This window comes from Pseudomonas sp. NFR16 (assembly GCF_900108875.1).
Taxonomy (GTDB): domain Bacteria; phylum Pseudomonadota; class Gammaproteobacteria; order Pseudomonadales; family Pseudomonadaceae; genus Aquipseudomonas.
This window is the reverse complement of the sequence record NZ_FNYJ01000002.1, coordinates 104,341-159,157: the sequence shown is the minus strand read 5'-3', so window position 1 is coordinate 159,157 and position 54,817 is coordinate 104,341. Positions and strand designations below refer to the sequence as shown.

The window sequence follows — 54,817 nt, the reverse complement described above, 5'->3', positions numbered from 1 at the left end:
GTAGGACCGGCTTCAGCCGGGAAGAGGCCGGTACATCCGGTATAGATGCAGCGGCTGGAAAACAGTCTTCGCGAGCAAGCTCATTCCTACTGGGCTTGGGTGCGGCTGGGGAACTCGGGAATGCCTCGGCGAGTTTGACTTTTGCTTTTGCCCACACGCATGATTCTGCTCGTTTCTGATCGTTCAAGCGTGATGTGAGGCCCTTGTTATGTCTGCCATTCCTGAAGCGTTTCCCGGCGAGCGTCAGCGTTTGATCACCGAGCGGCTGGCGATGCACGGTCGGGTGCTCGCGGCTGATCTGGCGACCGAGTTCAACGTCTCCGAGCATTCGATTCGCCGGGATCTGGGTGCGCTGGCGGCTGCCGGCTTGTGCAAACGGGTGTACGGCGGCGCGATTTCGCTGGCGTCGGATGGGCCCCTGACTGCGCGCATCGAACACCAACCCAGTCGCAAACGCGACCTGGGCATCGCCGCCGCTGGCCTCATTGCGGCAGGCCAACATGTTTTCATCGACGGCGGTTCCACCAACCTCGCCATTGCCAAGGCGATCGACCCTCACATGGCGCTGACCGTCACCACCAACGCGCCGCTGATCGCCGTGGAATTGATGAAGCTGCCTTCTGTCGAGGTCATCCTGCTGGGCGGGCGCCTGAGTCCGGTGGCAGGCAGCACCTACGGTTTCACGACCATTCAGCAGCTGGCTCATTTCAATTTCGACCTGTGTTTTCTGGGCGCCTGCGCGCTGGATGCGCTCAAAGGCGTCACTGCGTTCGACATGGACGTTGCCGAATTCAAGCGGGCGGTGGTCGAGCGCAGCGGTCAGGTGGCGGTGGCGGTGATCAACGAGAAGCTCGCCAGCATTGCCCATTACCAGGTCGCGCAATGCGAAGAAGTAGGGGCGCTGGTGGTCGAGCACGACGCGCCCGCCGACCGGCTCGACCTGTTCCGCGGCAAGGTCGCGCAGATTGTGCGGGCGCAGGGCACTCAGTAACCGTCCGACGCCTCCAGCCAGGCGACCGTCCGATTCCGGCCCTGGTGCTTGGCCATGTAAAGCGCGGCGTCCGCCCGCTCGACGAACACTTCCATGCTCGGGCACTCCTGCGAAAGGCAGCCGTAAACCCCAAGGCTGATGCTGACGATGCCCAAGGGATTGCCATGGTGCTCCAACGCGCGGGCGAGCACCGATTGACGAATCTTTTCCGCCAGCGCGAATGCGCCCTTCAGGTCGCTGTAGGGCAGGAACACCGCCATTTCTTCGCCGCCGTAACGCACGGCCAGATCACCGGTGCGATTGAGATTGCTGCGAATGCACTCCGCCACGCCGACGATGCACTTATCGCCCGCCACGTGCCCATAGTTGTCGTTGTAGCTTTTGAAAAAATCGATGTCGATCATGATCAGGCTGAGCGGGTGAATATTCGGCTGTCCCTTGGCGAACTCCAGGCCGAGAATCTCCTGAAAATGCCGCCGGTTCGCCAGCCCTGTCAGGCTGTCCTGCAACGCCAGTTTTTCCAGTGAGTGGCTGGCGATGCGCAGTTGCGATTCGGCGTTCAGGCCGAAGCGGATCTGTTGAAACAGCAGCACCCCGAACAACAGATTCGCCACCACCACACACACGATGATCGCCAGCGAGCGCCAGGCATACTGGCGCCATTCATCGAGCACCTCCTTTTCCGATAACCCGGCGAGCACCACCAGCGGGTAGCGGTCCAGGCGCTTGTAGCCGTAGATGCGCACTTCATGGTCCAGCATCGACTCGACCGTGGCAGTGCCTTCGTAATGCTCCTTCAGGTGTTTGCGGAACAGCTCACCATCGCCGATGGACACGCCTCTCAGGTTCTGCAGGTCCGGACGGCGGGCCAGCACCTTGCCGTCGGCCATGGCCAGGGTAATGACCCCGTGCTCGCCGATGTCGAAGCGGTCGAAGAACCGTTCGAAATAGCCCAGCTCGATGGTCGCCAGCACCACGCCGGCGAACTGTCCGGTCGAATCGTTGACCCGGCGGGAAACCGGAATGATCCAGTCGCCGGTCGTGCGACTGCGGATCGCCTCGCCGATGTGAGGCAGGGTGCTGTCGATGGCCTGGTGAAACTTGAAATACTCGCGATCGGCGTTGTTGGCATTGGCAGGCATGTGGCTCAGCGAGGTGGCGGCCCAGTTGCCGTTCTTGTCGTAGATGAACAGACCTTGAATCTGCTCGACGCTGGCGGCGGTGGCGCGCAGGTACTCGTGCATGCGTGAACTGGTGGCCGCGCCGAAGCCATCGTAGGCCAGGCGTTCGACGATACCGACGACGGGAATATCGGCTTGATCAAAGGCATCCTCGGCCTGCTGCGCCATCGACCTGGCAAGGTTGGCAGCATTGGTGTTGGCGATGTCCACCTCATGGGCGCGGCCCTGACGCAGCTGCCAGACCGTGATGCTGGTGATCGAGATGCACACCAGCACGGTGAACAGCCCGGCCAGCCAGAGCACGGGCATGCGCTTGAGCCGCCGGTGCCTGGCGCCGAAGTCTGAACCTTCTACCTGTCTCAATCCCCATCCTCGCTGACATCTACGATTTCAGACCCGCCGTCTCTGCGAAGGACTCGCGTCGTTCAGGCGCTTGGCATCGCAACAGCGACCGTCTGACACACAGAGTAGGACAAGTGCGGGATTTTGAAGGGGAAAATAGTCAGTGACACGTCAGATAGGGAGATTGACCGGCAATGCCAATTTGCGTGCAGGGATCGGGCAGCGGTGGCGCGTTGCTTTGTTTCTGCCATCGGCAGCGTTCACGAATCGCTGCCGATGGCAAACTCTGGGCCGGCGGATCAGACGTGCCGACCCTGAACCTCATCCACCTGCGGCTGCCAGGCGCCTTTGTCAACGCCGGTGTGCACGGGAATCGGCGCCTTGAGCAGGACAAAGTAAGCCACCGCCGAGAGCAAGGCGACGATGGCACTGACCGCGAACGCGGTGGCGAAGGTGCCGGAATACTGCACACTGAAGCCAGTGACGATCGGCGCGATGGAGCCTGCAATGTAACCGCCGAAGTTCTGGATCGAGCCCAGCGACGCCACGCGTTTGGTGTCGACCACGGTATTGACCACCATCCAGGCGGTTGCGCTGGAGAGGTTGATTCCGAAGAGGGCCAGGCACAGCAGTGCCACGCAACCGCTCAGGCTGGTGACGAAGGTCAGCGGCAAGGTGAATACGGCAGCGAACACCAGGCCGCCGATCACGGTGTATTTGCGGCTGTTGAGGACGCCGACGCCACGCTTGACCAGCCGGTCGCAGATTCTTCCTGCGGCGATCGTGCCGATGGCGCCGAACACATAGGCAAACGACACGACCCACGCGGTCTGATAGGGGTCAAGGCCATGCTCGCGCTGGAAGTAGCCCGGCAGCCAGGTCAGGTGCAGCCAGAGCATGTAGATCACGCCCATGAAACCAAGGAACGTGCCCCATGTGCTGCGGTGTCTGAACAGATCCACCCACCCTGCGAAAAACGAAGGTTTCGGCCCGGCCTCGGCAACAGGCGCCGGACTCACCGGTTGCTCGCCCAGTGCATCGCGCTGCTTGAGGTACTGCGCGCGGCTCTTGTAGAACATCATCCAGCACAGGGAAAGCACGATGCCGAGCACGCCGGTGATGATGAACATTCCGCGCCAGCTGAAGTTGACCATGAACAGCGTCAGCAGCGGCGGAGCCAGGCAGGGGCCGATGCATGTGGCCGACCAGACGATGCCGGTCGGCGTGCCGCGCTCATGTTCTTCGAACCACTCATTGAGGGTCTTCGCTGCCGACGGAAACATCGGCGCTTCGCCGATCCCGAGCAGGACCCGCAGCGCGAAGAAGCCGCTGAAGCTGTTGATGAAGCCCGACGCTGTCTGCGCAATGGACCACACCATCAGTGCGCCGCCGAGGGCAATCTTGCTGCCCAGCTTGTCGATCACCATGCCCATCGGCAATTGCGCGAAGGCGTAGGCCAGCGAGAAGGCGGACAGCAGAATGCCCATCTCCGAGGGGCTGATCAGCATGTCTTTCTGGATGGATGTGTTGGCGATGGACAGCGCGCTGCGGTCCAGATAGTTGACGATGCCGAACAGCATCAGAAAGACGATGGTGATCGTCTGATAGGTCTTGAGGGTTTTCATAGGCACCTTTTTTATTGTTGTTAAGGTTGCTGGCCGCCGGAAGGGATCACCATCCGGCAGTGGATTTCTGACCCCGCATGCCGCTTCGTTGTGCGATCAGGTGATCGCGCCGATGTGCCACGGCACGAACTCGTTCTGCCCGTAGCCGTGTTGCTCGCTCTTGCTGCGCGCGCCGGACGCGATGTCCAGCATCATCTGGAAAATGTGCGCGCCGCGCTCCTCGATGGTCGTGCTGCCGTCGGCGATCCCGCCACAGTTGACGTCCATGTCCTCTTCCTGAAATTCGAACACGCGATGGTTGGTCGCCAGCTTGATCGAGGGCGTGGGCGCGCAGCCATAGGCCGAGCCGCGCCCGGTGGTGAAGGCGATGAGGTTGGCGCCGCCGGCGACCTGACCGGTTGCCGACACCGGGTCGTAACCGGGCGTGTCCATGAACACCAGGCCGTTAGCGCGTACCGCTTCGGCATATTCGTACACGCCCACCAGATTGGTCGAGCCGGCCTTGGCGACGGCGCCGAGGGACTTTTCCAGAATCGTCGTCAGGCCGCCGGCCTTGTTGCCCGCCGAAGGGTTGTTGTTCAGCTCGGCGTTCATGCGCTGGCAGTAGTCCTCCCACCAGCGAATGCGCTGAACCAGTTTTTCACCGACGGCGCGGCTGGTGGCGCGACGGGTCAGCAGGTGTTCGGCGCCATAGATTTCCGGGGTCTCCGAGAGAATCGCCGTGCCGCCCGCGGCGACCAGCCGGTCCACCGCGTTGCCCAGCGCCGGGTTGGCGGTGATCCCGGAATACCCGTCTGAACCGCCACATTGCAGCCCGACGATCAGATGCCGGGCGCTGACCGTTTCCCGCGTGATCCGGTTGGCCTGGGGCAGCAGCGACTTCACCTGCTCAATGCCGCTGGCGATGGTCTTGGACGTGCCGCCAGTGCCTTGAATCGTGAAGGCACGCAGCTGGTCGGAGGCCTTGAGTCCCTGACTGTCGAGCAGGTCCTGAATCTGATTGGTCTCGCAGCCCAGCCCCACCACCAGCACCGCGGCAAAGTTCGGGTGCACGGCGTAACCGGCGAGGGTGCGGCGCAGCAGGCCGATGGCTTCGCCCTTCGAGTCGATGGCGCAACCGGAACTGTGGGTCAGCGCGACGACCCCGTCGACGTTGGGGTAATCGGCCAATGCATCGGGATGGATGTCGCGGCGAAAATGATCGGCAATGGCCCGCGCAACGGTCGCCGAACAGTTGACCGAGGTGAGGATGCCGATGTAATTGCGAGTCGCGACCCGGCCATCGGCGCGCACGATGCCCTGGAAAAACGCCTCGGTCTGAGGGGGTTCATGGGCGTCGACACCGAATGCGTAATCCCGTGAAAAGTCGCCCATTTCGACGTTCTGAACGTGCACATGCTCGCCTGGCTCGATGGTCCGTGAGGCGAAGCCGATGATCTGTCCGTAGCGGCGCAGCGGCTGGCCTTGCTCGACGCGCACCGTCGCCACTTTGTGCCCGGAAGGAATGGCCTGAAGCACCGTGATGCCTTCATCGGGCAGCACCGTGCCTTCGCTCAGAGCCTGACGAGCGATGAGTACGTTATCCAGAGGGTTGAGGCGGATGACCAGCGCGTTGCTGTCGAACGCGGGCGTCTTGACGATGAGTTCCATGCGGCCTCTCAAAACGGTTGCCACCTGCGTCTGCATTCGACACAACGGCTCCCGGGCAAGGGAACAACACCGTCACAGGCGGCCAGATCTTTCTTGTTTGAGGATCGGAGCGTGCCGACCCGGTTTGTGACTCACTCTATGAAGCGGGCTGATAATTTCCCAATGAAAGGTTTCGATTGATTGATAACGATTGGTTATCAAGTCACGCGGCCATTTCTTCCTGCAAAAACCCCAGCAGTCCGCGAACCGCGGCCGACATCGGCCTCACCCTGGAAGTCAGCAGGCCAAGATTCGCCATCGCCAGCGGCAGGTCTACCGGCAATACGGCGATCATGCCGTAGCGGGCATAGTGGTGCGCAACGTCGTTGGGCACCACCGCAATCATGTCGGAGGACTCGATCATGGCGGTCGTCGCCAGAATCGAACTGGTCTCGATGATGTCCAGCGGCTCGATCAGTTGCGCGGCCTGCAGGGCATTTTCCACCTGACGCCGCATCGGGCTGCCCGGCGGGTGCAAGATCCAGGTCAGGGGCGCAAGATCCGCCAGCACCGGATTTGAACGGGTCAGCGGGTGATCGGTGCGGGCGATGATGCGCATGCGCTCGCCTTGCTCGAACAGACGGATGTCCAGTTCGTGGGCGTGCAACTGGCCGGGCAAACGCCCCAGCACCACGTCGAAATCGCCCCGGATCAACGCCGGCAGCAGGGCGTCGCTGGTGCCGACCTCCAGAACGATGCGCACTTTTGGATGCGCCGCCTTGAACGCAAGCAGCCCACGCGTCAACAGGGTCGGCACCGGACCCATGACCGTGCCGATGCGCACCATGCCTGTCGCACCTCGGGCCAGCTCGGCCATCTGCGTTTCGGCGTATTCGAACTCGTGCAGCGCGCCCTGGGCATAGCGAATCATGACCTCGCCGAACAGTGTCGGCTGCATGCCCCGCGGCAGGCGTTCGAACAGCTGAACGCCGAGACGATCTTCGAGCTGTTGCAGCATAAGGCTGGCGGCCGGCTGGGTGGTGTGAATCGCCGCAGCCGCTTTGCGCAGATTGCCCAGCTCGCCGAGCGCATTGAGCAGGGCGATCTGGCGGCTGGAGATTTTCAGCGTGCTGAATTTGCCGGGCAGTTGAGGGGAGGCTTGGTCAGGCATACCGAATTCGATATCGATGATTAGGATTTCGTGATTATGCCTGTATCGGTAATGGGCCTACAGTCGAATCATCACCGAGCGCAGGTCCCCTGGCAGCCTGCTTGCTTGCTCGACATCGAAAACAACAAGAGTTTCCCATGCAGATCACCTCCGTCTCCATTCGCGATATCCGCTTTCCCACTTCACTGTCCCTCGATGGCTCCGATGCAATGAACAGCGCGCCGGACTATTCGGCCGCCTACGTCGTGCTGCATACCGATTCCTCCGAGGGGCTGGAAGGCCACGGGCTGACGTTCACCATCGGCCGGGGCAACGAAATCTGTGTCGCCGCCATTCAATCTCTGGCGCCGCGAGTGGTGGGCCTGAGTCTGGAGCAGATCACCGCCGACATGGGCGCGTTCTGGCATGACATCACCGCAGGCGACAGCCAGTTGCGCTGGCTGGGGCCGGAAAAGGGTGTGATTCACCTGGCCACCGCCGCGCTGGTCAATGCGGTGTGGGACCTGTGGGCCAAGGTCGAGGGCAAGCCGGTCTGGAAGCTGTTGGCCGACATGACGCCGGAGCAACTGGTCAAGTGCCTGGACTTCAGCTATGTCACCGATGCGATCACACCGCAGGAAGCCATCGCGCTGCTGCGTCGACAGGCGCCAGGCAAGGCCGAGCGCGAGGCGCACATGCTCGAAGAAGGCTATCCGGGCTACACCACGGCGCCGGGCTGGCTGGGTTATTCGGAAGAGAAGATGCGCCGTCTGGCCCGCGAAGCGGTGGCGCAGGGCTGGACCCACATCAAACAGAAGATCGGCTCGGACATTGAAGAGGACATGCGCCGCGCGGCGATTCTGCGCGACGAACTGGGCTGGGAGCGCACCCTGATGATGGACGCCAATCAGGTCTGGAGCGTTGAGGAGTCGATCAGCAACATGCGTCGGCTCGCGGCGTATGAGCCTTGGTGGATCGAAGAACCGACCAGCCCGGATGACATTCTCGGCCACGCGACCATTCGCCAGCGCATTGCGCCGATCGGCGTGGCGACGGGGGAGCATTGCCACAACCGGGTGATGTTCAAGCAGATGTTCCAGGCTGGCGCGCTGGACTTCTGTCAGGTCGATGCTGCGCGCCTGGGCGGGCTGAACGAGGTGCTGATCGTGCTGCTGATGGCCGCCAAATTCAACGTGCCCGTCTGCCCTCACGGCGGCGGCGTGGGGCTGTGCGAGTACGTGCAGAACATTTCGCTGTTCGACTACATCGCGGTGTCCGGCTCCCTGGAGAATCGCGTGCTCGAATACGTCGATCACCTGCACGAACATTTCCTCGATCCGGTGGTGATCCGGCGCGGACGCTACATGCCGCCGCAACGCCCCGGTTACAGCATCGAAATGACCGCCGAGACCCTGGAGCGCTACCAATACCCGAACGGACCGGTGTGGCTGGACCTGGCGGATAAAGGCTGACACACAGGCCTGGTGCTTTCCGGCGTCGGCAATGGCGTGGGTCGGGTCGTTGCGAGGACGGGCCTTTGGCGGCGATGACCGGTATGATCGCGGTCATCTACCCGACCTCGGTGCGACATGAATTCTCCGGATCCCGGCAACGTCACTCCTCCCGCCACGCCTCCCGATCGCGATCGTCTTTCCACGTCTCTGCTGGGCGGCGGTTGCGAACCTGACCCGCGCTTCACCCTGGCCAACGAACGCACGTTTCTGGCGTGGATCCGCACGGCCCTGGCGTTTCTCGCGGGCGGCATTGCCGTGGAAGCCTTCACGGGCGACGTGTTCAGCCCCGGACTGCGTCGCGCGGTGGCGTTGTCGTTGCTGCTGCTGGCGATGCTGGTCAGTGCCAGCGCCTGTGTTCGCTGGCTGAAAGTGGAGCGCGCGATGCGTCATCGCAAGCCGCTGCCCTTGCCGGTGTTGGTGCCGATCCTCTCGCTCGGCGGCGCACTGGTCGCGGCGGGGCTGATCGTCTTCCTTATATATGGCGCGTCGTGAGTCGCCGGGACGCGGTTTCGCTCGGGCACGACGACCCAGGCCTGCAACCTGAACGCACGCTGCTGGCGTGGCGCCGGACGCTGCTGACGTTGATCGTGGTGTGCACGATCTTCCTGCGCTGGATCCCTCACTACGGCCTGATCGCATTGTTACCGATCATCGTTTCGCTGATCGCCAGCCTGCTGATCCAGATCGCCCTGAACGCCCGCTACCGAAAGAGCGCCCGCGGCCTGAAAAATGAGCGCGTGCCCGCGCCGCTGCGTGAGGTAGTCGTCCTCGGCGGGACGGTGATGGTGCTGAGCGTAGTGGGCATCTATGCGGTGCTGCTCGGGTGAGTTGACCAGGTTACTGCGGACAGGCCAGTCCTCGAACGAGCAGATCCCGGCCGGATACGATGCTTTCGGCCGTCTGCGCATGCGAATGCGGCATGACAGCGACGTATCCTTGTCGCGTGACAGCACCGTTCGCGAATAGATGCGCTGCTGCGGGTGTTGTGGCGGATGCGGATTCGATGGTGTTCTCAGGAAGCGCCATCTCCGGTACCGGCAGATGGCGTTTCGCGATGCGCCACGGTCAGTCAGCGTGGCGCGAGGTGGGTCAGTACGCGGCGACGAGGCCGTCTTTTCTGGGGTCCGTTCCGCCGACGTATCCGTGCGCGGTGCGCTGGATGATCTGCGCGCCGCCGAAGGCGAACACGCCGCTCGGGTCTTCGATCTCAACCTCGTGGCCCTTGGCGCGCAGTTCCTCGACCACCAGCCGGTCGAACGAGCGCTCGACCGCCACTTTCAGCCCGGCCTCGATGCGCCAGCGCGGCGCATCGGCAGCCGCCTGCGGGTTCTGTTTGTAGCGCAGGATGCGCATCATCATCTGCAGATGACCCTGCGCCTGCATCGGGCCGCCCATCAAGCCGAACGACATCAGCGGCGTGCCGTCGGCATTCATCACGAAGCCCGGAATGATGGTATGGAAGGGGCGTTTGCCCGGCGCAACGATGTTGACGTGTTCAGGGTCGAGGCTGAAACCGGCGCCGCGGTTCTGCAGGCTGATCCCGGTGCCTGGCACGACGACACCCGAGCCGAAACCCATGTAGTTGGACTGGATGAACGAAACCATCATGCCGTTTTCGTCCGCAGCGGACAGGTACACCGTGCCGCCGGCCTTGGGCGCGCCATGCTGCGGGTCGGCGGCCTGCTCGGTGATCAGTGACGCGCGCTCCATCAGGTACGCAGGGTCCAGCAGGTGTTCGGAAGCGACGCGCATGTGATCGTTGTCGGCGACATGGTGATTGAGGTCGGCGAGCGCCAGCTTCATCGCCTCGAGCACCGGGTGAACGGTTTCGACGCTGTCCACCGCGTGCTCGCCGACGCCCAGCGCTTCGAGCATGGTCAGCCCGGCCAGCGTGGCGATGCCCTGGCCGTTGGGCGGCAGCTCATGGACCACCGCGCCGGCATAAGGCACTGACAGGGTGTCGATCCAGTCGACGTCGTGACGGGCCAGATCGTCCAGGCTCATGACGCTGCCATTGGCGTTGGCATGGGCAATGATCTTCTGCGCCAGTTCGCCGCGATAGAACGATTCGCCTTTGGTTTCGGCGATCAGCTCCAGCGTTGTCGCATGGTCTTTGAGCGTGACTTTCTCGCCTGGCTGCGGAGCCTTGCCGCCTTGCAGAAAGCACTCCGCGAAGCCCGGCTGATCCTTGAGCAGGGTCGAACCGCGTCGCCACAGTTCGGCGATGATGGGCGTCACTTGATAACCGTTCCGGGCGTAGCCGATGGCGGGGCCTGCGAGGGTGGCGAAAGGCAGCTTGCCGTAGCGCTCCGACAGCGCGACCCAGGCGGAGACGGCGCCCGGCACCGTCACGGCACCCCAGCCGCGCTGCGGCATTTCGGTCTGACCGGCAAAGTGTTCCGGCGACCAGGCCTGCGGCGAGCGTCCCGACGCGTTCAGGCCCTGGAGTTTTTTGCCGTCCCAGACGATGGCGAACGCATCGCTGCCGATGCCGCAGCCGGTCGGTTCGACCACCGTCAGCACCATGGCGGCGGCGATGGCGGCGTCCACCGCATTGCCGCCGCGACGCAGCATGTCGAGCCCGGCCTGCGCGGCCAGTGGCTGCGAGCAGGCGACCATGTTGTTGCCCATCACCGGCGAGCGGGCGGACGCGTAAGGTTGGCTGTAATCCAGATCATCGAACATTGAAATCATCTCTTCGGCAGTTGATCAGCGTTTAAGTCGCAAGGGAATGGAATCAGTGGCGTCAGCTTTTCGGATCGAGCGCATCGCGCAGCCCGTCGCCCAGCAGGTTGAAGCACAGCACCGTGATGTAGATCGCCACGCCGGGCGCGATCGACATCCACGGCGCCTGCTCCATGAAGTTCTTCGCGGTATTGAGCATCGAGCCCCAGGACGGCGAGGGCGGTTGCTGGCCCAGGCCGAGGAACGACAGACTGGCTTCGGCCAGAATGGCCGAGGCAATGGTCAGCGTGGCCTGCACCACCAGCGGCGAGAGCACGTTGGGCAGCACGTAACGCAGGATGATCCAGCGGTCGGGCAGGCCGATCGCGCGGGCGCCTTCAAGGTAATCTTCGTGCCGGATCGCCAGCACCTGACCCCGTGTCAGGCGCGAGAAAATCGGCATGGCCGACAGGCCGATCGCGATCATCGCATTGGTCAGGCTCGGGCCGAGGAAGGCGCCCAGCGCAATCGCCAGGACCAGAAACGGGCAGGACAACAACGCTTCCATGATCCGCGATATCACCGCGTCCAGCTTTCCGCCGAAGTAACCGGCCAGCAGGCCCAGCGGCACGCCGATCACCATCGCGATGGCCACGGAAACGCCGCCCGCCAGCAAGGAACTGCGCGCGCCCCACAACAGCCGGGAAAACAGGTCGCGCCCGAGCTCATCGGTGCCCAGCCAGTACATCATCGACGGCGCTTTGCGCACCGCGAGAAAGTTGGCTTTCAGCGGATCGTAAGGCGCAATCCACGGCGCGAGCAGTGCCGCGAGAATGAACACGATCAACACCACCGCGCCCACGACCGCGCCTTTGTTGGCGAGGAATTTTCGGGCAAACGGCGAGCGCGTGCGCGGTTTCAGCGGCTCTTTGACGGGCAGTGCAGGATTGAGGGCAATCGAGGTCATCAGGCAGTCCTCAGACGCGGGTTAATCAGGCGATACAGCACATCGGCGAGCAGGTTCAGCAGCAGAAAACCGATCGCCACGCACAGCACCACGCCTTGCACCACGGCGTAGTCACGGTTGAAAACGGCATCGACGATCATCTTGCCGAAGCCCGGAATACTGAACACCTGCTCGGTCAGGACCGCGCCACCGAGCAGCTCGCCAAACAGCAGCGTGGTCAGGGTGACGATGGGCATCAGCGCATTGCGCAGCGCATGCTTGAGGATCACCGTGCGCGGGAACAGTCCCTTGGCCCGCGCGGTGCGCACATAATCGGCGCGCAGCACTTCAAGCATCGCGCTGCGGGTGTGCCGCATGAGGACGCCCGACAGCCCGGCGCCGAGCACGAACGCCGGCAGGATCAAGGTCTTGAGGTTTTGGCCCAGGTTTTCGCCCAGCGGCACGAAGCCCGACGCCGGCAGCCATTGCAGCTTCACGGCGAAGATCATGATCAACAGAATGCCCAGCCAGAAGTGCGGAATGGAGATCCCCGACAAGGCGAACACATTGGCGCCGTAATCCACCGCCGTGCCTTTGCGCACGGCGGAAATCACCCCGGTCGGGATGCCGATCAGCAGGGCGATGACCAGTGCCAGCACGGCCAGCTCGATGGTCACCGGCAGCTTGGACGCCAGCAGTGTCGTCACCGGTTGCTCGGTGCGCAGCGAGGTGCCGAAGTCGCCTTGCAGCACGTTGCCGACCCAGTGTACGTATTGCAACGGCACCGGATCGTTGAGGCGGTATTTCTCACGCAGGTATTCCATGACCGCCGGATCGCGCTCTTCGCCCGCCATGGCTTGCACCGGATCACCCGGCAGCAGTTTCTGCAGGGTGAAGACGAACAGCGAAACCAGAATCAGCGTAGGTATGGCGCTGAGCAGGCGGCGCAGGATGAAGATCAGCATGGCGATTCCTCGCGGCCGAAGCGGTTATCCACAGACATCCCGTTCATTTGAAGGCAACGTCGTTGAGGCGGATCAGCCCGTCCGGGTTTGGCACGAAGCCGGTCAGGTTGCTGCGCATCGCGATGATCCGCGGATCGAAGTAGAGGTAGCTGGTCGGCACGTCGTCGGCCAGCAGACGCAGCGCTTCGAAGTACAGCGCCTGACGCTGCGCCTGGTCGTTCACGGTGCGCGCCTTGTTCAGCAGGTCGTCGAGTTTCGGGTCACAGAAACGGCCGTCGTTCTGGCCGCCTTTGCAGGTCACGAACTGATGGATATCGCCATCCGGATCGGGGCGACCGGACCAGGCGCTCATGCCGATCTGGAAGTTGCCGGCCTGTTGCTCGCTGAGCAGGGTGGCGTATTCGGTCGCAACCAGATTGACCTTGAAGCCGGCTTCTTCGGCCATCGCCTGAATGATCTGCCCGACCTGCTGGGCAATCGGGTTGTTGGCGACCTTGAGCTCGACGCTGACCGGGGTTTTCACGCCCGCTTCGGCCAGCAGTTTTTTGCTGGCCTCGACATCACGGGCCGGGATCGGCAGGTCTTTGTCGTAGTACGGGCTGCTTTTCGGGAACGGTTGCGCGCTGGGTGCGTAGAGGCCTTCGAAGACCACCTGATTGATCGCATCGCGGTCGATCGCCAGCTCGAAGGCTTTGCGCACGCGCTTGTCCTTGCCCAGCGGGTTGTTGGCCTTGTCACCGTTATTGGTGTTGTACATCAGCTGCATGTACCCGAGGCCCGGGGTGCTGAACACTTGCACGTGGCTGTCGGCTTTCGCGGTTTTCACGTCGGTGGGCGCGACGCGCTCGATGATGTCCAGGTCGCCCGAACGCAGGTTCGCCAGGCGCACGGAGGTGTCCGGAATCGGCAGGAAAATCACTTTGTCGAAGTGGTACGCCTGCTTGTTCCAGTAGTGGTCGAAACGCTCCAGCACGATGCGATCCTGCTGCACCCGCTGAACGAATTTATACGGGCCGGAGCACACCGGTTTCGAGCCGACGTCGGTCGCCGACGCCTTGGGCGCGAGCATCATTCCGGCGCGGTCGGACAGTTGCGAAATCAGTGTGGCGTCCGGTTGCCTGACCTTGATGGCGACGGTCTTGGCATCGATCACGTCAACGCTTTCCACCGACGACAGTTCGCTCTTGCGCAGCGAGTCGGGCAGGGTGCGCGCACGGTCCAGGTTGAATTTCACGGCTGCGGCATCGAAGGCTTCGCCGTCATGAAAGGTGACGCCCTCGCGCAGGGTCATGGTCAGGGTCTTGCCGTCTTCGCTCCAGTTCCAGGCCGTCGCCAGTTGCGGCACGTAGGTCAGGTCAGGGCTGATATCGACCAGTTTGTCGCACAGCGCGGTGTACACCAGGCGGCCCGAATACGTGCGCGAACGGTGCGGGTCGAGCACGTCCGGATCATCCTGGATACCGATGCGCAACGTGGTTTCGGCGACAGCCGCATTCGCGGCGAGCAGCAACAGCGCGGTGGTCATCAGAGGGGCGAACTTCATGGCTGACTCTCCAGAGAAAGGGCTTGATGGCTTTTGAACAGATTCAGGCGCTGGCTGTAGGCCGCGCTGGGTGTCGGTACGATCAATGAGCCGGCGCCCGCGTTAGCGATTTCGCGCCAGTAGTGGCACGCCACCTGGCGACCCGGCTCGACGGTTTCGAACGCGGGTTTGAGCTCGCGGCACAGCGGCCTGGCGTGCGGGCAGCGCGTGTGAAAGCGGCAGCCGGAGGGCGGTTTGCTCGGGCTCGGCATGTCGCCTCCGAGCAGCGGACGAGGCCGGCGCAAGTCAGGGTGGCTGACCGGCACAGCGGCCATCAGCGCCTGGGTGTAGGGATGGAAGGGCGTCTCGAACAGCGCGTTGACCGGGGCCAGTTCGACGATCTCGCCCAGGTACATCACCGCGACTCGATCACTCATGTGACGAATCACTGCCAGGCCATGGGCGACAATGAGCAGCGTCAGGCCAAACTGATGCTTGAGGTCCTCCAGCAGATTGACCACCTGCGCCTGCACCGACACGTCCAGCGCCGACACCGGCTCGTCGCCGAGGATCAGCCGAGGCTCGGAGGCCAGTGCCCTGGCGATGCCGATGCGCTGGCGCTGCCCGCCGGAAAACTCGTGAGGGAAGCGGCTGCCGTGCTCAGGCGCAAGGCCGACGGTGCGCAGCAGTTCAGCGACCTTGTCCTGCCGTGCGCTGCGGCTGTCATCGCGATGCAGCCAGATCGGTTCGCCGATGATCGACTCGACGCTCATGCGAGGGTTCAGCGACGCGAACGGGTCCTGGAAGATGATTTGCAGATCGCGGCGCACCTGACGCAGCTTGTCAGAGGGCAGATTGCCCAGATTGCGTCCTTCATAAATCACATCGCCCGCCGTGGGTTTGAGCAGATTCAGCAGCACGCGGCCGAGGGTGGATTTGCCCGAGCCGGATTCACCGACCAGCGCCAGTGTTTCGCCCCGGCGAACGGCCAGCGACACTTCATTGACTGCCTGCACGGGCGGTTTTTTGCGTTGGAACAGGCCTGCTTCACTGTGGAAATGCTTGCTGACCGCAATGCTTTCCAGAATCGGTTTTTCCAGGGCGTCGGCGGTGACGTCGATGTGCTGCGGCGTGCTCATGCACTGACTCCCAAATGCTGTTCCAGCGGCGCGCGGATGCAGGCCGCGAAATGACCACTGGAGACTTCCAGCAGTGGCGGGCGCGCGTCGCGGCACGCATCGATGACGAACGGGCAGCGACTGGCAAAGCGGCAGCCGCCGGGCATTTCGGCCGGGGTCGGCACGCGTCCGTTGATGGTCGCGAGGCGTCCTTCGCGCGGGCCCACGGAGGGCATCGAGCCCATCAGGCCGATGGTGTAAGGATGTTGCGGGTCGTCGAACAGCGTCTTCACTGAACCGCTTTCGACGACGCGACCGGCGTACATCACCATGACGTCGTCGGCGACTTCCGCGACCACGCCCAGGTCATGGGTGATCAGGATCATCGATGTGCCGGTCTCGGCCTGCAGGCTGGCGACCAGCGACAGGATCTGCGCCTGAATCGTCACGTCCAGCGCCGTGGTCGGCTCGTCGGCGATGATCAGTGCCGGATCGTTGGCCAGCGCCATGGCAATCATCGCGCGCTGACGCATGCCGCCGGACAGCTCGTGGGGATAGGCGTCCAGACGCTGCTGCGCATCAGGCACGCGAACTTTTTCGAGCATTTCCAGCGCGCGCTGACGGGCCGCGCCCGCGGACAGGCCCTGATGACGGATCACGCTTTCAGCGATCTGCTCGCCGATGGTGAACACCGGATTGAGCGACGTCATTGGCTCCTGGAAAATCATCGCCATGCGGTTGCCGCGAACGTCCAGCAGGCGCGCGTCGGACATCCCCAGCAGCGGCTCACCCAGCAGTCTCGAGGCGCTGGCGTCAACGGTTGCGGTGTCCGGAAGCAGGCCCATCAACGCCATGGAGGTCACGCTTTTGCCGCAGCCGGATTCACCGACGATGGCCAGGGTTCTGCCGGGCCTGATCGCAAAGGAAACGCCATCGACGACGTTGGCCGGGGCACCCTTGAAGCGCACGGTCAGGTCGCTGACGCTCAGAACCGCAGGCTGATCGTCGCTGGGTTGGTCGTTCATACGCTGGCCTCAAGGTCTTGTTGGATGACGTGGTCCAGGGCCTGCTGCAAAGCGCGCAGATGACCGCGCATGGCAGTGGCGGCCTTGACCGGATCACGGGTTTCGATGGCACTGACGATGTCGTCGTGATCGTGGCTGTAGGTGTCCAGCCGGTCGGTGTTGCGCGCACGCTGGCGCAGGTCGCGCCAGGTGGGGTCGAGGCGAATCGCGTCGAGCATTTCGAAGATGTCCAGCATCAGGCGGTTGCCGGCGGCTTCGGCGATGCCGCGGTGCAGGGCGCTGTCCCATAGCTCAATGCCCTCGGCGTCGATTTCGGTGGCGTGTTGCTGCCGTGTCGTGCGCTCGGCCAGACGGCGCAGGATCGCCATCTGTTCACCGTTGGCACGTAACGCAGCCAGCGAGGCGAGTGCCGGTTCCAGATAAAGGCGCGCTTCCATGACCTCGCTGAAATTGGTCCGGCTCGACAACTTGGCGAAACTCATCGCCGCGCTCGGCGGGGTAGGGCCGACAAAGGTTCCCTTTCCCTGACGACGCCAGATCTGGCCTTCCGCTTCGAGCACCGCCAGGGCACGGCGAATGGCGCGACGGCTGACGCCGAAATCCACCGCCAGATCGCGCTCGGTGGGCAAAGCTCGCTGCGGGAACGCGGCATGTTGCGCCACCATCTGGCGTAGCGCGTCCAGGGCCAGTTTCGACGAGTTGTCGTGCGGGGCGTCGGTGTCGAACCTTTCCATCGTGGTCTCTCGTCACAGCATGAAAACCGGATGCCGTTTGCAGCGTGAAGCAGCGCAGGGCGATAAGGGAGCGATACGCAGAAGGTGCAATCGTGATGCCAATCAGAATTGGTTCATGCAGCGGGCAGGCAATCATGCCGCACGGGAACCCACGATTCAGACCGCATGGGCCAATCGCCAAAGGTTCGCAAGCTTGGTTCGCCGGATGAGGCAGGATTGGTTCGGGGGATAAGTGAACCAATTTTTCGCGGGTCTCAGGCAGGTGCCTGATAATGGTTCGGGTGCATTGTTACAGGGCATGTTGAGGACAGCGCCCACGCGGAATTCCGTAGGACCGGCTTCAGCCGGGAATGCATTTGTCGCCATACCGCAGACTGAGGTCGCGGCCTATTCCCGGCTGAAGCCGGTCCTACCTGCCGCATAACTTGCAGGACCGGCTTAGCTGGCCGCGAGCCAGGTCAGCATTCGGCGGCGATCAGTCCCACTCGGGCGCCAGGCTGGCCGGGCTGGTCAGGCGGTGGCCCCGGTCCAGTTTGGCGATGTGGGCCATGTCGTCATCGCTCAGCTTCAGGTCCACTGCCTTGAGGTTGCTTTCCAGGTTGGCGCGTTTGGTCGACGACGGAATCACCGCGTAACCCAGCTGCATCGCCCAGGCCAGGGTGACCTGCGCCGGCGTCGCGTCATTGCGCCGTGCGATTTCCTCGATCACCGGGTCTTTCAAGACCTCGCCATAGGCCAGGGTCATGTACGAGGTGATTTTGATCCCGTGTTGTTTGGCGAAATCAGCCACGGTGCGATTCTGCAGGTACGGGTGCAGCTCGATCTGGTTGGTCGCGATGTGCTCGGCGCCGACCGCAGCGATGGCTTCTTTCATCAGCGCGACTGTGAAGTTCGACACGCCGATCTCGCGTCAGGCCCTGCTTTTTCGCCTCCAGCAGCGCGCCCATGAACTCGGCGACCGCGACCTTGCCCTGCGGCGAAGGCCAGTGGATGAGCGTCAGGTCGACGTAATCTGTTCTCAGTTTCGCCAGGCTTTCCTTCAGGCTGGGGATCAGCTTGTCCGCGGCGAAGTTGTCCGTCCAGATCTTGGTGGTGATGTAGAGCTGATCACGGGGCACACCGCTTTGCGCGACGGCTTGACCGACCTCGGCCTCGTTGCCGTAGATCTGCGCGGTGTCGATCACGCGGTAGCCGAGTTCAAGGCCGGTGGTGACCGAGTCGATCACGACCTGGTCTTTCAATCGGAACGTGCCCAGGCCAAAAGCGGGAACAGTCATCGGGATTACTCCATTGCAAAGGTAAGAAATCTGAAGGCCAGTATCCCGGTTGGTTCCCCGCGGAAAAACCGTAGAACGGGAAAGGGACTTTTGATCGGGGATCATGAATGCGGTGGAGCGCAGTGATCTGAATGGGTCGATGGCGGATGTTTCTGCCGTCATCGCGAGAAAGCTCACGTCTGCAAGAGACTGCGATCATCCACAGGGGTGACCTTGCTCGCGAATGAATCAGGCGCAGAGAAACGACCTGGCGGAATGATCAGACCGCCTCAAGCAACGTCGCGATGCCTTGCCCACCGGCGATGCACTGTGTCGCCACGGCATAGCGGCCACCTTCGCGCTTGAGCAATGACGCCGCCTTGCCGGTGATCCGCGCACCGGTGGCGCCCAACGGATGTCCCATCGCCATCGCGCCGCCATCCAGGTTGACCTTCTTCATGTCCAGCCCCAGTTCCCGAACACAGGCAATCGACTGGCTGGCAAAGGCTTCATTGATCTCCACCAGATCGATATCACCGATGCTCAAGCCTGCACGTTGCAGCAGCTTGCGGGTTGCGTAGACAGGCCCCATACCCATGATTTCGGGCGGACAGCCCGCCACCGCCACGCCCTTGATCCGCGCCAGAATGTCCAGCCCATGACTGCGAGCGAAGGCTTCAGTGCACACCAGCACCGCCGCGCTGCCATCGGTCAACGGCGACGCAGTGCCTGCGGTGACGCTGCCGGCGAACGCAGGCTTCAGGCCCGCCAGGCCTTCAAGGCTGGTGCCGGGACGGATGCAACCGTCCTCGCCGACACTGCCTTCCGGCGTCTGCACAGGGATGATTTCGTCGATGAAAAGACCACGCTCGCGGGCGCCGGCCGCTTTGGCGTGAGAGTCGACGGCCATGGCCTCCTGCTCGCTGCGACTGATGTCGAAACGCTTGGCGACTTCCTCGGCGGTCAGGCCCATCGGCATGTACACCTGCGGCAGGGTCTGCATCAGCGTCGGGTTTGGTGAAACATTGAAGCCGCCCATGGGTACGCGGGTCATCGACTCGACGCCCGCGCACAGAAACGCCTCGCCCGCGCCGAGCATGATCTGACCCGCCGCGTAGTGCACCGAACTCATCGACGACCCACAGAAGCGATTGATGGTCGCGCCGCCCAGACTGTCCGGAAAGCCTGCTCGGAAGCTTGCGATCCGCGCGATATTCATGCCCTGTTCGGCTTCGGGGTAAGCGCAGCCCATGATCACGTCCTCCAGCGCGCCGGGGTCCAGATCGAGTTTCTCGACCAGCCCTTTGAGCACCTGGGCGGCGAGGTCATCGGGGCGCACGTTGATCAGGCCGCCTTTTTTGGCGAAGTGGAAGGGCGAACGGGCGTAACCGGCGATGACGATGGAGGGGGCTGAGGATTGCATGGTAAGTCTCCTGGGCTAAGGGCGGTCGATGGCGATCAGCGGTTCATATCAAGGATCATGCAGGTGGTGGTGCCGGTGGCGTAAAGACGGCCATCGACGTCGTAAATCCGGCCCTCGGCCAGCGCCGTGGAGCGCCCGAGATGCACCACAGTGCCCTCGGCGCGGATCGGTCCGGTCTTGTCGGTGAGCGCCCGAACGTAGCTGATGCGCAGATCGAGGGTCGTGTAGCCCTGGCCTTGTTGCAGGCGGGTATGCACCGAACAACCCATGCACGAGTCAAGCAGCGTGGCTGCATAGCCGCCGTGCACGATGCCCAGCGGGTTGTAGTGCTGCGGCCCGGGCGTGCCCTGAAAAACGAAACTGCCGGGCGACCACTCGATCGGCACGAAATCCATCAGCTCGCCAATGGGCGGGTGCGGCAGCTCACCGTTACCGATACCGTCGAAGAACGCCTGCGGCGTCAGTTGCGCGACGTCGGCCAGGCTCATGCTGCCGGACTTGCCCAATCGGGCGCGGATGGTCTGTTCCTGCGCCAGCCACAGGGCCAGCGTCTCTTGGCGAGAGGTATTTTGCATGGGCATTCACTCCGCAAGCCGCATCCGGCGGGGCGCCGGCGGGAATTAAATTATGGTCATAATCTCGCTGTTCAATGACGACCGCAATACCATAAATGTCCACCGGTGGCTAAAGCGCTCAGTCAGTGGAGGAGGGTAGTGGGTAAGGCAGGAAAAGAGACGCGTGAATACCGCAAAATAAAGCGCAGCGCAGTCGTGGGATCGCCGCGCTCCAGTCGTCGACTGGCGGGCCGCTCAGGCATGCCCGTCCTTCTTGACGAAATGCTTGTGCATGTCGGCCGTCAGCGCTTCGACCCGCTCCGTCAGCAGCTTGGTCATTTCGGTCAGGCGCGTGTTCTGCTCCAGTAATTCCAGCATCTGCGCGGTGTTTTGCGCCGCCCGCGCCATGCGTTCTTCATTGGCTACGGCGAGCGCTTCGCGGTGCTGCGCGTCGGCATCGGAACTGGCTTTGTCGCGAGCGGCCTGGCGCGTCTGGGCAAGCAGGATCAGTGGCGCGGCATAAGCCGACTGCAGGCTGAACGCCAGGTTGAGCAGGATGAAGGGATAAACGTCGAACGTCACCAGGCCGCTCAGGTTGGCGCCAACCCACAGCAGCACAATGAGCGTCTGCGCGCCCAGAAACGTCGGCGTGCCGAAAAAGCGCGCGAAGGCCTCGGCTTTCAGCGCGAACGCATCGTTGCCGAACGTGGGTGCGAGGTGCGCATGACCTTTATGAAAACGCAGATGGTCGACAGGTCGCGAGGCGGCCAGGGCGGCGGCGTCCGGGTTGACGGGTTCAGTCGGGGCAACGGGCATGGTGGTTTCCTGAGGGCAAAAACAGATGCCCACTATAGGCCCGAATGCCCGGGATTTGGCGTAGCCCGTGACGGTGGCAGCGAGGTTGCGCGGGCACGTTCGTACCCGCAGGCGTGAAAGCCGAGCGTCAGTCCACCGGATCGGGGTACAACGGCTTGGACCGATGCATGATATTGGCGTAGTCGTAGACGTACTGGCGACCCGCGTGACTGGTCATGCGCAGGCGATCGATCAGTTGTCGCTCTTTCTTGTTCAGGTATCTCAACCCTTGGTGGTCACTGGACTTGAGGCGATCACGTTCATGGGCGTCAGGGAAAGTGATGACGTTCGTCATGAAATATCTCCTTGGTTGAATCCTTGTGCCCGGCTCCATATCCGGGTTCACCTTTATGGTGCGACCCCGCACCTTACCCACAAAAAGTCGACCCCTTCAACCCTGCAATGGATCAACGGATCACACCACCTGCACGATCTCGAACGATTGCCGGCTGCCGTTGACAACGATCTCGACCTCATCGCCGTCGAACTTGCCCAACAGCGTCTGGCCGAGCGGGGCTCTGGCGGTGATTACCGTGATCAGGCCTTCGTCCACGCTGACTTTCAGCCCCGCGGCATCCGGCCCGAGAAACAACTGCCGGGCGACACCGCTCGCCGATTCCAGCACGATCAGGTCGCCTGACTGAATGCCGCGCTGCTCATCGAAAGGCTTGAGCGTGAGGTTGCGGTACTGCGTGAGCGACTGACGTATTTCCCCGACCCGGCGCGCCTGGCCGGCCGCCAGATACGACGCCTCCAGCCCCAGCGTGTCGTACTTGTTTTCGGCGATGTTCTCTTCATGCGTCGCGGTTTCGTAGGCCGTCTGCGCGGCGCGAATGGCGACGTCGAGATCGATTTCCAGTGTTTCGATGATCCGCTGCAGGACCCGTGGCTTGTTCATGAAGATGGCGTGTCTCGTCAAAGGGTTCAGCCGCAGAACTGATAGATCGCCGCACGGCTCTTCTCGCTGGGCGCGGTCTGGTTCTGCTGCATCCAGAACTGGCATTTCGGGCCATTGAAGTTGCGCTGCCGCTCGGCCTGTTCGACTTGTTCGGCCTGCCGCGCTTCGCCTTCGCGCAGGATCTGCCGGTATTGATCGAACATCGGATTGTCGCTTTCGGGATTTGCTTTGGCGGCTGGCGGGGTCGTCAACTCGCTGGCGGTGTTCTTCAGTGCCTGGGTCTGCTCGGCCGGTAATGCGTTGTAGACCAGCCAGGCCGTCAGCAGCACGGCGAGAAAACCCAGCCAGATCCCGGCAGCAATGGACAGCACGAGCTTCAATGGATGGAGGGTAACGGACAATTCGCGACGGTTGACGTACATGGCAGACTCCGGGCTTGCGCAGTGTCGATGGCGGAATTGTCGCACGACCGGGGCTGGAGATTCTTCGCCGTTATGAAGGACAATTCGCTTTTTTGAACATCCTCAGGGGATCGGGATGAAAGCCTCTTGGGATATTTTCTGCACCGTTGTGGATAACTTCGGCGACGTCGGCGTGACCTTTCGTCTGGCCCGTCAACTGGTCGCCGAGCACGGCATGGACGTGCGTCTTTGGGTGGACGACCTGACGGCGTTCGCCCGTCTGTGTCCTGCTGCCGACCCGCAGGCGCCGCAACAATGGCACGACGGCGTCAACGTGTGTTTCTGGCCGAAGGACTGGCGAGCTGCCGAGCCTGCCGACGTCGTGATCGAAGCGTTCGCCTGTCATCTGCCGCCGGCTTACATCGACGCCATGAAAGCACGTACGCCACGCCCGCTTTGGCTGAACCTCGAATACCTGAGCGCTGAAGAGTGGGTGACCGGCTGCCATGGGTTGCCTTCGCTGCAGTCCAGCGGCATCCAGAAGTTCTTCTTCTTTCCGGGCTTTCGGAGCACCACCGGCGGCTTGTTGCGCGAAGCCGGGTTGATCGACCGGCGCCATGCCTTCGAGCAGGATCCGGCCGCGCGGCAGGCATTTCTCACCCGGCTGGGCGTTCACCCGGAACACGACGCCACACAGACGCCGACGCAGTTGATCTCGCTGTTTGCCTACGAGCACGCAGGGCTTGGCTCTTGGCTGGACTGTCTGGCGTTCGCTGAGCGTAAAACCCACCTGTTGGTGCCGGAAGGGCGGATTCTGGGCGATGTCCAGCGCTGGCTTGCGGTCGATGAGCTCAAGGCCGGCGACCTGAACCAGCGCAATGCCCTGACCATTCAGGTGCTGCCGTTCGTGCGTCAGGAGGATTACGACCTGCTGCTGTGGTGCTGCGATTTCAACGTGGTGCGCGGCGAAGATTCTTTCGTGCGTGCGCAGTGGGCCGGTCGGCCGCTGATCTGGCACATCTACGAGCAGGACGACGACGCTCACTGGGCCAAGCTCGATGCGTTTCTGGAGCTGTATCTGGCCGGGTTATCCACAGACGCGGCCCAGGCGCTGACCGATGTCTGGCGCAACTGGAACGCAGGGCAGGACATGGCGGCCAGCTGGACAACCCTGCAGGCGCATCGCGCCGAACTGTCCCGGCATGCGCAACGGTGGTGTCTGGAACAGGCCTTGCAGGATGATCTGACGACTGCGCTGGTACACTTTTACCGAAATTGGATATGATACGCGGCCTTGTATTAAGCCCTGTACGAAAAGTGGCTTTTCGTACAGGGCTTAGAAAGTACTTCCATCCAAATTCGGATATTCGTAATGAAAACTGGTAAAGAGCTTAAACCCGGTACCGTGATCCGTATCGACAACGATCCTTGGCTGGTTCAGAAAGCTGAATTCACCAAGTCCGGTCGTAACAGCGCGATCATGAAGACCAAGCTGAAGAACCTGCTGACCGGCTACAAGACTGAAACCGTCTACAGCGCCGACGACAAGCTGGACGACGTGATCCTGGACCGTAAAGAAGCCACCCTGTCTTTCATCAGCGGCGACTCCTACACGTTCATGGACACCACTGACTACACCATGTACGAACTGAACGCCGAAGACATCGAAAGCGTTCTGCCTTTCATTGAAGAAGGCATGACCGACGTCTGCGAAGCCGTTTTCTTCGAAGGCCGTCTGGTTTCCGTAGAACTGCCGACCACCATCGTGCGTCAGATCGACTACACCGAAGGTTCCGCTCGCGGCGACACTTCGGGCAAAGTCATGAAACCAGCCAAGCTGAAAAACGGCACCGAGCTGAGCGTGGCTGACTTCATCGAAATCGGCGACATGATCGAGATCGATACCCGTGAAGGCGGTTCCTACAAAGGCCGTGCCAAGTAAGCACTGCTCGCGTAACGCTACACACGAAAAAGCCCGACCATTGAGTCGGGCTTTTTTGTGGGCGATGGTTTTGTTCGGTTACCCGTTCATGGCGTTCTTCTCTGGTCACTGAGTCGTGTTGAACACACCGGCCTCATCGCGAGCAAGCTCACTCCTACAGTGGGAGCGCAGTGATCTGTAGGAGTGAGCTTGCTCGCGATGAGGCCGGATCGATCGATGCAGATCTATCCGGCTGACATCTTTTTTACTTCAGATGAACCTTCAACTCTTGCGACGCCTGCAACATCGCCGAGCGCACTTCCGGCACCTGGCTGACCACGTTGAGCAGACCGTAGTCGTGGATCATGCCGTTGTAGCGCACGGCGGTGACCGGAACGCCAGCCTGATCCAGTTTGCGGGCATACGCTTCGCCTTCGTCACGCAGCACGTCGGCACCGGCAGTCTGCACCAGAGCAGGGGGCAGGCCTTTGAGCTGATCCAGTGTGGCGCGCAGCGGTGAAGCGTAAATCTCGGCGCGCTGCTTCGGATCGGTGGTGTAGTTGTCCCAGAACCACTTCATCATGTTGCGGGTGAGGAAGTGCCCCTCGGCAAACTGGTCATACGAACCGGTGTCGAAGTTGGCGTCGGTTACCGGCCACAGCAGCACCTGATAACGAATGGCCGGCGTGCCCTTGTCTTTGGCCATCAGGCTGACGACGGCCGCCATGTTGCCACCGACGCTGTTGCCGGCCACGGCCAGACGCTTGCCATCGACGTTGATCTCCTTGCCGTGCTCAGCCACCCATTTGGTGGCCGCGTAGGCCTGGTTGATCGCGGTTGGGTAGTGCGCTTCAGGCGACGGCGTGTAGTTCACGAATACCGCCACTGCCCCCGAACCCTCGACCAGATCCCGCACCAGACGCTCGTGGGTCGGGTAATCGCCCAGCACCCAGCCGCCGCCGTGGAAGAACATGAACACCGGCAACGTGCCTTTTACGCCAGCCGGACGCACGATGGTCAGGCTGATGTTCTGGCCGTCGGCCGAGATGGTCTTCTGGCTGACATCGGCTTTGGGCAGTGTCAGCTTGACTCCCGCCTGGGCGCCAGTCAGTACGGCCCGTGCATCCTTGGGCGAAAGCTGTTCGATCGGCTTGCCGCCGCCCGAGTTCAGCGCGTCGAGGAATGCCTGAGTGTTGTGCTCGACGCCGCTGTCGGTCGCCGCAAACGCGTTGCCGATGGACAGTGCGAGAAGCGAGCCCGCCAGAATCTTGCCAAATGTGTTCATGTTCTTCTCCTTCCTGGTCGAGGTGTCAGACGGTCACGTGCAGGCGAACGTCAACGTTGCCGCGGGTGGCGTTCGAGTACGGGCAGACCTGGTGAGCGGCGTCGACCAGCGCTTGAGCGTCGGCTTGTTCCAGGCCAGGCAGGCTGATGTGCAGATCGATGTCCAGACCGAAGCCGCCAGGGATCTGACCGATGCCAACGTGGGCAGTGATCGAGGCGTCGGCAGGGATGCTGCGTTTGCTCTGACCGGCGACGAATTTCAGCGCGCCGATGAAGCAGGCCGAGTAGCCGGCAGCGAACAGTTGCTCAGGGTTGGTGGCTTCACCGCCAGCGCCGCCCAGTTCTTTCGGAGTGGCCAGTTTCACGTCGAGAATCTTGTCGCTGGAAACAGCACGGCCATCACGGCCACCGGTAGCGGTTGCAACTGCGGTATAGAGCGCTTTCATGATATTTCCTCACTTGAATGATGTTGGCTTGAGCCGGTTATGTTTAGCGCTAAAAGTTTGTGCGCTAAGCAAGTGAGATGAAATGTAATGCGCTAATGATTAGTGCGCAAGATAAATTTTCGAGATTTTTCAGCAAAACCGCGCTCAACCGATTATTTCTGATTTAACTCATTGAAAAATATGTATTTATTTTCAGTAAGATTTTTCTCGCAAGGTCGAGGTTTTTAGCGGTCCTGCCTGCCATCGAAAGGACCCTTCGATCCATAGGTGCCACAAAGTGGTGTCGCCACCGCGCTATCGCCACCCGATCTATTGGAGCGCGCTGCCCGCGAACGCATTCATGCAGGCACCCTCCCGATATCTGCACGGATGTTTCGCGGGCAAGCGCGCTCCTACAGAAATCTGCGGCAGGGTCTGGCGTAAATGAAAAGGCCAGCAACAAGGCTGGCCTGAAGTGAAGGAGGGGTAATCAGATGCTGCCGTGCAGGTTCCCGCGCAGGCCGAGCAGGTCCTGCTGCAACGCTTTCAGTTGTTCCACCGTGATTCCGCTGGCCGCGAGAATGCATTGCGGAATCCGCTTGGCCTTTTCATGCAGCGCCTTACCTTGATCAGTCAGTGTCAGCAGCACTACACGTTCGTCTTCCTTGCTGCGCGTGCGCTTGATCAAGCCTTCGGTTTCAAGCCGTTTGAGCAGCGGCGTCAGTGAGCCCGGATCGGTCAGCAATCGCGTGCTTACTTCTCCCACCGTCAAGCCGTCTCGTTCCCACAAGACCAGCATCGCCAGGTATTGCGGATAGGTCAGGTTCAATTCCTGCAACAGCGGCTTGTAGACCTTGGTCATCATCAGAGACGTGGAATACAGGGCAAAACACAGCTGGTTATCCAGCAGCAAGTCCTCGCAACTGCCAGCTCCAGCCGTCGCGGAGCTATCGTCGGCGTTCATGGGTGTTCCTCGATTGAACCAATTGACTACTAATTTAGTGTCATGATCTTTAATGCACCAGATAATTTCAGTAATCGCCGACAAGGTGTTTCTCTATCGAAGCGGACTGACGCCGATCGTGACCTTTATCGCCGCCTGCGGATTTCCCTGATCGCCGCGAGTCAGTAGGATGCGCGCGTTCCCATACCGCAACTGAAAACAGAGGATCGGGCGTGATTGTCGATGTAGTGATGTACCTGCTGCTGGGCGCTGTGATGGGCACCCTGGGCGGGCTGTTCGGAATCGGCGGTGGGCTGGTGGCCATTCCGGCGCTGGGCGTGCTGTTCGGTCTCGATCAGCAACTGGCACAAGGGACCGCGCTGCTGATGGTGCTGCCCAATGTGTTGCTGGCGTTGTGGCGTTACAACCAGCGCAACAGGATATCGGTGCGCAATGCCATGTTGCTGATCGTGCCGAGCTTCATCATGTCCTGGCTGACGTCTTTGTGGGCCGTGCGGATCGACCCCCAGAGCATGCGCATCGGCTTCGTCGGGTTTCTCGTCGTCCTGACGCTGTTCAACGTGATTCAGATGTACTGGCGCAAAGGCCAATCTGGGCCCCAGCTTCGACATGGCCGGTGGCTATGGGTGCTGGGCCTGGGCTCCGGCGTGACCGCAGGAATGTTCGGCGTCGGCGGCGGGGTGATCGCAACGCCGATCCTGACCGGCATCTTCGGCGCCAGTCAGGTGGCCGCCCAAGGGCTGGCGCTGGCCCTCGCAGCCCCGGCGACCATTATCACGATGACCACTTACGCGCTGCATGGCCACGTCGACTGGCGAATGGGAATCCCGCTGGCCATCGGCGGCCTTGCCAGCATCAGTTGGGGCGTTGCGCTCGCCCACAGTCTGCCGGAGCGTTTGCTCAGATCGCTGTTCTGCGTGTTCCTGGTGATCTGCGCGATCATGCTCTGTTTCCGGGTCTGACCGATCGCTACAGCTTGAAGCCCTCGGCGATGTGATCGGCCAGGCACTCGGTGATCGGTGAGGGATTGTTCGGATTTCGCAGCAGGACGATGCTCGCCGACGGCAACTGCGGCAAGCCCTCCGCTTCGCCAAGCACGCGCAGATCGGGGGTGATCAGGCTCTGCAATTGTGCGGTCACGGCAAGCCCGGCACTCACCACGGCCATGATCGCCGACAGGCTGGCGCTGGTATAGGCCACGCGATACTCGCGGCCGCCGGCGTCCAGTGCATTGACCGCCCACAGGCGGCAGAAACAGTCGTTGTTGAACATCGCCAGTGGAAGCGGCGTCTGTTCGTGCGGGCAGAACCCTGCGGCCTCTGCCCAGACGAAGCGTTCCTGACGCAGAATCTGGCCGATCTCCTTGCCGGGCTCGCGGGTCACGATGCTCAAGTCCAGGTCCTGACGCTGCAGCAGTTGCGCCGATGATTCACAGTGCACTTCGACCTGCACCAGGGGATACGCCTGAGCGAAGCGCTGCAGGATGCCCGGCAGGAAGCGCATCACGTAGTCATCCGGCGTACCGATTTTCACGGTGCCGACCATGTGCGGCTCACGCAGCGTGTTGAACACTTCGCTGTGCAGCTTCAGGATGCGCCGGGCATAACCCAGCAGCACCTGGCCTTCGGCCGTGAGGTTGAGCGTGCGGCCATCCTTGAGGAACAGCGGCCGGCGGACGACGTCATCCTCAAGCCTTTTCATCTGCATGCTGACCGCCGACTGCGTACGGTTGACCACCTCGCCAGCCTTGGTGAACCCGCCTTCGTCGGCAATCGCGACGAAGGTGCGCAGCAGTTCGCTGTCGATGCTTGGGTAGCTGGTCATACATCAATCTCCCAGATGCAGTGCATAAGAAACATTCGTTGGATTGATCTTAAGCCTGGCGAGAGAATCTGCCCATCCCCACTTGGAGGGCAAGACGATGAAAGGTCAAAAAGGTTACGTACTGGTGATGAAAACCCTGTCGCGGGAGTCGGGGCCTGAGCGTTGGTGGACTGCGGTAACGACGCAGATCGCCCGCTGGCGCAGGCTCCACCGCGAACGCAGGCAGCTGGCTGCATTGAGTGACGATGCGCTCAAGGACATCGGTCTGAGCCGAGCCGATGTGTACCAGGAAGCGGAACGTCGTTTCTGGGATGACCCGATGAAGCATTGAGGCGACAGGCCTGGCAGTTCTCGCGACCGCCGGCGCGGTAGGCAGCGCGGGTCTTGATGAGGTAGTTTTGCGGATCGATCAGGAGGTCCTGAATGCCCGCAGAACTGCCGATTCAGCAAAAACTGTCCCTCAAACAGGCGCGTCGTCTGGCGCTGGCTGCCCAGGGATTCAATGGTCGCCAGCGGCCGGCGACCATCAAGGCCAGCCATGTCACGCAGCTGATCGAGCGGCTCGGGGTGTTGCAGATCGATTCGGTCAATGCACTGGTGCGTTCGCACTATCTGCCCTTGTATTCGCGGCTGGGCAACTACCCGCAGAAGCTTCTGGATGACGCCGCCTGGAGCCAGGGCAGGCAACGCAAACTGTTTGAATACTGGGGGCATGAAGCGTCATTGCTGCCCGTGGATCTGTACCCGCTGATGCGCTGGCGCATGCAGCGTGCGGCTCAAGGTGAGGGTATTTATCAGCAGCTGGCCACCTTCGGACGCGAGCAGCGGCCGACCATCGCACGTGTGTTGCAGGCAGTGCGTGATCAAGGCGCGCTGGGGGCGGGCAGCCTCAGTACGCGCCAGGAGCGCGCGGGACCGTGGTGGGACTGGAGCGCTGAAAAGCTGGCGCTGGAATGGCTGTTTGCCGCTGGCGAGGTGACGGTTGCCGGGCGTCGCGGATTCGAGCGGCTTTATGATCTGCCCGAACGGGTTCTGCCCGACGCGATCATCCATCACCCTGTACTGGACGAGGGCCAGGCCCAGCGCGGACTGCTGCTGCACGCCGTCGGAGCGCTGGGCGTCGGCACCGAAAAAGACATTCGTGACTACTTTCGTCAGGACCCGGCGCCCGCCAGGGCCGGGCTGGCTGCGCTGGTGGAAGAGGGGCGCATCAACGTGGTTCAAGTGCAGGGCTGGAAACAGACAGCCTACGCATTGCCCGAGCTGAGCGTGCCACGCAAAGTGGCGACCAGTGCACTGCTTTCTCCGTTCGATTCCTTGATCTGGGAGCGCGCGCGGACCGAGCGCTTGTTCGATTTTCATTACCGCCTGGAAATCTACACGCCCGCCCATAAGCGTGTGTATGGCTACTACGTGTTGCCGTTTCTGTACAACGAACGCATCGCGGCGCGCATCGACCTGCGGGCTGAAAGGGCTGCCGGGAGGCTGGCCGTGCATGCCGTACACGAAGAACAATCTGGGCTGGACGAGGAGGGCATGCATGCCCTGGCGCTGAACCTGCGACAACTGGCCAACTGGCTGGGCTTGCCCGACGTGTTGATCAATTGCCAACGCACCAGTGCGGCGCGCCTGCGGGAGGCATTCGTCGCCAGCGGTTTTGATCACCTGTGACGAAACGTTCGAGTTCAGCCGGGAATGGTCAAGCGCAGACAGCCTCGATTCCGTAATGGGAACCCACGCCTTGCGCCGTCGTAGGACCGGCTTTAGCCGGGAACCCTCCAGCGCAGGCACTCTGAATTCCGTGGTGCTGATCCGACGCTCCACAGAAACAGCGCGCCCGCTTGCGCGACTTACCGACGCACTTGCTTCAACGTCTCGGCAATCAAGAACGCCAGTTCCAGCGACTGATCTGCGTTCATTCGGGGATCGCAATGGGTGTGATACCGATCTGACAGCCCATCCTCGGTAATCGGTCGTGCGCCGCCGATGCATTCGGTCACGTTCTGCCCGGTCATCTCGATGTGGATGCCGCCTGCGTAGGTGCCTTCGGCCTGATGCACCTGGAAGAACTGTTTCACCTCACCCAGAATCTGCGCGAAGTCGCGGGTCTTGTAGCCGCTGCTGGCTTTGATCGTATTGCCATGCATCGGATCGGAACTCCACAGCACCTTCTTGCCCTCGCGCTCCACCGCACGAATCAGGCCCGGAAGGTGATCGCCCACCTTGTTGGCGCCCATCCGCGCGATGAGGTTCAGGCGGCCAGGATCGTTGTCGGGGTTGAGGATGTCGATCAGACGAATCAGGTCATCGGTGTTCATGCTCGGGCCGACTTTCACCCCGATCGGGTTTTTCACGCCGCGCAGGAGTTCGACATGCGCGCCGTCGAGCTGGCGGGTGCGGTCGCCGATCCACAGCATGTGTGCCGAGCAGTCATAGAAGTCGTTGGTCAGGCTGTCGCGGCGCACGAAGGCTTCTTCGTAGTTGAGCAGCAGCGCTTCGTGGGCGGTGAAGAAACTGGTCTCGCGCAATTGCGGTGAGGTGTCCATTCCGCAGGCGCGCATGAACGCCAGCGTCTCGTCGATGCGATCGGCGAGCTGGCTGTACTTGTCCGACAGCGCCGAATTGGCGATGAAATCAAGGTTCCACTGATGCACCTGATGCAGGTCGGCGAAACCGCCCTGGGCGAACGCGCGCAGCAGGTTCAGCGTCGCGGTCGACTGGTGGTAAGCCTGCAGCAGGCGATCCGGATCCGGAACACGGCTCTTCTCGTCGAAGCCGATGCCGTTGACGATGTCGCCGCGATAAGCCGGCAGCGTCACGCCATCCACGGTTTCGTCGTTCGAGGAGCGGGGTTTGGCGAACTGGCCGGCCATGCGTCCGACCTTGACCACCGGGCAGCCCGCTGCGAACGTCATGACGATCGCCATCTGCAACAGTACTTTGAAGGTGTCGCGGATCTTCGCGGCGGAGAACTCGAAGAAGCTCTCGGCGCAGTCGCCCCCTTGCAGCAAGAACGCCCGACCCTCGGTCACTTCGGCGAATTGTCGGCGCAGCTCGCGTGCTTCCCCGGCGAACACCAGCGGCGGAAAACCGCCCAGCGTCTGCTCGACACGCCGCACATGCTCGGCGTCAGGGTATTGAGGTTGCTGCTGGATAGGCAGGGCCCGCCAGCTGTCGGGACTCCAGGGTTGGCTCATGGTGAACTCGAGGTCAGTGCGATCGGACCGTCATGGTAGCAGTTCACCCGGATAATTTGCGTGACCTGCCGGGGCTGCATGCCTGACAATCCGCGCGCCAAACCTGATTGATCAAGAGAGCTGCAATGACCGAGGAGCGTGTTGAGCGCGTGCTGGCTGAGGTTCACGATGACTTCGGCATGATTCGCGTGTTGGAAGTGGCGGATTACCGCTTCCTGGAATTCGGCGATGCCATCGAGCAGAGCTGCACGTTCACGGCCGATCCTGCCTGGCTGGAGTACGACTACACCCGTGCCATGCTGATCGGAGCGCTGTGCCATGAGGCGCCGGAAAGTGCGCTGTTCATGGGGCTCGGCGCCGGAACGCTGACCCAGGCCTGCCTGAAATTCCTGCCTCTGGACGACGTCGAGGCCATCGAGCTGCGTGCCGACGTGCCACGTCTGGCGATGGAGTTCATGGGCCTGGCCGACGATCCGCGTCTGTACATCCGCATTGGCGACGCGCTGGAATTGCTGCCGACAGCGGAAAACGCCGACCTGATCTTCGTTGACCTGTACACCGACACCGGGCCTGCAGTGGGCCATCTGGCCTGGGGCTTCCTGGAAAAGTGCCAGCAACGGCTGAACCCGGGAGGCTGGCTGGTCATCAATCAGTGGGCCTCGGACGACGGCAAACCCTTGGGCGCGGCGCTGTTGCGCGGTCTTTATCACCGCCATTACTGGGAGCTGCCGGTGAAGGAGGGCAACGTGATCCTCATCGTGCCTGCCGATCTGGACCAGACGCTGGACAGGGATGCCCTGATCCAGCGTGCTGAAGCGCTGGCCCCGCAGTTGGGCTACTCGCTGCTGCCGCTGATCAAGACCCTGCGCCCGGCCACCTGATCAGCGCCCTTTGAAGTCCGCCGCGCGCCGCTCCTGCAGCGCGCTCAGGCCCTCGCTGGCGTCGTCGCTTTCAATCACTCGCCGCACCAGCTGCGGCAACGCGTGGGCGGCGGCGCTTTCACCCTCCAGCACCGCCTGGCGCGCAGACTCCAGCGTGGCGCGGATGCCTAGCGGCGCGCGGTCAGCGACATGCTGCGCAAGGCGCAGGGCGGCAGGCAGGAGGTCTTCCGGCGCCATGACTTCCTGCACCAGCCCCATGCGACAGGCCTCATGGGCGTCAAACTCGTCACCGGTCAGCAGCCAGCGCATGGCGTTGCCCCACCCGGCGATCTGATGCAGGCGCAGCGTCGCGCCGCCAAACGCGAAGATGCCGCGCTGCACCTCCAGATGCGCGAAGCGGGCGTTGCTCGCACATAGATTGATATCGGAGGCGAGCATCAACTCGATACCCAGCGTCAGGCAGTAACCCTGCGCCGCGACGATCACCGGCTTACTGACTCTTGGCCCGACGAACAGACCCCATGGGTCGTAGCCGCCTGGCGGCAGTTTCCAGCCGTCTTTGAGCGTGGGCCCTGCGTCGGCCAGATCGAGGCCTGCGGTGAAATGATCGCCATGGGCGAAGACCACGGCGACCCGCGCCTGATCGTTACGCTCGAATTCACCGTAAGCCAGACTCAACTGATTGAGCATTTCCATGTTGAACGCATTGCGTTTGGCGACGCGGTCCAGTCCGATGAGCATGATGGCCCCTCGCTGTTCCCGGCTGACGTGGCCTTTGGTCGAAGAGGTCATGTCCGAATTTCCTGCATGCTGAGTAGGAAGGGAGGGTGGCTGCCTGACTGATGAGGTGAATCGTTTAAGCCTCCGCCGCCAGTAATACCGGGCTCTTGAAAAGTAGACACTGACTCAGGTTTGCGCAAAGCCTGTGACAGTTGGCCGCAAGGTGTTCTTTTACGGAAAAAAATCCTCACTTTTTTCAGCAATTCCGGTATAGTGCGCGCCGGCCTTTCATAGGGCCCTCGTCACGGTATGGGTTTGCGAAGCCATCTTCACAAGCCGGTTCGGTTACGAACTATCCTTGACGATCCATTCATCAATACGTTTTCGCAAATCCCCGCCGACAAAGCAGCCAGGGTGACTCTAGGGTCTTACACGGCACGCGCAGCTTTGAAGCATGGGTCTTTGCGGATGCACTCAGAGGCAGACCCATGACCCAGGAAACCGGCGGCTTCGCCGCTCTCGACCTTCATCCGAATATTGTTGCAGCCGTTATCGCTACCGGCTACGAAGAGCCGTCGGCCATTCAGCAGCAATCGATCCCGATCATTCTTGCCGGTCACGACATGATCGGTCAGGCGCAGACAGGTACCGGTAAAACCGCCGCCTTCGCACTGCCTATCCTGAACCGCATCGATCCGGCAAAACGCGAGCCGCAAGCGCTGATCCTCGCGCCGACCCGCGAACTGGCCCTGCAAGTGGCCACCGCTTTCGAAACCTACGCCAAGCAAATGCCGGGCGTGACTGTTGTGGCTGTCTACGGCGGCGCGCCGATGGGCCCACAGCTGAAAGCCATCCGTAATGGTGCGCAGATCGTCGTCGCCACTCCGGGCCGTCTGTGCGACCACCTGCGTCGTGACGAAAAAGTCCTGGCGACCGTGAACCACCTGGTTCTGGACGAAGCCGACGAAATGCTCAAGCTGGGCTTCATGGACGACCTGGAAGTCATCTTCAAGGCGATGCCGGAAACCCGTCAGACCGTTCTGTTCTCGGCGACCCTGCCGCAGTCGATCCGCGCGATCGCCGAGCGTCACCTGAAAGACCCGAAGCACGTCAAGATCCAGAGCAAGACCCAGACCGTTACCGCGATCGAGCAGGCTCACCTGCTGGTTCACGCTGACCAGAAGACCTCTGCCGTTCTGAGCCTGCTGGAAGTCGAAGACTTCGACGCCCTGATCATGTTCGTGCGTACCAAACAGGCCACCCTGGATCTGGCGAGCGCGCTGGAAGCCAAAGGCTACAAGGCTGCCGCACTGAACGGCGACATCGCCCAGAACCAGCGTGAGCGCGTCATCGACTCGCTCAAGGATGGTCGTCTGGACATCGTTGTCGCGACCGATGTGGCAGCTCGTGGTCTGGACGTTCCTCGCATCACTCACGTATTCAACGTGGACATGCCTTACGACCCTGAGTCCTACGTTCACCGTATCGGCCGTACTGGCCGTGCCGGTCGCGAAGGCCGCGCGCTGCTGCTGGTCACTCCGCGTGAGCGCCGCATGCTGCAGGTGATCGAGCGTGTCACCGGTCAGAAAGTGGCCGAGGTTCGTCTGCCGGATTCGCAAGCCGTTCTCGATGCCCGCATCAAGAAACTGACCAACAGCCTCGCGCCGCTGGTTGCCGACGCCGAAGCAAGCCATGGCGATCTGCTCGATCGTCTGACGGCCGACATCGGTTGCACCCCGCGTGCACTGGCTGCCGCACTGCTGCGCAAGGCCACCAACGGTCAGGCGCTGACTTTGGCTGCGATCGAGAAAGAGCGCCCACTGGTGCCGAACAGCGCGCCGCGTGGCGACCGCGCCGATCGTCCATCGGGCGACCGTCCTGATCGTGGCGACCGTGAACGTCGTGCACCGATGCCACTGGCGGAAGGTCGTGCTCGTTGCCGTACCGCGCTGGGCGCGCGTGATGGCATCGCTGCCAAGAACCTTCTGGGCGCCATCCTCAACGAAGGCGGTCTGGCTCGCGAAGCAATCGGTCGCATCCAGGTGCGTGACAGCTTCAGCCTCGTCGAGCTGCCGGAAGATGGCCTCGAGCGTCTGCTGGCCAAGCTGAAAGACACCCGCGTTGCCGGCAAGCAGCTGAAACTGCGTCGTTATCGCGAAGACTGATCAGCCTTGAGTTGATCGTCTGAAAAAATCCCCGACTGGTTCGGGGATTTTTTTTGCCTTGAGCGCACCTGCGCAGTGGTTCATCTCACCAAAACACCGCAGACGTTGCAGGAGCGCGCTTGCCTGCGAAGGCGGTTTTGCAGCCAGCACATCTCTGCCAGCAGGAACGGCCCCTTTGCGAGCAAGCTCGCTCCTACACTGGCATTTCTGGCGGGTGGGATCATTGGCTCAGGCACGAATTCCGGGGGGAGTGAGCCAGCTGTCTTAACGCCCTCTTCAATCAGCGGTGTAACACCCGACGCCTTCCCGGCTAAAGCCGGTCCTACGAAAAGTTCGCAGCGTCAGTAGGACCGGCTTCAGCCGGGAAGAGGCCGGAACATCCGGCGGAAATCAGCCTTCGCGGGCAAGCGCGCTCCTTCCCGTATTGCGACGTGACACGGCCCGGCAATACACCGCAAACCTTGAAGACCTGTCACACGGGTACACGCACAGTGCTCATCCGAACCTGTAGATATCCATTCCCAGCGCGCCCATGGTAAAGCCTTTGTGCTCGACGCTGAATTCGCCGCCGGCGCCTCGGGCGAAGTACAGCGGCAAAAGATGCTCGTCGGTCGGGTGGTTGCGCGCCGCGTTGGGAGCCTGTCGGCGGTAGTCGTGCAGGGCTTCTTCGTCATTGGCGGCGAGTTTTTCGACCATCCAGTTGCGAAACTCCAGCGCCCACGTTTCCACACTTTCCGGGCCTGCATGCCAGTCCAGTTCGCGCAGGTTATGCGTAATGCTGCCTGAGCCAATGATGAGCACGTGCTCTTCACGCAGCTGTTTCAATGCCTGACCCACGCGCGTTTGCAGCGCGGGGCCCATTCGAGTGGGAAGCGAAACCTGAACGACCGGGACATCGGCCTGCGGGTACATCAATGACAACGGCACCCACACCCCGTGATCGAACGGGCGGCGACTGTCCAGGCGGGCGGGCAGCCCGGCCTCGGCCAGCAGATCCATGACATGCCGACTCATTTCAGGCAGGCCCGGCGCCGGGTATTGCACCGCGAACAAGGCGGGCGGGAAGCCGCCGAAGTCATGCCACGTCTCCGGCTGGGGGTTGGCGTTGACCAGCAGCTCGTTGCTTTCCCAGTGCGCCGAGACGATGACCACCGCCTTCGGCCGGGGCAGCGCGGCTGCCAAACGCTGAAGTGTCGGGCCGCTTTCGCCGGGTTCCAGCGCGAGCATCGGTGAACCGTGCGAAATGAACAGGCTGGGGAACATAACTGGCATCCTGAGCGTATAAGATGAGCCATCATCAGGCAGATCATCGATCTGGATCTAATATAAGTTTTCGTGCCATTTGATCGAATAATCAGGAGCATGTATGGAGCCGCAGTTTTGGCATGAGCGCTGGGCGATCAATCAGATCGGCTTCAATCAGGGTGAAGTGAATCCTTACCTCAAACAGTTCTGGCCCGAGTTGAACCTCAAGGCCGGGGAGCGCGTGCTGGTGCCGCTTTGCGGGAAAAGCATCGACATGGCCTGGCTGGTCGATCAGCGCGCCCAGGTCGTGGGCGTCGAGCTCTCGGAGAAAGCCGTGCAGGACTATTTTGCCGAGCGCCGCCAGCAACCGGCCATCGAACAGCGTGGCGGCTTCACGGTGTACAGCCACGGCAACTGCGAGATCTGGTGCGGCGACTTCTTTGCCCTTAAAGCGTCGGACATTGGTAATTGCACAGCGCTGTATGACCGTGCAGCGCTGATCGCGCTGCCCTCTGACATGCGCTGGCGTTATGTCGAGCAGCTCAACCGGATCCTGTCCGCCGACTGCCGGGGGCTGCTCGTATCGCTCGATTATGAGCAGGCGGAGATCGACGGGCCGCCCTTTTCGGTTTCTGAGGAGGAAGTCCTGCAACTGTTGTCGCCGGAATGGAGGGTGAAGCTGATCGCTGACCATGACGTCTTGCACAAGAGCCGCAAGTTTCTTGATGCCGGGGCCAGTCGCCTGATCGAGACGGTGTACCGGATGTATCGACGTTAGGGCATTGGGTCGATGCAGGTCGTTGGGCAAGCGCCAACGTTCCGCGCTCAAAAGAATGTGCACAAGAAAACGCGTACAAAAGAAAAGGGCGACTCACGTCGCCCTTTCTCATGACTGCCGATTGATCAACCGCGACGGCGCAGTGCGTCGATGCGGTCTTCCAGCGCCGGGTGGCTCATGAACAACCCGGCCAGGCCGTGTTTCAGTCCGCCGTTGATGCCGAACGCGGTAAGGCTGTCGGGCATCTGTACAGGAACGCCCTGTTCGGAGCGCAGCCGCTGCAGCGCGCTGATCATCGCGCCGGTACCGGCCAGTCGCGCACCGGCGTCGTCGGCACGGTATTCCCGCTTGCGCGAGAACCACATGACGATGGCGCTGGCGAGGAAGCCCAGCACGATCTCCGCGAAAATCGTCGCGATGTAATACGCGATGCCCTGGCCTTCTTCGTTCTTGAAGATCACTTTGTCGACGAAGTTGCCGATGATCCGTGCGAAGAACATGACGAAGGTGTTGACCACGCCTTGTACCAGAGCCAGCGTGACCATGTCGCCGTTGGCCACGTGACCGATTTCATGGGCCAGAACCGCTTTCACCTCATCGGGTGAGAAACGCTCCAGCAGGCCTTGGCTCACCGCGACCAGCGCGTCGTTCTTGTTCCAGCCGGTTGCGAAGGCGTTGGCCTCGTATGCCGGGAAAATACCCACTTCCGGCATTTTGATGCCAGCGTCGCGGGACAGTTGTTCTACGGTCTGCAGCAGCCATTGCTCATGACGGGTGCGGGGTTGGGTGATGATCTGGGTGCCCGTGCTCATCTTCGCCATCCATTTGGAGATGAACAGCGAGAACAGCGAGCCGGCGAAACCAAATACGGCGCAGAAGATCAGCAGCTGATTGAGGTTGAGATCAACCCCGTTGGCCGCCATGAACCCGTTGAAGCCAAAAAGGCTCAGGGTGATGCTGGCAATCAGCACGACCGCAAGGTTAGTGGCCAAAAACAGCAAGATGCGCATCATGGTTGAGAGTTTCTCCTCGTGAAGAATGTGTAACGTGTTGCGGGGTATATAAGGTGATGTCGGTGGGTATTCAACCAGCCGACTATTTCAAACTGTGTCGTTTGTCGTCACCAAGGCGATTATGGGCCGTTGGCAAGAGAGTAGGAGGAGAGCGATTGTTGCGCGATCGACTGTGACGACATGGATTGTAGGAGCGCGCTTGCCCGCGATTGCGCTCTGTCAGGCGATCATTACTTAACAGACAAACCGCTATCGCGGGCAAGCGCGCTCCTACAGGAGCAGCATTACTGCTTGTACGACTTCAGGAAATTGCCGATCCGTCCGATCGCCTGCTCAAGGTCATCCACGCGGGGCAGTGTCACCACGCGGAAGTGGTCCGGCCATGGCCAGTTGAAGGCAGTGCCCTGAACGATCAGCAGCTTCTCCGACAGCAGCAGGTCCAGCGCGAACTTCTCGTCGTTGTGGATCGGGCAGATCTTCGGATCGATACGCGGGAAGGCATACAGCGCGCCCATTGGTTTGACGCAGCTGACACCTGGAATGTCGTTGAGCAGCTCCCAGGTGCGGTTGCGCTGTTCGAGCAGGCGACCCGGCGGCAGGATCAAATCGTTGATGCTCTGGTAGCCGCCCAGTGCGGTCTGGATCGCGTGCTGGCTCGGCACGTTGGCGCACAGGCGCATGTTGGCCAGGATATCGATGCCTTCTATGTAGCTCTGGGCGTTGTGTTTCGGGCCGGAAATGGCGATCCAGCCGGAACGGAAACCCGCTACCCGGTAGGACTTGGACAGGCCGTTGAAGGTCAGGCACAGCAGGTCCGGCGCCAGCGATGCGGTGCAGATGTGCACGGCATCGTCGTAGAGAATCTTGTCGTAGATTTCGTCGGAGAACACCACCAGATTGTGCTGACGGGCGATCTCCAGCATGCCCAGCAGGACTTCTTTGGAGTACACCGCACCGGTCGGGTTGTTCGGGTTGATGATCACCATGGCCTTGGTGTTCGGCGTGATCTTGGCCTTGATGTCATCCAGATCAGGCCACCAGTTGGCCTGCTCGTCGCACAGGTAATGCACCGGGTTGCCGCCGGACAACGCCACCGCAGCGGTCCACAACGGATAGTCCGGTGCGGGCACCAGCACTTCGTCGCCGTTGTTGAGCAGAGCCTGCATCGACATCACGATCAGCTCCGAGACGCCGTTGCCCAGGTAAATGTCTTCGATGCCGACGCCTTCGACCTGCTTCTGCTGGTAGTACTGCATCACCGCCTTGCGCGCGCTGAACAGGCCTTTGGAATCGCTGTAGCCTTGCGCGGTCGGCAGGTTGCGGATCACGTCCTGAAGAATTTCGTCCGGCGCCTCGAAACCAAACGGCGCCGGGTTGCCGATGTTCAGCTTGAGGATGCGATGACCTTCCTCTTCCAGGCGCTTGGCGTGCTTGAGCACTGGCCCGCGAATGTCGTAGCAGACGTTGGCGAGCTTGTTCGATTTGCTGAACTGCATGGTGATTGATCCCGAAAATATACGGCTCGCCGCGTGAGAAGAGGACGGACCGCTGAGCACAACGCCATCAAAATGGGTTTGTGTAGTCGAAACGTGGGTGACAGACTGGCGTCAAATGAAGGCGCAATCATACGTGCCACCCGATCAGTGGAAAAGACACAGATCGGGCTTTTTCAGTTGTGGAGGTGTACCTGTGGAAAAGCTGGAAAAAACCCTCGAAGAATGGAAACAGATGCTCGATCCGGAGCAATACAACGTCTGTCGCCTCAAAGCCACCGAGCGTCCTTTCACTGGCAAGTACAACAGCACCAAAACCGACGGCGTCTATCACTGCGTGTGCTGCAACGATCCACTGTTCGACTCGACCACCAAGTTCGACTCCGGCTGCGGCTGGCCCAGCTTCTACGCGCCGATCGAAGGCAGTGCAGTGGTGGAAGTGCGCGATGTCAGCCACGGCATGATTCGCACCGAAGTCGTCTGCGCCAAGTGCGATGCCCACCTGGGCCATGTCTTTCCGGACGGTCCGCCGCCGACCGGTCTGCGTTACTGCATCAATTCGGTGTGCCTGGACCTGGTCCCGCGTCAGGCGTGAGCCCGCGACACCAACCGTATAAGTCGATATCACCGATGATAATCAGATGGCGCGCCATTCATTGGCGCGCTAATTTGGCGGCTTAACTCTCTTCGAGGCATCGCCATGAGCGACAACCTGCTGAACATTCCGGTGCAGACGATCAAAGGCGAGCAGAAAACCCTCGCTGATTTTGCGGGCAAGGCGGTGCTGGTGGTCAACACCGCAAGCAAATGCGGTTTCACCCCGCAATATAAGGGTCTTGAGCAGCTGTGGCAGAGCTACAAAGATCAGGGGCTGATAGTGTTGGGCTTTCCGTGCAACCAGTTCGGCAAGCAGGAGCCTGGCAACGAGGGCTCTATTTCGGATTTCTGCGAGCTGAACTACGGCGTGACATTCCCGCTGTTCAAGAAGATCGAGGTCAACGGCGCCAATGCCCATCCGCTGTTCGTGCAGCTGAAAAAGCAGGCGCCCGGTCTGCTCGGTTCAGAATCCATCAAGTGGAATTTCACCAAGTTTCTGATCGGCCGGGACGGCAAGCTGGTCAAGCGCTATGCGCCGCTGACCAAGCCTGAAGAGTTGAAATCCGATATCGAAGCGTTACTCAAACAGTAACGTGGCCCTGGCGGGATCGCGCTCGCCCGCCAGCCCAGCCGTTAATGCGCTTGAACCACCGGAATCCACTGATCCAGCAAGTGGCTCAGTTCTTCCCGGTGGAACGGCTTGGCGAGGTAATCGTTCATGCCGATGTTCTTGCAGTGCTCGCGTTCTTCCGGCATAGCGTTGGCGGTCAGAGCGATGATCGGCAGGTCGGGCCATTTCCCGCTCTGCCGGATCAGGCGAGTCGCTTCGTAGCCATCCATGACCGGCATGTTGCAATCCATCAACACCAGCTCGAATGAGCCGTGCTCCAGCTGCTGCAACGCTTCTGCGCCATTGCCGCTGACCACGACTTCGCAGCCCAGCTTGCCAAGCATGCCTTTGGCCACCAGTTGATTCACCGGATTGTCTTCCACCAGCAGAATGCGCGCTCGGAATGGCGAGGGCAGGCCGTCGCGGGGGCGATCCACACGGGTTTGTCCTTCCATTCGCAACGTGCGCGCCAGGCTTTGATGCAGCACGCTGCGCGACAGCGGACGGGCCTGTTGTTGCAAGGGCGCCAGTGCGGCGACCTGCTCGCCCGGCATGAAGTTGCCGTAAGCGGTTACCAACAGAATCGGACCGGTCGTTCCCGGGCGAATCCCGATCAGGCATTCCGGACAATCGGTGATGAGCAGGTCGGGTTGCTCATCCGGCTGCGGATTGTCGGCCGAAAAGTGTCGGTAATCGATGCCCCATTCGGGCAGCAATCGACTCAACATCTCCACAAGACCGCTGTGCGCCGGACTCACCACCACCACGCGCCCCTTCAGTGACGGCCACTGCGGGGCGGGCGTGTGCGTCGGCAAGGGCAGGTCGGCGCAGAACCGGCTGCCGACGCCCGCTGTCGATTCGATGCTCAAATGCCCGTTCATGGCATCGCACAGATTGTGCGTCAGGGTCAGCCCCAGACCGGTCCCGCCATACTGCCGCGTGATGGCAGCCTCGGCCTGGGTGAACGGCTGGAAGATTTTCGCCTGCGCGTCCTGCGCGATACCGATGCCGGTATCACAGACTTCGATCCGAACCTTGTCATGGTGCTGGCTAAGGCGCACGTCCACGCGACCGGCGCGGGTGAATTTCAATGCGTTGGACAGCAGATTGCTGACGATCTGGCGGACCCGCGTCGGATCGCCCAACACCAGCGCAGGAAAGCGCGGATCGATCAGGCACGTCAGTTCGACTGCCGGCGCGGCGTTCTGCGACAACAGGTTGGCGGTGTCCTCGATGAGGGTCGCGAGGTCGAACGGGATGCGCTCGAGCTCCAGTTGTCCGGCGTCGAATTTCGACAGATCGAGGATATCGTTGAGCAGTTCTACCAGCACCTTGCCCGAATCATGGGCGATCAAGAGCTGCTGGCGTTGTTCGGCGCTCAGCGGCCCGTCGAGCGACAGCGCGAGCATGCCCAGCAGGCCGTTCAGCGGGGTACGGATTTCATGGCTCATATGCGCCAGAAAGGCCGAACGTGCATGCGCCATGTCCAGGGCGGTACTGCGCGCAACCTGCAGTTCCTCGTTGGACTGGCTCAGTCGCGCGTTGCTGGCCTTGAGCTCGACCGTGCGGGCGGACACGATGTCCTCCAGTTCATTCAGGTGATCGGTGAGACGATTTTCCGCGTCCAGCCGACGGCCGAATTCGCTGGCGACGTTTTCGAACTGCCGGTTCGCAACCTTGACCAGCACCCCGATTTCATCGTTCTCATGACCGGGCGGGCAGGGCAGCGGGTTCTGCTTGGGGCTGCGCGGGTCGCGGCTGGCGAGCGCACCGATCACCCCGGTCAGCGGCTTGGTCAGCGTGAGGTAGAACAGCCCCATCAGAATGCACGCCAGCAACAGGCTGCGGACGAAGCCATTGAGCAAAGTGATCTCCGCACGCTGCAAAAAGTGGCTGCCGAAGGCGAAGGTGTCGACATCCAGAGACAGCGTGCCGATTGCCTCGTTGGGCATGTGGTCCAGGTGCAGGACGTCGACGAATTCCCGGCTTCGGCCGAACAGGAAATCGCTGACCATGCGATAGGGACTCTGCGTCACCGGCCGCGACACCGCTGCCAGCAGCACATTGTTGTTGTCGCTCAGGCGCGCACCGACCACGGCGGGCGAGTGCAGCAGACCCAGCGTCAGCTCCTGGGCCAGTTCGGAGTCAATGTTGTAGGCGATGCGCGAGGCGGGGTTGTGACTGATTTGCAGCAAAGAGCGAATTTCACGATCGATGGACGCGTCTTCGCTGGCATAATCGATCGCAATCTGAAAGAGGCTGAGCAGGGTTCCCAGAATGAAGCCGATCAGCACAGTCAAACGGGCCTGTTTGAACGACAGTCGGTGGGTGATTGCTATATCCATGAGGGCGCCTGATCCGGTAGGGCACTTGCACTTCTTGTGTCCATCGCGGGGCAAGCATAGCTGATCGCAGACCGGCTTTAACCAGTTAAATCAAGGAGACATCGTGGATTCTCGGTTGAACGCTTTTCTGGAACGCGCCGAATCGGTTCTGGCGCGCCTCGAGCCTTTATTGCCGGCGCTGCGCGAGCCAGTGGACTGGGAAACGTCGCTGGCGGCGCGTTGGGTGCGGGAGGGACGTGCGGGGTATCTGATGCCGCTGGACGTGACGCTTGACATGCGCCTGAGCGACCTGATCGGCGTCGATCGGCAGCGCGAACAACTGGGTCGCAACACCCAGCAGTTCATCGACGGCCTGCCTGCCAACCATGCATTGCTCTGGGGCTCACGGGGTACCGGCAAATCCTCGCTGGTGCGCGCGTTACTCGCCGAGCATGCCAAGGCCGGTCTGCGCCTGATCGAGATCGAGCGCGATCATCTGGGTGACCTGCCGCGGGTGGTCGAACAACTGCAAAAGCTGCCACAGCGCTTCGTGCTGTTCTGCGACGACTTGTCGTTCGAATCCGGCGAGGGCGATTACCGCGTGCTCAAAAGCGTACTCGACGGCTCGCTCGAACAGGCGCCGGACAACGTGCTGCTCTATGCCACGTCCAACCGGCGCCACCTGGTGCCGGAGAAAGAGAGTGACAACGCTCACTGGCAGCGCGGCGATGACGGCGAAATTCATCCCAGCGAAGCGGTGGAAGACAAGATCGCACTGTCGGACCGCTTCGGCCTGTGGTTGTCGTTCTACCCCTTCACTCAGGAGCATTTCCTCGACGTGGTGGAACATTGGGTCGGCGAGCTGGCGGACAAGGCCGGGCTGCCCTGGCAGCGAGACCAGGAACTCGAGATTCAGGCCGTGCGCTGGGCAACCGGCCGCGGCAATCGCAACGGCCGCTGTGCCTATCAGTTCGCCCGTTACTGGGTTGGTTTGAAAATGCTGGAGCAACATCCATGATCGATTTGAATGCAGCGGGCGAGGGCCTCGATGGCTACCGTCTGCTGGCTGCCCAACTGGAATCGCTGTTGGCCGACGAGCGCGACTTCATCGCCAATGCCGCGCAGTTCTCGGCGTTTCTTTATACCCAGCTGGACGATTTGAACTGGGCCGGCTTCTACCTCAATCGCAATGGGGAGTTGGTGTTGGGTCCGTTTCAGGGGCAGATTGCCTGCGTGCGGATTCCGTTCGGCAAGGGCGTCTGCGGCACTGCGGCGCAAAGCCGAAAAACCCAGCGGGTGCTGGACGTGCACGAGTTTCCGGGCCATATCGCTTGCGACAGCGCGTCGAACAGCGAGCTGGTCGTGCCGTTGGTCAAGGACGGGAAACTGATCGGCGTGCTGGACCTGGACAGTCCGAGTCTGGCGCGTTTCAGTGAAGAGGATCAGGCGGGCATCGAGCAGTTGGCGGCGATTTTCCTCAAGGCCACCGACTGCTGAGTGGGTTGAGCGGTGGGAGTGAGCGTGCTCGCGAATGTGCGTGTAGCTGAGGCAACGCCCTCGTGAGCACGCTCACACCCACAGAGGGAATCGCCTTGGATCAAGCCATCAGTCGTAGATGGCTTTCTTCTTCCATTCGGCATCGGCGTTATCGGCTTTCAGCCCTTCGGTCAGTTCATTGTTGTCGTCTTCGGTCGGCGCGATGGTGTCGAGCACCATGGCGTTGGCGCGTGCCAGTTGGCGCTCCATGGCCTGAAGATGGTTTTTCCACGGCGCAGGCTCTGCCTGATTCTTCAGGTACTGAACGCCACGCTCGAAGGCCAGACGCGCCTGACCGGGCTGCTCCTGATTCAGCGCCTGCTGACCCAGGTTATTGAAAAACTCGATGTGCAGGAGCACCAGCATGTTGCGGATCTCGCGAATCCAGTGCTTGGCTTCTGCGGTCTGCAGGAAACCGTCGTGGGCGGCGCGGGTCACCTGACCGTGCATCGCTTCGAGCAGGAAGCGCACGTCTTTGGCCTTGGCTTCGGTCTGGATCGGGCTGGCGGGGTTGCTGACCTTGATGTTTTCCCCTTGCGCGACGAGGGCTTCGAGCTCGGTTTCGCGCTCTTGAATGCCAGGGTTGTTGCGTCTTTCCAGGGCGATCAGGCGCTTGATGACGTTCAGCTCCAGACGCACCAGCAACAGTTTGAGTGCTGGCGACATCAGCTGGCCGGGGAATGTCTCGGACAATTCGCTGCAGCGACGCAAGCGGTCATTGAGCTCGACCAGCGTGCGCGCACGCTCGACCTTCTTGGCTTCGGCCACGTGATTCAGATAGCCGATGGCGATGAGGATTACGATGCCTGCTACAACCATCAGGGTGATAATGAGTGGTGTCACCGTACTAGCCTCAATCAAGTTATGTGCGCCGAGTGTAGTGGCTATGCACTATCGCGGGAAGGTGTGACTGTCGGCTGCTGTTAATAGCAATGCTCGCCGACAATCCTGTATCGGCCGTTCATTACCGAATTAGAGGGCGAAGTCATTGATTTGAATAAATTTTCACATGGGGGTTGACGACCCCTGCAACCATCCATAGAATGCGCGCCACTTGCAGCGTAAAGCACACAGCGAAGCGCGGCAGGGAGTGAATGTTGTAGCGTGTCCCCTTCGTCTAGTGGCCTAGGACACCGCCCTTTCACGGCGGTAACAGGGGTTCGAGTCCCCTAGGGGACGCCATTGCGGGAATAGCTCAGTTGGTAGAGCACGACCTTGCCAAGGTCGGGGTCGCGAGTTCGAGTCTCGTTTCCCGCTCCAATTTTAAGCAGCTTTGCTCTCGGGCGAAGTTGAGTGAAACCAGGAAGCATCTTCGGATGGATTTCTGGAACTGAAACACAACACCATGGTGTTTCAGGCAGTGTCCCCTTCGTCTAGTGGCCTAGGACACCGCCCTTTCACGGCGGTAACAGGGGTTCGAGTCCCCTAGGGGACGCCATATTGCGGGAATAGCTCAGTTGGTAGAGCACGACCTTGCCAAGGTCGGGGTCGCGAGTTCGAGTCTCGTTTCCCGCTCCAAATTCTCAAAAACGCCGCTTAACAGAGCGGCGTTTTTGTTTGCGTTCGATTTGCCTCCTTCCTTCAAACCCGCTCCTCAGCGCTTCTAAGACGATCACGTCGGCGCTGCAGATTTTGCATATTTACATAGATCCATAATGAATTTATGTAATGTAAATTTCGGTGTTATGGTTCTAACGCTGAGACGGTCCCGATCACTCGAAGGCCCGTCCCGTTAGCAGATAATCGGCAACCGCACAGGCGGACCGCGCTCATTCAATGATCCGGTTCCGATGGAGCCTTGTGGAGATGCCCGTGTCGATCAAGTCCCTTATGTTGCGCACCGCTTTAGCCGCGTTTTTGCTGGCTGCCTGCCTTGGCGCTGCCCAGGCAGCAGATCTGGTGGTGGGTGATCAGAGTTATGGCGCGCGCACCGTGATGGAAGCGGCCGGCGTACTCGATGATTTGCCCTACACCCTGGAATGGAAACAATTCACCGCCGGATCACCGGTAGCCGAGGCACTGAACACCGGCAGTCTTGACGTGGGCCTGTTGGGCGATGCGCCGGCGTTGTTCCTCGGCGCGCTTGGTGCGCCCATCAAAGTGATCGGCGTTTCCCGGCAGAACCTTGAGGGTGTGGCGATCGTGGTCGGCAAGGATTCGCCGATCAAGACCATCAGCGACCTCAAGGGCAAGCGGGTGGCGATCTGGAAAGGCTCATGGAGCCAACAGTTGATGCTGACCGCGCTGGACAAAGCGGGTGTCCCGCGCAATGACGTGGACTACCGCTACCTGAGTGCACTGGATGCTTCGCATGCGCTGGACGGTGGCTCGGTCGATGCCATCGCGACGTGGGACCCCTACGTGATTCAGCAGGAGCGCCAAGGCGGGCGGGTGATCACCACGGCGACTGGCCTGATTCCAGCGCAGAGCTTCATTGTCGCCAACGATCGGGCGATCAAGGACAAGCGTGTGCAGATCAGCGATTTCCTTCAGCGTCTTCAGAAGGCTCGGGCTTGGTCCGTCGCCAGCAGGCAGAACACCGACGCCTATGCCAACGCCTGGGCGCAGCTTTCCAAAGCCGATGCCGAGGTTGCGCGACGCTGGTTCGAGCGTTCGGCCACCGTGGTGCTGCCGATTACCCCGCAGGTGATCGCGCAGGCGCAGCAGACCATCGACTTTTTCAACGGCGCCGGGCTGACGAAAACCTATCCGGCTGGCACAGTGTTCGATGACACGTTCACTCAAGTGCTGGACGGCACAGGTCAGGCGTCGGCGCAGGCGGCGCGATGATCCCGTCCATGCCGAAGTCGCAGACCATCAGGAGCACGCACCTATGAGTTTCACTTCGCTGCACTGGGGCGCTTATCGTCCGCGCGTGGACGCCGGGCGACTGGTGGGCATGGACCCGGTGGAGTGGGATGCCGACCCTTCACCCATCGGCGCGTCCATACCGGGCGCAATCGACTCGCCCACGCGGATCCGTCGGCCCGCGATCCGTCGCAGTTTTCTCGAGCGCTTTGCGGATCATCCAGCGCTGCGCCAGCCGCATCTGCGCGGTCAGGAAGCCTTCGTCGAAGTGTCTTGGGACACCGCGCTGGATCTGGTCGCAGCCGAATTGTCCCGGGTAAAAAGCGAGCATGGCAACCAGGCGATCTTCGGCGGCAGCTATGGCTGGGGCAGTGCTGGCCGTTTTCACCATGCACAGAGCCAGCTGCATCGATTCCTCAACGGATTTGGCGGCTACGTCTACAGCGTCGACAGCTACAGCCTGGGCGCCGGGCGGGTGTTGATGCCGCACATCGTCGGCAACATGGACTGGCTGCTGGCCGCGCATACGTCGTGGCAGAACATGGCGCGCCACTGCGAGCTGTTCGTGGCGTTTGGCGGGCTGCCCGTCAAAAACGCTCAGTGCAGCCCCGGCGGGGCGAGTGATCATCTGGTCAGTCAAGGGATTCAGGGCATGTCGGAGGCCGGCGTGCGCTTCGTCAATGTCAGCCCGCTGCGCAGCGATTTACAGGGCCCGGAACATAACGAGTGGCTGGCGGTACGTCCTGGCAGCGATACCGCGCTGATGATGGCGCTGTGCTGGGTGCTGGTCGACGAAGGGCTGCACAATGAGGCATTTTTGCGTCGTTACACCGTTGGTCATGAGCGGTTCATCGAGTACCTGCGCGGTCACGCCGATGGCGTGCCGAAAACGCCGGCGTGGGCGCAGGGTCTGACGGACATTCCCGCTTCGCGCATCGTCAGTCTGGCGCGTGAAATGGCGAGCAAGCGCACGATGATCAACGTCGCGTATTCGTTGCAGCGCTCGCAGGCTGGCGAACAGCCGTTCTGGATGACCGTCACGCTGGCGGCACTGCTCGGGCAGATCGGTCTGCCGGGCGGCGGGTTCGGTCTGGGTTATGGCTGCATGAACAACACCGGCAGCGGGCGCAAGGCGTTTTCAGGGCCAAGGTTTTCTCAGGGCGTGAACCCGGTCAAGGACTTCATTCCGGTGGCGCGGGTCACCGACATGCTGCTCAATCCGGGCGCACCCTTCGATTACAACGGCCGACGCCTGCATTATCCGAACATCCGCCTGGTGTACTGGGCGGGCGGCAATATTTTCCATCACCATCAGGACCTCAATCGCCTGCTGAACGCCTGGCAACGTCCGCAAACGATCATCGTCCATGAGCAGTATTGGACGGCTCAGGCGAAATACGCCGATATTGTGCTGCCGGCCACTACCGCCCTTGAGCGCGATGACATCGGCAGCGCGGCCTCCGACCGTTTCATGATCGCCATGCGCAAGGCCATCGAGCCGATAGGCGAGGCGCGTGACGATTACTCGATCCTGGCGGCGCTGGCGCAACGTCTGCACTTCGAGCAGGTGTTCACCGAAGGTCGTGATGCCGCTCAGTGGCTGCGCTTCATCTATGAGGAGTCGCGCCAGCGCGTCGACAGTTTTGCAGTCACGTTGCCCGATTACGAACAGTTCTGGCGTGACGGCCTGTTCGAGGTGGATTACCCGGAAAGCGATACCGTACTGCTCAAATCCTTTCGTGATGATCCCGAGGGCAATCCGCTGCCGACGCCGTCCGGCAGGCTGGAAATCTTCAGCGAGACGATCGCAGGTTTCGGTTATCAGGACTGTCCCGGCCATCCGGTCTGGCTGGACAAGCCTGTCGGGTCACTGCCGCTGCACTTGTTGTCGAACCAGCCGAAAACCCGCCTGCACAGCCAGTACGATCATGGCGCTTACAGTCAGGCCTCAAAGGTGCAGGGGCGTGAGCCGTTGACGCTCAATCGGCAGGATGCGCAAGCGAGGGGGATTGACGAGGGCGACGTGGTGAGGGTGTTCAACCCGCGCGGGGCGTTCCTGGCAGGGGTCATTCTGTCGGATGACATTCGTCCCGGCGTCGCGCAGATTGCGACTGGCGCCTGGTTCGATCCGCTGAGCAAAGGCCTCTCTCATAGCCTGGAAGTCCATGGCAACCCGAACGTCGTGACGGAAGATGTCGGCTCATCGAGCCTGTCTCAGGGCTGTTCGGCGCAGACAGCATTCGTGGAGGTCGAGAAGTGGCGCGGGCCGTTGCCCGCAATCACCGCGTTCGACCCGCCGCTGATACTGGACTGACTCGGCCCTCGACCGTGATCAGATGCGCAAGACTCAGTCCTGAGCCTTGCGCGCCGCGAACGCGGCTTTCCCCACGCCTTGCAAAACCACGTCGTTCTGGGGCGTGTGCACCCGAGCGCACAGCACGTTGCGGTAATGCCGTTGCAAGGCATTGCTGCGCGACAGCCCAGGATTGCCGGTCGCTTCGATGGCCAGCTCGACCGCCCGGATGGCGTTGCTGGTCACCAGGTATTTGATCTGCGCGGCATGGCTTGCCGGGGTCAGGCCGTGGGTTGCCGAATCCAGCAGCGTGCGGTTGGCGAACAGCAGGGTGTCGATGTGGCCGAGAAGCTCCTGAAAGCGCGGCAGAGTCGACAACGACGCGCCGAGGTTGGAGGGCTTGCGCTCTTCGAGGAACTGCACCAGCCACTCCCGCGCCGATTGCGCGACACCGTCGTACACCGAAGCCATCAACACCGCCATCCAGAGCACGCCGTTGGCGTCCAGCTCCGGCTGCGGCGCCGTCCACGGACTGGTGTTGACCGCGTGATCGAGCGGCACCAGCACGTCCTCGAAGATCACTTCATGGCTGCACGTGGCGCGCATGCCCAGATGATCCCAGTCTTCGACGATACGCACGCCGGGGGTGTCCTTGCGCACCAGCCAGACGCCGACGGCAGGGTCGGTATCGTCGCTGCGCGCCCAGACGTTGAACCAGGTCAGGCCATGGCTGCCGGTGGAGTAGATTTTCCGGCCGTTGATCCGCCAGCCCTCGGCGGTTCGCTGCGCCACGGTGGCGGGCAGGCCGCCGCGCGAGGGTGAGCCCAGATCCGGCTCGACGCGCAGGGCATTGATCAGCGCGCCCTCGTTGACGGCGTCGAGCGCAACCCGACGGCGCAGGTGCTCTGGCCAGTTTCTGACGTCGCGGATACGCGTGTGCTGGATGTACTGCATCACCAGAATCAGCGCTGTCGACGGTTCACCCCTGGCCACGGCGCTGATGACCCGTTGCGCCTGGCGCAAGTCGGCCGCGCCGCCACCGAGCGCGGTTTCGACGGTCAGGCCAAGCAGTCCGTGCTCATGCAGCAAACGGAAATTGTCGTGTGGGAACTCGCCTGTCTCGTCGTAATGCGCGGCGGTTTCTGCCAGCTGCCGGCTGATTCCCTGCAAACGCAGAAGGAATGCGTCATCGGATTCGACGCCTGCAGCTGTGGCCGGTTTCAATCCTGCGTTCATGCCGGAACCTGTGTCTGTCTGTCGGTGGTTTGCACAGGCGCAGTCGACGCTCGGGCGGCGGTATAGCGGTTGACCGGAAACGGCAGCCCGAAATGTTCGCGCAGGGTCGTGCCGGTGTATTCGCTTCGCTGCAGTCCGCGTTTCTGCAGGACCGGGATGACCAGTTCGGTGAAGTATTTCAGGCCGTCGGGGAGCAACGAGTTGATGATGAAACCGTCGCTTGCGCCGTTCTCGAACCAGTGCTGAATCTGATCGGCCACCTGCTCAGGCGTACCGACGAATTCGCGCCGTGGCCGGGAAAAGTCGAGCGCCACCTGACGCAGCGTCAGACGATGTTCACGCGCCTGCTGCTTGATGCGATCGGAGCCACCTTTCTGGCTGTTGGCCCCAAGATCACCCAACTCCGGGAACGGCGCGTCGAGCGGATACTGGCTGAAGTCATGGTCGTTGAACGGCCGGCCGAGGGCGACAATGGCGTCCTCGATGCTCACCAGTTCGACGGCCTGTTGATAGCGATGCTCGACCTCTTCGGCGTTGCGCCCGACGATGGGGCGAATGCCGGGCAGGATCGACAGGGTGTCCGGATTGCGGCCAAACGCTTCAGCGCGACGTTTGAGGTCGGTGTAATAAGCCTGGGCGTCTTCGAACGACTCGGCGTGCACGAAGATGGCATCGGAATATTCGGCGGCAAAGTTGCGCCCGTCCTCTGACGTTCCGGCCTGAAACAGAACCGGCTGCCCCTGTTTGGAGCGGGCGATGTTCAGCGGGCCTTTGACCTGGAAGAACTCGCCGCGATGATTCAGCGCATGCAATTTGTCGCGGTCGAAAAACTCGCCGGTCTGCTTGTTGCGGGTGAAGGCGTCATCTTCCCAGGAATCCCAGAGCCCTTTGACCGTCGACACATGTTCCTTGGCGATGCGGTAGCGCACCGCGTGAGGCGGATGTTCGGCCTTGCTGAAATTCTCGGCGGTGCCACTGAGCCACGAGGTGACGACGTTCCAGCCGGCACGTCCGCCGCTGATGTGATCCAGTGAAGAGAACTGCCGGGCGACCTGGTACGGTTCTGTGTAACTGACGGTGACCGTCGCCACCAGGCCGATCTTCGACGTGGTCGCCGCCAGCGCCGAAAGAATGGTCAGCGGCTCGAAGCGGTTGAGGTAGTGCGGGCTGGATTTCTCGTGGATATGCAGGCTGTCGGCGATGAAGACGAAATCGAACTTCGCGTCCTCCGCCAGCCTTGCCTGGCCTTTGTACCACTCGAAATGGGTGCTCGCGTCGGCCTGCGCATCCGGGTGGCGCCATTCGCCCCAGCCATGCCCCACGCCATGCACCATGGCGCCGAATTTGAGTTGACGGGAATTGCTCATCAGATGCGCTCCTTCGGTCGCTTAGCGCGCCGCTTGCGGATTGTTCTGCGTGGCGGCCTGTTCGGCGGCCAGGCGAATGGCGTTGAATTCGGGGTCGAAGCCGTTGGACACGTCGACGTGCTTGTTGAGGATGCCCTCGCGCTCATAGATGTCGGCGGTGTTCTGCAAGCCCTTGATCACGCTGTCGTCGATGCTCACCCGTTCCATGTGGGTGTCCTGATTGACGGCCACGTGGACTTCCAGCGGCAGGCCGGTGACCTTGGCCTGTGCGGCGGCGTATTCCTTGGGATGGTCGTTGACCCAGCGATAGGCGCGATCCAGGCGGACGACGAAGTCATCCAGCTGCACGCGCTTCTCGGCGATGGCTTTGCTGGTGGCAGCGACGTAGGAATGGTTGGTCAGCAGGTCCGGGCCGTTGGGCAAAATACGCGCGCCATTCTGGGTGGCGACTGTGGTGTAGGGCGCCCAGGTCGCCCAGGCATCGGCGTCGCCGTTGTCGAGGATCAGCCGGGACTCACTCGGCAGCAGATAGACAAAACTGACATCGCTGGTTTTCAGCCCGGCTTCATCCAGCGCGCGAATGGCCAGGTAGTGCCCGATGGACCCGCGCCCGGTGACGATGCGTTTGCCTTTGAGATCGGCGACCGACTTGATCGGCGAATCGTTGCGCACGATCAGAGCGGTGGTGTAGCGGCCGTTGACGTGGGTGATGCTGATGACCTTCAGCGAAGCGCCGGCGCCCAGTGCGAATACGTACGGCGCATCGCCCAGCGCGCCGATGTCCACCGCGCCTGCGTTGAGGGCTTCGCCCAGCGGCGAGGCAGAGGGAAATTCAGAAAACTTGATCTCATACGGCACGTCTTTCAGTTCGCCGGACACTTCCAGCAAGACCTTGAGCGCCGATTTCTGATTGGCCACCAGCAGCGGTTGCAAGGCGTCGGCTGCGAAGGCGGTCTGGCTCAACGACACGGCCAGCGCTGCGCCGAGCAGCAGATGTCTGGCGCGCAGCAGGGATCGGGGGAGAGCGGACATTGGTGGGTGTCTCCAGGCTTGGACAAGAAATTCGCGGCCTCCGCCTGGAGAAGGGGTCGGCTAAAGTTATGACCTTAAGCCTATAAGAAACGTATGAGAAGTATCTTTTGGTTATATGCTAATTATGTATTTGCTTGATTTTGTTTGATTGCAATATAAAAGTAATGCATTTAATTAAGGTTGGATATTCACGTCGCAGGGCTTTGCGCTGCGCGTTCAGCCCCGAGTACCCCCGTAGGAGCGCGCTTGCCCGCGATTGGCCGGTGTGTCCGCCGGAGATGCTTCGGCTGGAAACCAGTCTTCGCGGGCAA

The 54,817-nt window shown here is 61.6% G+C and carries 49 protein-coding genes, 4 tRNA genes and 1 pseudogene; 22 read left to right on the top strand and 32 right to left on the bottom strand.

What is annotated here, in order from left to right; translation table 11 throughout:
- The first annotated feature begins 208 nt into the window (after positions 1-208).
- Positions 209-991, top strand: a complete 783-nt coding sequence (locus BMZ10_RS09405) for a DeoR/GlpR family DNA-binding transcription regulator (protein WP_093460579.1) — start codon at positions 209-211, stop codon at positions 989-991.
- Here the strand turns inward: BMZ10_RS09405 and BMZ10_RS09400 are convergent.
- The 4 genes from BMZ10_RS09400 to BMZ10_RS09385 form a co-directional block, all read right to left on the bottom strand.
- Complete coding sequence (locus tag BMZ10_RS09400) at positions 985-2,535, bottom strand: sensor domain-containing diguanylate cyclase (protein WP_143070277.1); 1,551 nt, start codon at positions 2,533-2,535, stop codon at positions 985-987. The two genes, BMZ10_RS09405 and BMZ10_RS09400, sit on opposite strands and share 7 nt — an antisense overlap.
- A 278-nt stretch (positions 2,536-2,813) precedes the next feature.
- Entirely contained in the window at positions 2,814-4,139 is a 1,326-nt protein-coding gene (locus BMZ10_RS09395) for an MFS transporter (protein ID WP_093460573.1), read from the bottom strand.
- Positions 4,140-4,235: 96 nt separating this feature from the next.
- A complete protein-coding gene (locus BMZ10_RS09390; protein WP_093462487.1) occupies positions 4,236-5,789 on the bottom strand; it encodes a UxaA family hydrolase in 1,554 nt (517 codons plus the stop codon).
- A 202-nt stretch (positions 5,790-5,991) separates the two neighbouring features.
- Positions 5,992-6,939 carry a LysR family transcriptional regulator gene (locus BMZ10_RS09385; protein ID WP_093460570.1) on the bottom strand — a complete coding sequence of 316 codons (948 nt, stop codon included), beginning with the start codon at positions 6,937-6,939 and terminating at the stop codon, positions 5,992-5,994.
- 137 nt (positions 6,940-7,076) lie between these two features.
- Here BMZ10_RS09385 and BMZ10_RS09380 point away from each other — a divergent pair, with 137 nt between their 5' ends.
- From BMZ10_RS09380 to BMZ10_RS09370, 3 genes are all read left to right on the top strand, one after another.
- Complete coding sequence (locus BMZ10_RS09380) at positions 7,077-8,390, top strand: L-fuconate dehydratase (protein ID WP_093460568.1); 1,314 nt, start codon at positions 7,077-7,079, stop codon at positions 8,388-8,390.
- Between the two features lie 117 nt (positions 8,391-8,507).
- The gene (locus BMZ10_RS09375; protein ID WP_093460565.1) at positions 8,508-8,924 is read left to right on the top strand and encodes a YidH family protein; all 417 of its coding nucleotides are present in this window, start codon (positions 8,508-8,510) and stop codon (positions 8,922-8,924) included.
- Entirely contained in the window at positions 8,921-9,259 is a 339-nt protein-coding gene (locus tag BMZ10_RS09370) for a DUF202 domain-containing protein (protein WP_177182093.1), read from the top strand. The genes BMZ10_RS09375 and BMZ10_RS09370 overlap by 4 nt, the downstream gene beginning before the upstream one ends.
- Positions 9,260-9,521: 262 nt before the next feature.
- Here BMZ10_RS09370 and BMZ10_RS09365 read toward each other — a convergent pair whose 3' ends face one another.
- The 14 genes and pseudogenes from BMZ10_RS09365 to BMZ10_RS09300 all read right to left on the bottom strand — a co-directional run bounded on the left by BMZ10_RS09365 (position 9,522) and on the right by BMZ10_RS09300 (position 22,814).
- On the bottom strand, positions 9,522-11,117 hold the full coding sequence (locus tag BMZ10_RS09365) for a gamma-glutamyltransferase family protein (RefSeq protein ID WP_093460562.1): 1,596 nt from the start codon (positions 11,115-11,117) through the stop codon (positions 9,522-9,524).
- Positions 11,118-11,178: 61 nt separating this feature from the next.
- Entirely contained in the window at positions 11,179-12,063 is an 885-nt protein-coding gene (locus BMZ10_RS09360) for an ABC transporter permease (RefSeq protein ID WP_093460559.1), read from the bottom strand.
- Complete coding sequence (locus BMZ10_RS09355; protein ID WP_093460557.1) at positions 12,063-13,007, bottom strand: ABC transporter permease; 945 nt, start codon at positions 13,005-13,007, stop codon at positions 12,063-12,065. Before BMZ10_RS09355 ends, BMZ10_RS09360 begins: the two co-directional genes overlap by 1 nt.
- Before the next feature lie 43 nt (positions 13,008-13,050).
- On the bottom strand, positions 13,051-14,550 hold the full coding sequence (locus tag BMZ10_RS09350; RefSeq protein ID WP_093460554.1) for an ABC transporter substrate-binding protein: 1,500 nt from the start codon (positions 14,548-14,550) through the stop codon (positions 13,051-13,053).
- Positions 14,547-15,668: an ABC transporter ATP-binding protein gene (locus tag BMZ10_RS09345; protein ID WP_093460551.1), complete on the bottom strand. Its 1,122-nt coding sequence runs from the start codon at positions 15,666-15,668 to the stop codon at positions 14,547-14,549. The genes BMZ10_RS09350 and BMZ10_RS09345 overlap by 4 nt, the downstream gene beginning before the upstream one ends.
- Positions 15,665-16,672 carry an ABC transporter ATP-binding protein gene (locus BMZ10_RS09340; protein WP_093460548.1) on the bottom strand — a complete coding sequence of 336 codons (1,008 nt, stop codon included), beginning with the start codon at positions 16,670-16,672 and terminating at the stop codon, positions 15,665-15,667. Before BMZ10_RS09340 ends, BMZ10_RS09345 begins: the two co-directional genes overlap by 4 nt.
- Positions 16,669-17,406 carry a FadR/GntR family transcriptional regulator gene (locus tag BMZ10_RS09335; protein ID WP_093460545.1) on the bottom strand — a complete coding sequence of 246 codons (738 nt, stop codon included), beginning with the start codon at positions 17,404-17,406 and terminating at the stop codon, positions 16,669-16,671. The genes BMZ10_RS09340 and BMZ10_RS09335 overlap by 4 nt, the downstream gene beginning before the upstream one ends.
- Positions 17,407-17,881: 475 nt before the next feature.
- Positions 17,882-18,683: pseudogene (gene dkgB / locus BMZ10_RS09330) on the bottom strand (2,5-didehydrogluconate reductase DkgB).
- Positions 18,684-18,942: 259 nt separating this feature from the next.
- On the bottom strand, positions 18,943-20,085 hold the full coding sequence (locus tag BMZ10_RS09325; RefSeq protein WP_093460542.1) for a thiolase family protein: 1,143 nt from the start codon (positions 20,083-20,085) through the stop codon (positions 18,943-18,945).
- 35 nt (positions 20,086-20,120) lie between these two features.
- A complete protein-coding gene (locus tag BMZ10_RS09320; protein ID WP_093460539.1) occupies positions 20,121-20,660 on the bottom strand; it encodes a PaaI family thioesterase in 540 nt (179 codons plus the stop codon).
- Between the two features lie 234 nt (positions 20,661-20,894).
- Positions 20,895-21,455 carry a DUF1003 domain-containing protein gene (locus tag BMZ10_RS09315; protein ID WP_093460536.1) on the bottom strand — a complete coding sequence of 187 codons (561 nt, stop codon included), beginning with the start codon at positions 21,453-21,455 and terminating at the stop codon, positions 20,895-20,897.
- A gap of 127 nt (positions 21,456-21,582) precedes the next feature.
- A complete protein-coding gene (locus BMZ10_RS09310; protein ID WP_093460533.1) occupies positions 21,583-21,789 on the bottom strand; it encodes a hypothetical protein in 207 nt (68 codons plus the stop codon).
- 120 nt (positions 21,790-21,909) lie between these two features.
- On the bottom strand, positions 21,910-22,392 hold the full coding sequence (locus BMZ10_RS09305; RefSeq protein WP_093460530.1) for a GreA/GreB family elongation factor: 483 nt from the start codon (positions 22,390-22,392) through the stop codon (positions 21,910-21,912).
- 26 nt (positions 22,393-22,418) lie between these two features.
- Complete coding sequence (locus BMZ10_RS09300) at positions 22,419-22,814, bottom strand: hypothetical protein (protein WP_093460527.1); 396 nt, start codon at positions 22,812-22,814, stop codon at positions 22,419-22,421.
- A gap of 115 nt (positions 22,815-22,929) precedes the next feature.
- Here BMZ10_RS09300 and earP point away from each other — a divergent pair, with 115 nt between their 5' ends.
- Positions 22,930-24,078 (top strand): elongation factor P maturation arginine rhamnosyltransferase EarP, encoded by a 1,149-nt coding sequence (gene earP, locus BMZ10_RS09295; protein ID WP_093460524.1) that lies wholly within the window; start codon positions 22,930-22,932, stop codon positions 24,076-24,078.
- Between the two features lie 87 nt (positions 24,079-24,165).
- Positions 24,166-24,735, top strand: a complete 570-nt coding sequence (locus tag BMZ10_RS09290) for an elongation factor P (RefSeq protein WP_093460519.1) — start codon at positions 24,166-24,168, stop codon at positions 24,733-24,735.
- Positions 24,736-24,979: 244 nt separating this feature from the next.
- On the opposite strand, the gene BMZ10_RS09285 is transcribed toward BMZ10_RS09290, so the two are convergent.
- From BMZ10_RS09285 to BMZ10_RS09275, 3 genes are all read right to left on the bottom strand, one after another.
- A complete protein-coding gene (locus BMZ10_RS09285) occupies positions 24,980-25,999 on the bottom strand; it encodes an alpha/beta hydrolase (RefSeq protein ID WP_093460516.1) in 1,020 nt (339 codons plus the stop codon).
- A gap of 25 nt (positions 26,000-26,024) precedes the next feature.
- Positions 26,025-26,444: an organic hydroperoxide resistance protein gene (locus BMZ10_RS09280; RefSeq protein ID WP_093460513.1), complete on the bottom strand. Its 420-nt coding sequence runs from the start codon at positions 26,442-26,444 to the stop codon at positions 26,025-26,027.
- 469 nt (positions 26,445-26,913) lie between these two features.
- The gene (locus tag BMZ10_RS09275) at positions 26,914-27,387 is read right to left on the bottom strand and encodes a MarR family winged helix-turn-helix transcriptional regulator (protein WP_093460510.1); all 474 of its coding nucleotides are present in this window, start codon (positions 27,385-27,387) and stop codon (positions 26,914-26,916) included.
- 230 nt (positions 27,388-27,617) lie between these two features.
- On the opposite strand from BMZ10_RS09275, the gene BMZ10_RS09270 reads away from it, so the two are divergent.
- Positions 27,618-28,349, top strand: a complete 732-nt coding sequence (locus BMZ10_RS09270) for a sulfite exporter TauE/SafE family protein (protein WP_093460507.1) — start codon at positions 27,618-27,620, stop codon at positions 28,347-28,349.
- 7 nt (positions 28,350-28,356) lie between these two features.
- On the opposite strand, the gene BMZ10_RS09265 is transcribed toward BMZ10_RS09270, so the two are convergent.
- Positions 28,357-29,211 (bottom strand): LysR substrate-binding domain-containing protein, encoded by an 855-nt coding sequence (locus tag BMZ10_RS09265; RefSeq protein WP_093460503.1) that lies wholly within the window; start codon positions 29,209-29,211, stop codon positions 28,357-28,359.
- A 97-nt stretch (positions 29,212-29,308) separates the two neighbouring features.
- Here BMZ10_RS09265 and BMZ10_RS09260 point away from each other — a divergent pair, with 97 nt between their 5' ends.
- Both BMZ10_RS09260 and BMZ10_RS09255 read left to right on the top strand, forming a co-directional pair.
- A complete protein-coding gene (locus tag BMZ10_RS09260; protein WP_093460500.1) occupies positions 29,309-29,542 on the top strand; it encodes a DUF1127 domain-containing protein in 234 nt (77 codons plus the stop codon).
- Between the two features lie 92 nt (positions 29,543-29,634).
- Complete coding sequence (locus BMZ10_RS09255) at positions 29,635-30,882, top strand: winged helix-turn-helix domain-containing protein (protein WP_093460497.1); 1,248 nt, start codon at positions 29,635-29,637, stop codon at positions 30,880-30,882.
- Between the two features lie 179 nt (positions 30,883-31,061).
- Here BMZ10_RS09255 and BMZ10_RS09250 read toward each other — a convergent pair whose 3' ends face one another.
- Positions 31,062-32,408, bottom strand: a complete 1,347-nt coding sequence (locus BMZ10_RS09250; protein ID WP_093460494.1) for a class II 3-deoxy-7-phosphoheptulonate synthase — start codon at positions 32,406-32,408, stop codon at positions 31,062-31,064.
- Between the two features lie 125 nt (positions 32,409-32,533).
- Here BMZ10_RS09250 and BMZ10_RS09245 point away from each other — a divergent pair, with 125 nt between their 5' ends.
- Positions 32,534-33,289 carry a spermidine synthase gene (locus BMZ10_RS09245; RefSeq protein ID WP_093460486.1) on the top strand — a complete coding sequence of 252 codons (756 nt, stop codon included), beginning with the start codon at positions 32,534-32,536 and terminating at the stop codon, positions 33,287-33,289.
- Here BMZ10_RS09245 and BMZ10_RS09240 read toward each other — a convergent pair whose 3' ends face one another.
- A complete protein-coding gene (locus BMZ10_RS09240; RefSeq protein ID WP_093460482.1) occupies positions 33,290-34,081 on the bottom strand; it encodes a crotonase/enoyl-CoA hydratase family protein in 792 nt (263 codons plus the stop codon). It abuts the gene before it with no gap.
- A 416-nt stretch (positions 34,082-34,497) separates the two neighbouring features.
- Between BMZ10_RS09240 and BMZ10_RS09230 the strand changes: the two genes are divergently transcribed.
- Complete coding sequence (locus BMZ10_RS09230; RefSeq protein WP_092407010.1) at positions 34,498-36,174, top strand: DEAD/DEAH box helicase; 1,677 nt, start codon at positions 34,498-34,500, stop codon at positions 36,172-36,174.
- Between the two features lie 495 nt (positions 36,175-36,669).
- On the opposite strand, the gene BMZ10_RS09225 is transcribed toward BMZ10_RS09230, so the two are convergent.
- The gene (locus BMZ10_RS09225) at positions 36,670-37,437 is read right to left on the bottom strand and encodes a DODA-type extradiol aromatic ring-opening family dioxygenase (protein ID WP_093460477.1); all 768 of its coding nucleotides are present in this window, start codon (positions 37,435-37,437) and stop codon (positions 36,670-36,672) included.
- A gap of 103 nt (positions 37,438-37,540) precedes the next feature.
- Here BMZ10_RS09225 and BMZ10_RS09220 point away from each other — a divergent pair, with 103 nt between their 5' ends.
- Positions 37,541-38,197 carry a thiopurine S-methyltransferase gene (locus BMZ10_RS09220; RefSeq protein ID WP_093460474.1) on the top strand — a complete coding sequence of 219 codons (657 nt, stop codon included), beginning with the start codon at positions 37,541-37,543 and terminating at the stop codon, positions 38,195-38,197.
- A 125-nt stretch (positions 38,198-38,322) separates the two neighbouring features.
- Here the strand turns inward: BMZ10_RS09220 and htpX are convergent, their stop codons facing one another.
- Together htpX and BMZ10_RS09210 are read right to left on the bottom strand one after the other, a co-directional pair.
- The gene (gene htpX / locus BMZ10_RS09215) at positions 38,323-39,210 is read right to left on the bottom strand and encodes a protease HtpX (protein ID WP_093460471.1); all 888 of its coding nucleotides are present in this window, start codon (positions 39,208-39,210) and stop codon (positions 38,323-38,325) included.
- Positions 39,211-39,494: 284 nt separating this feature from the next.
- A complete protein-coding gene (locus BMZ10_RS09210) occupies positions 39,495-40,706 on the bottom strand; it encodes a pyridoxal phosphate-dependent aminotransferase (RefSeq protein ID WP_093460468.1) in 1,212 nt (403 codons plus the stop codon).
- Positions 40,707-40,899: 193 nt separating this feature from the next.
- Between BMZ10_RS09210 and msrB the strand changes: the two genes are divergently transcribed.
- The gene (gene msrB / locus BMZ10_RS09205) at positions 40,900-41,298 is read left to right on the top strand and encodes a peptide-methionine (R)-S-oxide reductase MsrB (protein WP_093460466.1); all 399 of its coding nucleotides are present in this window, start codon (positions 40,900-40,902) and stop codon (positions 41,296-41,298) included.
- A gap of 105 nt (positions 41,299-41,403) precedes the next feature.
- Positions 41,404-41,892 carry a glutathione peroxidase gene (locus tag BMZ10_RS09200; protein WP_093460463.1) on the top strand — a complete coding sequence of 163 codons (489 nt, stop codon included), beginning with the start codon at positions 41,404-41,406 and terminating at the stop codon, positions 41,890-41,892.
- Between the two features lie 41 nt (positions 41,893-41,933).
- Here the strand turns inward: BMZ10_RS09200 and BMZ10_RS09195 are convergent, their stop codons facing one another.
- Positions 41,934-44,255, bottom strand: a complete 2,322-nt coding sequence (locus BMZ10_RS09195) for a hybrid sensor histidine kinase/response regulator (protein WP_093460460.1) — start codon at positions 44,253-44,255, stop codon at positions 41,934-41,936.
- 103 nt (positions 44,256-44,358) lie between these two features.
- Between BMZ10_RS09195 and BMZ10_RS09190 the strand changes: the two genes are divergently transcribed.
- Positions 44,359-45,252, top strand: a complete 894-nt coding sequence (locus BMZ10_RS09190; protein WP_093460457.1) for an ATP-binding protein — start codon at positions 44,359-44,361, stop codon at positions 45,250-45,252.
- Entirely contained in the window at positions 45,249-45,731 is a 483-nt protein-coding gene (locus BMZ10_RS09185; protein ID WP_093460454.1) for a GAF domain-containing protein, read from the top strand. The genes BMZ10_RS09190 and BMZ10_RS09185 overlap by 4 nt, the downstream gene beginning before the upstream one ends.
- 108 nt (positions 45,732-45,839) lie before the next feature.
- Here BMZ10_RS09185 and BMZ10_RS09180 read toward each other — a convergent pair whose 3' ends face one another.
- Complete coding sequence (locus BMZ10_RS09180) at positions 45,840-46,613, bottom strand: hypothetical protein (protein WP_093460451.1); 774 nt, start codon at positions 46,611-46,613, stop codon at positions 45,840-45,842.
- 263 nt (positions 46,614-46,876) lie between these two features.
- Between BMZ10_RS09180 and BMZ10_RS09175 the strand changes: the two genes are divergently transcribed.
- From BMZ10_RS09175 to BMZ10_RS09150, 6 genes are all read left to right on the top strand, one after another.
- Positions 46,877-46,952: transfer RNA gene (locus tag BMZ10_RS09175), tRNA-Glu, on the top strand.
- A gap of 2 nt (positions 46,953-46,954) precedes the next feature.
- Positions 46,955-47,030, top strand: a tRNA-Gly gene (locus BMZ10_RS09170).
- 102 nt (positions 47,031-47,132) lie between these two features.
- A tRNA-Glu gene (locus BMZ10_RS09165) sits at positions 47,133-47,208 on the top strand.
- A gap of 4 nt (positions 47,209-47,212) precedes the next feature.
- Positions 47,213-47,288, top strand: a tRNA-Gly gene (locus tag BMZ10_RS09160).
- A gap of 312 nt (positions 47,289-47,600) precedes the next feature.
- A complete protein-coding gene (locus BMZ10_RS09155) occupies positions 47,601-48,560 on the top strand; it encodes an ABC transporter substrate-binding protein (RefSeq protein ID WP_177182110.1) in 960 nt (319 codons plus the stop codon).
- 43 nt (positions 48,561-48,603) lie between these two features.
- Complete coding sequence (locus BMZ10_RS09150) at positions 48,604-50,892, top strand: molybdopterin guanine dinucleotide-containing S/N-oxide reductase (RefSeq protein WP_093460445.1); 2,289 nt, start codon at positions 48,604-48,606, stop codon at positions 50,890-50,892.
- A gap of 33 nt (positions 50,893-50,925) precedes the next feature.
- Here the strand turns inward: BMZ10_RS09150 and BMZ10_RS09145 are convergent, their stop codons facing one another.
- Genes BMZ10_RS09145 through BMZ10_RS09135 form a run of 3 tightly spaced genes read right to left on the bottom strand, consistent with a single transcriptional unit; the run spans position 50,926 to position 54,506 of the window.
- A complete protein-coding gene (locus tag BMZ10_RS09145; RefSeq protein ID WP_093460442.1) occupies positions 50,926-52,107 on the bottom strand; it encodes an acyl-CoA dehydrogenase family protein in 1,182 nt (393 codons plus the stop codon).
- Positions 52,104-53,474 carry an LLM class flavin-dependent oxidoreductase gene (locus BMZ10_RS09140; protein ID WP_093460440.1) on the bottom strand — a complete coding sequence of 457 codons (1,371 nt, stop codon included), beginning with the start codon at positions 53,472-53,474 and terminating at the stop codon, positions 52,104-52,106. The genes BMZ10_RS09145 and BMZ10_RS09140 overlap by 4 nt, the downstream gene beginning before the upstream one ends.
- A 21-nt stretch (positions 53,475-53,495) precedes the next feature.
- A complete protein-coding gene (locus tag BMZ10_RS09135) occupies positions 53,496-54,506 on the bottom strand; it encodes an ABC transporter substrate-binding protein (protein ID WP_093460437.1) in 1,011 nt (336 codons plus the stop codon).
- Between the last annotated feature and the right edge of the window lie 311 nt (positions 54,507-54,817).

Coding starts and splice junctions, on each gene's coding strand:
- BMZ10_RS09405 (WP_093460579.1), top strand. CDS start 209: ATGTCTGCCATTCCTGAAGCGTTTCCCGGCGAGCGTCAGCGTTTGATC.
- BMZ10_RS09395 (WP_093460573.1), bottom strand. CDS start 4,139: ATGAAAACCCTCAAGACCTATCAGACGATCACCATCGTCTTTCTGATG.
- BMZ10_RS09390 (WP_093462487.1), bottom strand. CDS start 5,789: ATGGAACTCATCGTCAAGACGCCCGCGTTCGACAGCAACGCGCTGGTC.
- BMZ10_RS09385 (WP_093460570.1), bottom strand. CDS start 6,939: ATGCCTGACCAAGCCTCCCCTCAACTGCCCGGCAAATTCAGCACGCTG.
- BMZ10_RS09380 (WP_093460568.1), top strand. CDS start 7,077: ATGCAGATCACCTCCGTCTCCATTCGCGATATCCGCTTTCCCACTTCA.
- BMZ10_RS09375 (WP_093460565.1), top strand. CDS start 8,508: ATGAATTCTCCGGATCCCGGCAACGTCACTCCTCCCGCCACGCCTCCC.
- BMZ10_RS09365 (WP_093460562.1), bottom strand. CDS start 11,117: ATGTTCGATGATCTGGATTACAGCCAACCTTACGCGTCCGCCCGCTCG.
- BMZ10_RS09360 (WP_093460559.1), bottom strand. CDS start 12,063: ATGACCTCGATTGCCCTCAATCCTGCACTGCCCGTCAAAGAGCCGCTG.
- BMZ10_RS09355 (WP_093460557.1), bottom strand. CDS start 13,007: ATGCTGATCTTCATCCTGCGCCGCCTGCTCAGCGCCATACCTACGCTG.
- BMZ10_RS09350 (WP_093460554.1), bottom strand. CDS start 14,550: ATGAAGTTCGCCCCTCTGATGACCACCGCGCTGTTGCTGCTCGCCGCG.
- BMZ10_RS09345 (WP_093460551.1), bottom strand. CDS start 15,668: ATGAGCACGCCGCAGCACATCGACGTCACCGCCGACGCCCTGGAAAAA.
- BMZ10_RS09340 (WP_093460548.1), bottom strand. CDS start 16,672: ATGAACGACCAACCCAGCGACGATCAGCCTGCGGTTCTGAGCGTCAGC.
- BMZ10_RS09335 (WP_093460545.1), bottom strand. CDS start 17,406: ATGGAAAGGTTCGACACCGACGCCCCGCACGACAACTCGTCGAAACTG.
- BMZ10_RS09325 (WP_093460542.1), bottom strand. CDS start 20,085: ATGCAATCCTCAGCCCCCTCCATCGTCATCGCCGGTTACGCCCGTTCG.
- BMZ10_RS09320 (WP_093460539.1), bottom strand. CDS start 20,660: ATGCAAAATACCTCTCGCCAAGAGACGCTGGCCCTGTGGCTGGCGCAG.
- BMZ10_RS09315 (WP_093460536.1), bottom strand. CDS start 21,455: ATGCCCGTTGCCCCGACTGAACCCGTCAACCCGGACGCCGCCGCCCTG.
- BMZ10_RS09310 (WP_093460533.1), bottom strand. CDS start 21,789: ATGACGAACGTCATCACTTTCCCTGACGCCCATGAACGTGATCGCCTC.
- BMZ10_RS09305 (WP_093460530.1), bottom strand. CDS start 22,392: ATGAACAAGCCACGGGTCCTGCAGCGGATCATCGAAACACTGGAAATC.
- BMZ10_RS09300 (WP_093460527.1), bottom strand. CDS start 22,814: ATGTACGTCAACCGTCGCGAATTGTCCGTTACCCTCCATCCATTGAAG.
- earP (WP_093460524.1), top strand. CDS start 22,930: ATGAAAGCCTCTTGGGATATTTTCTGCACCGTTGTGGATAACTTCGGC.
- BMZ10_RS09290 (WP_093460519.1), top strand. CDS start 24,166: ATGAAAACTGGTAAAGAGCTTAAACCCGGTACCGTGATCCGTATCGAC.
- BMZ10_RS09285 (WP_093460516.1), bottom strand. CDS start 25,999: ATGAACACATTTGGCAAGATTCTGGCGGGCTCGCTTCTCGCACTGTCC.
- BMZ10_RS09280 (WP_093460513.1), bottom strand. CDS start 26,444: ATGAAAGCGCTCTATACCGCAGTTGCAACCGCTACCGGTGGCCGTGAT.
- BMZ10_RS09275 (WP_093460510.1), bottom strand. CDS start 27,387: ATGAACGCCGACGATAGCTCCGCGACGGCTGGAGCTGGCAGTTGCGAG.
- BMZ10_RS09270 (WP_093460507.1), top strand. CDS start 27,618: ATGTACCTGCTGCTGGGCGCTGTGATGGGCACCCTGGGCGGGCTGTTC.
- BMZ10_RS09265 (WP_093460503.1), bottom strand. CDS start 29,211: ATGACCAGCTACCCAAGCATCGACAGCGAACTGCTGCGCACCTTCGTC.
- BMZ10_RS09260 (WP_093460500.1), top strand. CDS start 29,309: ATGAAAGGTCAAAAAGGTTACGTACTGGTGATGAAAACCCTGTCGCGG.
- BMZ10_RS09255 (WP_093460497.1), top strand. CDS start 29,635: ATGCCCGCAGAACTGCCGATTCAGCAAAAACTGTCCCTCAAACAGGCG.
- BMZ10_RS09250 (WP_093460494.1), bottom strand. CDS start 32,408: ATGAGCCAACCCTGGAGTCCCGACAGCTGGCGGGCCCTGCCTATCCAG.
- BMZ10_RS09245 (WP_093460486.1), top strand. CDS start 32,534: ATGACCGAGGAGCGTGTTGAGCGCGTGCTGGCTGAGGTTCACGATGAC.
- BMZ10_RS09240 (WP_093460482.1), bottom strand. CDS start 34,081: ATGACCTCTTCGACCAAAGGCCACGTCAGCCGGGAACAGCGAGGGGCC.
- BMZ10_RS09230 (WP_092407010.1), top strand. CDS start 34,498: ATGACCCAGGAAACCGGCGGCTTCGCCGCTCTCGACCTTCATCCGAAT.
- BMZ10_RS09225 (WP_093460477.1), bottom strand. CDS start 37,437: ATGTTCCCCAGCCTGTTCATTTCGCACGGTTCACCGATGCTCGCGCTG.
- BMZ10_RS09220 (WP_093460474.1), top strand. CDS start 37,541: ATGGAGCCGCAGTTTTGGCATGAGCGCTGGGCGATCAATCAGATCGGC.
- htpX (WP_093460471.1), bottom strand. CDS start 39,210: ATGATGCGCATCTTGCTGTTTTTGGCCACTAACCTTGCGGTCGTGCTG.
- BMZ10_RS09210 (WP_093460468.1), bottom strand. CDS start 40,706: ATGCAGTTCAGCAAATCGAACAAGCTCGCCAACGTCTGCTACGACATT.
- BMZ10_RS09200 (WP_093460463.1), top strand. CDS start 41,404: ATGAGCGACAACCTGCTGAACATTCCGGTGCAGACGATCAAAGGCGAG.
- BMZ10_RS09195 (WP_093460460.1), bottom strand. CDS start 44,255: ATGGATATAGCAATCACCCACCGACTGTCGTTCAAACAGGCCCGTTTG.
- BMZ10_RS09185 (WP_093460454.1), top strand. CDS start 45,249: ATGATCGATTTGAATGCAGCGGGCGAGGGCCTCGATGGCTACCGTCTG.
- BMZ10_RS09155 (WP_177182110.1), top strand. CDS start 47,601: ATGTTGCGCACCGCTTTAGCCGCGTTTTTGCTGGCTGCCTGCCTTGGC.
- BMZ10_RS09150 (WP_093460445.1), top strand. CDS start 48,604: ATGAGTTTCACTTCGCTGCACTGGGGCGCTTATCGTCCGCGCGTGGAC.
- BMZ10_RS09145 (WP_093460442.1), bottom strand. CDS start 52,107: ATGAACGCAGGATTGAAACCGGCCACAGCTGCAGGCGTCGAATCCGAT.
- BMZ10_RS09140 (WP_093460440.1), bottom strand. CDS start 53,474: ATGAGCAATTCCCGTCAACTCAAATTCGGCGCCATGGTGCATGGCGTG.
- BMZ10_RS09135 (WP_093460437.1), bottom strand. CDS start 54,506: ATGTCCGCTCTCCCCCGATCCCTGCTGCGCGCCAGACATCTGCTGCTC.